The organism is Amphritea atlantica, from assembly GCF_900111095.1.
GTDB lineage: Bacteria > Pseudomonadota > Gammaproteobacteria > Pseudomonadales > Balneatricaceae > Amphritea > Amphritea atlantica.
The window spans coordinates 346,030-403,700 of the sequence record NZ_FOGB01000001.1 but is presented as its reverse complement, the minus strand read 5'-3'; the positions used below and the strand labels follow the sequence as shown (position 1 = coordinate 403,700).

The following is a 57,671-nucleotide window of genomic DNA, read 5'->3' as shown; positions in this document are numbered from 1 at the left end:
CGAGAAACTGCTTCCATATCAAACTCATATTTATGATGCAGATCGAACGAGATAGTGCCAGCAAAAGCGACAGGCAACCCCGCACTCTCGGTAGTGCCGAGCCCGGCTTCCACACCGAAATCGATACCAGCTTCAACCCGCACAGAGATGGTCACTTTGAACTCCATCTCCGTCTCTTTGAAATGGTAAAACTGAGGGATAAAACCCAGTTCCAGCAGACTCCGTTCCCGAGAGGTGCCATCAACATCGTTAAAACTGATCCGGGTTTCACTCAGCATGGTTGCCGCACGTACTGAGGTAGAATCCAGTTCATACTGCGCAGCGGCAATCGCCTTGGCGGTGTTTTCAATTAACTTCGGGATAGGCACATCCATCAGCGCCTGTCCCGGCGTCATCCCGGCTACCTGATTATCAAAATTCATCTCCCTGACCTCGCTGAGTTATGCTGACACGATTAATTGTTGTGACAGCTGAAACGAACCCATCTGTTTCTGCTCTCTCAACAGCTGATTTCTTGTTGCGCTGGAGTATTTCAGAATGCGTGTAAACAGTTTGTGATATCGGATTTTGTCCTGTAATGAACGGGAGTGTTGAAACGCGTCTACGGCGTCTCGGGCTTGCAGATGCTGATCCAGCTTGACCAACAGGCAGATTCTGCGAAACCTGAGCAGAGCAAGATCATTGGCTACCGCGGCAGACGCACAGTCCCGCTTCTCTTCATACTCGGCTATCGCCCGTTCGCAATACTCCAGCGCCGCCTGGTCCTCTCCCGCCAGTTCCAGACACTCAAACACCAACTCTGAAATATAGCGCTGCAGTAACAGGGGAAACTGTTGCGCCATACCGGCCTGCAACAGTTTTTGCAGCATTAGCAGAGCGGCTTCATACTTTTGTTGACGCAGGCTTTTGCCTACCTGCTCAAGAACGGCATCAAGTTTAACTTTGGGGATCTCTGAGTTACTCATGTCCACTTCTCATCAGTCTGCAATGAATACCTGACTGGGCTGCCTCGTACTGAATCCACAACCCCTGATGCAGATTGGCATCGGCCTTCACCGACCAGCCACCACCTGACTCTGTAAATGTAAGAGGGCGCCCCATAATCGCGGCGCATAATTTTTCTAACCGGGCACGCTGCTCCCCCGTGTCAAACCGCAGATCAAAGCGAAAGCCACCGACCCACTCTGCTGTCACGTCACCCCCCTGCGCCGCCAGTGAGGTCAGTACAGAGTCATAATCATTAATCCTGATGCAGCGTTTCAGCACCATGGGCAGCTGTTCAAAAAGTCGTTGATGCAGATGTTCAGGTATCCCCAGCGCCTCTGCCAGCACCCGGGAGATCTGTTGCCTTGCGGCGGCATCGAGGGGAACCGATTTGAGCAGCAGATCAAAGCGGTAATAATCCTGATTATGAATCACCAGCGGCAGATGCAGCTCATTGGCTTGCTGCCAAAGGGTTTGGGCTTTCTCCAGTGTCAGGTCAGTCAGTTGCCAGCACTGGGTCTGTTCAGCCTGATCACCTGCCCGCTGCAAACCAAACGTCCGATAGTAGTCAGCCAGGCTCTGATCCCCCCCAGGAGCATAGGCAACCACCGTATATCTGGCGGTTGCGCTACAGGACCGGATCAACTCGATACCGGGTTTACTGAAACGGGTTACCAGCTCTGCAGCAACGTTTTCCGAGAGGTTTCCAAGAATGATGGCAGGAGTTTTAGCAAGGCAACGAAGCAACTCTTCACTCCCCTGCCCGGTGAACAGCGCAAGATCGGTAATAAACGAGGTAATATGGGTAAAGTCGGTGATATAAACCGCTATTTCAAAGCGTTCCTGAGACGGGATAAGCTGTTCACTCTGGGGCACCAGCTCGCAGGGAAGATCAGCTCCCCTGAGTACCTCAACCATCGCTTCTGCTGAACGGATATCAAGCTCAGACTGTAAAACTGACGGGGCCGTCAGAATACGGCGTATACAGTCCTGTTTGCTTAACCCAAGACGTTGATGAAAACGTCCGATCGACAGAACATCTGCATTTCCTACACCCAGAACCCTTACCTGGTAGCGATCCTGCTGATAGCTTTCCTGATGCACGATAGATTCACCCTGAATAAAGTAAGGATACCGCCTGTAACCAGGGACGTTATCTAAGAGTGACGTAAAGCGTAACCATCAGACTTCTAGAGTTTCATATCTCTTGGGCAGGCCTGTATCTTTATTGTTTTATCTCTGATCCAGACAGGTAAAAAAAAGCATAGGAGATATTTCTGAGTAATCAAACAAAAGTTTGAAATTAGTTTTTTTTCGGCGGAGAAAATAAAAGTAACAAAAAAACCGCTCAGAGAGCGGCTTTCAAAAGAGAGGGGAACTGACGATCAGGCGCTGACTTTCGCTTCCATGTAGCGGGCATAATCGGCACCTACACGGCAACCATATACACCCACTTCACCTTTCCAGCGCATCCAGGTGACAAAATTACCGACAGCATCGATCACTCTGCTAACAGCAGACTGGGACTCTGCACCATACTCATCATAGTATCCCATCGCCTGAAGCTCACTGGCTATACGGCGATCATCACACTCTATTCCGGTAAACACCGATTGCTTCATGGGCGTATCTCCTGATCTGATCAACATTCAGACGTAAGTATAATACCAGCTTCCGCACTGCACAATCAGGCTGGCTATTTTCTGATCAGAAAACTGCGACACAGATCAATAAATTCCCATATCTAAACCTGCGGCCATGGTCATACCGAGCCCCTCACACTGTTGTAAAAATTCTTCCTGCCAATCCCCCTTGCACACCAAAGGGGGCTGAATCCAGTGCCAGCGCAAACCGGTACAGATGGTTTCTACGGCGCGACAGGTACCGGTACCATCATGACCTGCGCGAACATAGAGAGCACAGGGCAAGCCCTGCTTTGCCTCCAGACAGGGGTAATAGCAGCGATCAAAAAAATCTTTCAGGGCGCCACTCATATAGCCCAGATTCTCAGTCGTTCCCAGAATAATTGCATCACAGCCCAGAACATCTTCCGGTGTCGCCTTCAGCGGCTCAATCCAGCGACATTGCACTGCGTCAATATCCGGATGTCGGGCCCCTTTTAACGTGGCCTCCGCCATTAACCGGGTGTTTTCGGAAGGAGCATGGGCCACCAGCAGTAACTGTTTCATCTTTTTTCTCTGGCGGATAATCTGTCTTTACTATACAACAGCATTTCGCCTGCGTAATCTGAAAACCTGATCGTATCCGGAGCTAGCGCATGACCCTATCACTCTGGCAGAAAACCCTGGCTACCACTCAGGCAGCCCTTAACAGCGGTGCCCTGCAACCAATCAGCACGACGATTGAAACAGTGTATGAAGCGCCCTTTAGTTATCAGCTAAGAACACTCAGTAGCCTGCAACATAAAGAAAATGACCGGCGGATTAAACAGGCGGCAAACCGCTCTGTTAACCCGTTTAAACCCTATGACCCCGAACTTTATGTGGCTGACATCGGTGCGAAACATATCTGTCTGTTAAACAAATTCAGTGTCATCGATAATCACCTGCTGCTGGTGACCCGGGATTTTGAGCCTCAGACTCACCTGCTGACGCTATCAGATTTCACGGCAGCATTGATGGCACTTCGAGAGATTGACGGTGTTGTTTTCTATAATGGTGGTCGGGAAGCCGGGGCCAGTCAGCCCCATAAACATCTGCAACTGATTCCCGTCAGACCGACTGATCTGCCACTGAGCAATGCGTTGAATTACTTTTCTGCTACCCCGGAACCGGATGCTGAACTGCCCTTCCGGCAAGCCGGGGTGCGCCTGCCGGCCAATATCGGTGACATTCAGGACACCGCGCAATGGTTGCATAACCATTACCTGATACTTCTGCAACGTCTGCAGATCCGCCATACAACCCGGCAGGCGGAGATGGCTTACAACCTGCTGCTTTGCCGGGAATGGCTGATGCTAGTGCCCCGCAGCAGCGAATCCTTCGCCGGAGTCTCATTGAATGCCCTGGCTTTTTGCGGTGCTCTGCTGGTTAAAAACCAGACCCAGGCTGACGCCCTGAAGGTGGCGGGAATCACTCAGGCACTCGCTTTTGTTACACAGTAAATACCGGTCGTCTGTGCAGTTAAAAGGCAGTGCAGTTAAAAACCAGAGCACTTAAAAACCAGGCGCCTAAAAATAGTAATCAGCGGTCAGCTGCAGCAGATCATCCTGCTCAATATTAACCATCAGATCGCGGTTATCCCGGGCATCAAACAACCGGGCATCAAGACTCAGTTTCCAGCGTTCACCAAAGCGGCTGCCGGCTTCCAGAAACAGACTACGGCTATCAAAATCAAGATCATAGCCAAACCCAACCAGAAACTCAGTACTGGCGGCATCATTCAGAGCTATACGGCTACCTAAGAACAGATCATTCTGGAAAATAGTATCCGCATCGATCCCCCGTTCATCCCAGCCATACTCCACCAGCACGCCGACATCGGTGGTGGTGTCACTGACACCATAGAAGCTATATTCAACCCCGGCCTGCATCGCACTGTAACGGTCTGAAGGGGTATCACGCCACAACAGTTCGAGCTTCCACAACCAGCTGTCAAGAGTTGCCTGACCATCAAAGCCGATCTGATCCATCTGCTCATAGACTGGCACTAGCACCGGCTTACCCTGAATGAGAGCGGTTTCTAAACGGGGATCACGGTTAGTGCCGTTAAACCAGTACAAGCCGACATCGAACAGATCAAAACTCTGACTCCAGCGCACAGCCGTATCAATATGCTGATCGCCATCACCAGACTCATAGCGAACGTTATCGGTGTCCACCACCAACCCCGAACGGGTCCGGCCTTCGCGTCCGGCGAAACTACGCTCGCGGAAACCCGGCAACACAAACAGGTCGACGATACCCCAGTCCCGCACCAGTGACAGATTGACCATCGGCTGACCCAGCTTGTCTTCGCCATCGCTATCTTCCACGGCATCGGTCTGATTGATCACATCCACCAGATGGTTAAACTCTGTCACCCCCCAGAACACTTTTCGCAGCCCTGAACGCAGCTCCCAGTCGTCGCCCACATGGATCCAGCTCAGCTCACGGATATCACCGTGGGTACGCTCATCATCGTGCTGATCCAGCCGGTAAAAGGGGGTAAACACAACGGAGTCATTGCCCCCGTTAAACTCCCAGTACAGTTCAGGTTCCAGCGCCAGTGAAGCATTGCTCTGATACCCCTGACCATTAAACTGTCCCTCATGAAGATAGCCCTGCAGCTCACCGGAAAGCCTGCCGCTGTATTCAAAAAACACCTCGTCCGCCGCCGCAGAGCCACTGAGCAGCAACACCGACAGCCCGGAGAGCCATAAACGTTTACACATATCAGCGGGCCCGCTTCAGGGTATTTTTATTGAAGTCAGAGTCATTCAGGCCAACCCTGAACTGGTATCCACTCCATTTCAGATCGGTGCTTTTTCCATTCTGATGATTGATCATCTGTTGCAGATCTGCCCGCCAGTATCTGTCCAGATATTGCTGATAGCCTTTGAAACTAAGGGTTTTCAGCAAACTGTTCTTACGATCATAAAACTCCACTTTCCAGACCCGGTATTGATCCTGATCGATCCAGGCCACCCGTCGTGTATAACCGGAATCTTTGTCCACCGGGTATTGCTCTACTACAAAACAGGTGCCCCCCTCACAGGATTCATCCTTGATGTATTTGTAACTGTATTTTTCAATCTCAAATGAAGACAGGTCCTCGTAGGCAAACTCCGATCCCATAAACGGGCCGGACTTGTTTCGGGATGAGATCCGCTTTACCCGCTTCAGCGCTGGCAGATAGAGCCACTGATCATCCGCTTCAAGGGGGTGGGAAAAGCTCAGAAATGCAGTACCTTTTACATCCAGGGGTTTATCGAATATCGTCAGGCTCTTATCACCATCGCCCTCTTGCTCCAGCGACTTGATACGGATCTCCCGAACGCTCTCTTCTCCCTGTTTATTACGCAACACCATTAACATTTCGGCCTGCATGTCGGCCCAGCCAAAATCCCTCTGTTTTACTTCTCTGGCGATCTCCAGCCCTCGCTCTTCAGGCGTCTGAGCCAATACCGGGCCACTTAACAAAGTCAGTGTCAGCAGCAGATAAAAAGATTTAGTCAGATTCATCGTTCAACTCCTTGAGCGGTTTTAGCGGGTGTTTCAATCTTAGTTTTATCAAACACCATCAACAACGGCGGCAGGAAGAGAAAATCCACCACCAGTGCAATCAGGATCGTCAGTGCCGTAAGGAATCCCATATCGGCATTCAGTTTAAAGCTGGACTGTGCCAGCACCATAAAGCCGCACACCAGAACAAAGGTCGTAATCCAGAGCGCCCGGCCAACACTACCAAAAGCATACTGAACGGCGGCAACAGAGTCTGCATCCCGATGGCGTCGGGCGTACAGGTATTTACTCAGAAAATGAACCGTATCATCCACCACAATACCCAGTGTCATACCCGCTACAACGGAGAGCCCCAGTCCCACCTGCCCATCAATCAGATACCACAAGCCAAACCCCATCGCAGCCGGTGCCAGATTTGGCAGCAGGGAGATAACGCCAAAACGAACAGAGCGCAGAGCAAAACCCAGTAACAGGGAGATCAGCACCAGTGCCAGCGCGATACCTGACAGCATACTCTTGATATTTCGCTGGCTGATATGGGCAAACATCAGGTTCGGACCGGTGGTCTGTACCTGATATTCAGGGGCATTTCTGGCAAACCAGTTTTGCACCCGTTCCTCCAGTGACACCAGCTCATTACTGGTGAGGTTTTTGAATGTGCCGACCACGCGCACCGAGGATTTATCCACATTCAGCTGATTATTGAGGTCAAGTCCATAGGGCAACGACATCTCATAGAGCAACAGATACTGAGCCGACAGCTCCCGGTCCTCGGGCAGACGATAGTAGCTCTGATCATCCCCATGCATATTTTTATTCAACCGCTTCAGGGTATCTGTCAGGGTGCTGACATGATCAGTCTCCGGTTGGGATCGCAACCAGTCACTGAAGACACCCAGTTTTTTCAGAAACGCCGGATCATTGATACCACTGGACTCACCGGAGTCTATGGAGATCTCCATCATGGTCATGCCCGACAGATTATCCTGCATATAGTCGGTTGCCTGACGAAACGGTACTGAGGTATCGAAATACTTCACAAAATCATCATTGAGCTGGTTCATCGGCAAAAACGCGATCAACAACAGCATAAAGACACTCATCCCCGGTAGCAGAATACGGCGTTTGGAAGTGACAAACGCTGCCAGAGAGCGGGTCCAGTCCCGATCTTCCTCACGGGTCTGTTTCACCCGCACCGGCAATACCATCAGCAGCGCCGGAAACAGCGTAATAGAGAACAGAAACGCCAGCATCACTCCCACCGCAACAATGTTGCCCAGATCACGGAAAGGAGGTGAATCGGAGAAGTTCATACTCAGGAATCCGATCGCAGTGGTGACACTGGTAAGCATCACCGGTTGAAAGTTGATCCGCAGGCTATCCAGCAACGCATCACGTTTCACGATACCGCGACGCATCTCATAAAACATGGTACTGAGAATATGGATACAGTCCGCTACCGCCAGCGTCAGAATCATGGTTGGCGCACTGGCCGATGGCCCGGTGAGAAACATCCCACTCCAGCCGGCCAGTCCCATCGCAGCGGCGATACTGGCAGCAATAATAATGACTGTTGAAAAGGTGCCGCTGAAAGTACGCAACAAGACCAGCATCGTCAGCACCACCACGCCAAACATGATGGGGATCAGCGTGGCATTATCCTTCAGTGCAGACTCGGCAAAGCTGTTGTTCATCATCACGATGCCGGACAGTTTGATCTCAAGTCCCGGATTTTCCGCCATATACTTCTGCTGAATTTCGCGCACCCTGGCTACAACCTCAGGCACCTCAGCCACCGGATCGATCATCGGCATCTGCACGGTCACATTCACCAGTGACACCTGACCTTTAACCGATGCAATCTTGTTTAGCAGTATCGGCTCGGTATTAACAATCTCTCGTATCCGGTCGAGTGCAGACGGGTCCAGTGTCTGCCCTTCTGAGACCAGATCCTCAACGATCATATCGTCCTCTTCCGCCCAGGTATGCTGGTAGTTTGCAATCGAATCCACCCGGGTTGAATAGGGTATCTGCCAGGCGTCGGTGGTAATCTGTCTGAGCAGTTGCAGATGTTCAGGGGTGTAGATATTCCCGTCAGCCGGAATCACAATAAAAGCGACATTATCACTCTTGTTAAAGATATTCTGGATCGACTCATAAGCCACTAACTGGGGGTTTTCTTCACTGAAAAACACCCGGTAATCACTTTTAAAAACCAGATTTTTTCCACCGACTGTCGCCATAACGGTCAACACAAGACAGGCCAGTAGAATCAAAGCCGGGTAGCGCAGAACCGTTGCAAATAGTTTTTCCTTCATCGTGATGCCTTTAGTGACGATTCGTCAGTGTTAAATTTTAAAAAAAACGGCTATGCCGTCGGCTAAATCACAGTCTATAGACTGCTGCAACGCTCCTGATTCATCTCTCCAGCGGTTAACATTGCAACTTCATCGGCAAAGATCTCGCAACGGATACGTTCAAGACTGGTGTTGTAGTCAAACAGGGAAGATAAAGGACGCCAGTTCAGGCCATCCAGAACAAGACTCACATTGGCCAGCAGAGATTCTTCTAACTCAAGACCTGCACGGATATTGCACCTGTCAGTCCCTTTACTGAGCAAAGAGATTGAGCCAAACGATGCCGACCAGTTAGCAAACGCGATCTGCTCAGCAGTCATATTCAATGGGTTACCACATTCAGCGGTTTCCAGTGCCTGCCGAATAAGCCCAAGCAGCCCTTCACTCAGTAATGCCTGAAGCTGAATATGTTTTTCACGCTGCCGCTCTGAGGACTTTTCAGCCACGCCAGGTGCTTTCGCGGTAATAACCAGCATAAAAAACATGGGGTAAAGACGGGCGTAAAGCTGATAACCATAGATCCAGGCTAACAGCCGCTCCCGGGTGACACCTTCAAATGATTCAGCCCTTTTGAACATGCTGACTAACAGTGCCATACCGCGGTTACACAACGCCAGCAACAGGTCCTCTTTTCCACTGAAATGGCCGTATACGGTGCCTTTGGAATAAGGTACTGCACTCACCAGCTTATCCATCGTCAACCCTTCGACGCCCTGAGCACCGATCAGAATCATCGCTGCATCCAGCAACTCCTCTTCACGCTGATCGCGGGTTTGACTATCGATTTGACGTGGACTCATACAGACCTCTATATAAATGACGATTCGTCAATTATAGAAAAAAAAGCGCCGCCTGCAAGTTAAACATGATGACAATCGAATGAAATTTAATCGTTAAAATGAAATAAGCGGCCATCGCGCCGCTTTCAGTCGGGGGATTAAAACGGGTACAGGATACAATAACATCATAACGCTGCTGCCCCGTCATCGATTAAAAACGGTTCACCTTAAACAGACTCATATCAATCATACTGGCCTCTTTTTGCAGCAGTTTGAGTGTCAGTTCAGCGGTAACGGCGGCCTGAGTTAATCCCAGATGCTGATGGCCAAAAGCAAACAATATCTGCGGGTGTTGTGGATGCCGATCAATCACTGGCAGCGAATCCGGCAACGTTGGCCGGTGCCCCATCCACTCTCTGACTTCAAGCTCTGGTGTATCCAGGCCAGGCAGAAGCTGACGGCTATGGTAGCGCAACACATCGAAGCGCTGTTTAAAGGGAGGAAGCTTCAGTCCCCCCAGCTCGGTCATCCCCACCACCCGCAAGCCGCTGTCCAGAGGTCCCATGACAAAACGCCGCTCAGCGGAACCGATCGTATGTCTGAGCATGAAACCGGCTTCCGGGATCGTCAGATGATAGCCCCGCTCAGCCTCCAGCGGCACATTAACCCCCAAATCACTCAATAGCGTTTTGCTCCAGGCGCCTGCACAGATCATCGCAGTGTCATAGCGCTGATCCTGCGATTCAGTGAGAACTGTCACCTGTTGGCTGGATGGTTTGACCTGAGTAATGTTTTGCTGAATAAACGCTCCGCCGCGCTCTATAAAGGCCGAAAACAACCGCGTGCACAGCTGATAAGGTTCGCTGACACGGCAGGCATCCGGAAAAAACAGCGCATGACTCACGGTTTTGGCCAGCTCAGGTTCCAGTTGCGCCAACCGTTCTCCCTGAACCAGCTCGGCGTCAATATGGTTATTCCTCAACCAGGCCTGGTGCTGGCGGGCAGCCTCGATTTTATCGGCTGATTCCCACACCAGCAGATAACCAGACTTTACAATCTGCTCAGTGGCGTCAATATCCGTCAGACAACGCTGCCAGGCGGCAATGGCTTCTCTGTTTAACTGAATCAGGCCTTTGCGACTCCGCCGCAGTACTTCTGGAGCCGATGAGCCAACAAAACGGAACAGCCAGGGGATAATGCGCATAAAATATTGCAGTGGCAGAAATAGCGGTCCCTTCGGATTCAGCCATAGTGGCAGCGCTGAGCGCAGGATTTGTGGATTTGAAAGCGGCTCAATCAACTCGGTCGCCAGATACCCTGCATTACCAAATGAAGCTCCCAAACCCGCTTCATCGCGATCAAACAGCGTCACCTGATAACCCTTACGCTGCGCCTCCAGGGCACAGCAGAGCCCGACCACTCCCGCGCCAATAACCGCGACCGAACCATTGAAGTGTTCATCGCACTGCGCCATCTCTGATAATGCCATCTGCTTTTTCCTAAAATCTGACGGGCTGGTGTTCAGCCAGAATCAATTCTGATACTGCTCGCTCTGCTGATACGCCAGCACCGCCGCAGCCAGATCTTCACGAGAATCCCCCACCGATTTAAACAGAGTGATAGCATTTTGCGAATCGTCCAGTTCAGCCCGCCCTCTATGCTGACCGCTGCACAGTTCCGCAAACTCTGCTTTGATAACCTCTTCGGTAATCGCCCCCTCCCTGATCGGCATAATCAGATCGCCGGTTTCACTCAGAGCTCCAGCACGCACATCGACAAATACCGAGCAGCGTTGCATCGCAATGTTATCGGTCTCTCGCATTGTGGGGGTGAAACTCCCTACCAGATCCAGATGAGCACCGGGTTTGAGCCACTCGCCTTTAATCAGGGGGGTGGTAGAGAGTGTTGCACAGCTGATGATATCGGCTGTTTTCGCAGCGGCCTCCAACTGCTCCACAGGGCAAATCTCTGCCTGAATTCCGTCGGCTTTCAGCTCTGCGACTAAATTTGCTGCCGTAGCCTCATTACGGTTCCACACCCGCACGTTGGCAATCGGCCGCACACTCATATGCGCCGGTATCAGATAGCGACTCATCCGCCCGGCCCCAACCATTAACAGTTCAGTTGAGTCCTCACGGGAAAGGTAGGCGGATGCCATCGCAGAAGCCGCAGCGGTTCGCCGAGCGGTCAGTTCGTTGGCATCCAGCTGGGCCAGCGGCTCGCCCGTTTTTGCGGACGACAGGATATAGTGACTGTTCAAACCCGGCAGACCCCGGGCACTGTTACCGGGGAACACATTCACCAGTTTCACCCCCAGGTACTCGCCTTCCAGCCAGGCGGGCATGAGCAACAGGGTCGCCTGAGGTTCATTGGGCACATTGATGCTATGATGATGGCGAACAGGGGCAGAAACCTGTTTGGTAAAAATCTCATTAAGTGCTTCGATCAATCGATCCCAGGGCAGTGCTTCACGGACCTGTTTCGCGTTCAGTTGCATAACTGCTTCTCTTATTTAGCCGTTTTCAGTAATGTTAGCTGGAAATACGCTCCAGGGGTTGTCTCAGACTACCAATTTATTGTCTCAGACTCTGAAGCATATCGAGTTAACCGGAACATTCATCGTATGAAAGAGAGCCTGGCCCGTCGCAACCTTATTGCCCGTCAGAGTGGAGAACATCTGCATGACTTCGCGCAGATTCTGATCGGTCTGAATGGCAGGATGGAGTGCGAATTCACCCGGCAGAGCGGGCAGATCGCCACTGGCACGCTGGCCATAGCGCCCGATGGTGAGCCCCATCTGTTTAGCGGTCTGAATGAGGAGAGTGAGCTTCTGGTGATCGATCTGGCCCCCTTTGACCCCTATATTCAGGCGTTGGAGCAGAGCTGTAATCTCTCCTTTAAAGAGACCATACTGAAACAGCCCGAGTTCATTACCCTATCCCCGCAGATGTTACCGATGCTGGATTTTGCGGCAAGCCAGCTCGCCAAAAGCAGCCAGCAGATCAGTGAGCAAAGCCGCTATCAGATCAATTGTCAGATCATTACCCTGTTTATCACTCAGCTATGCCAGCAATACTCAGCAACACCCGTCACTGACAGCAAAAACCCACGACTCAACCTTAGCAAACTGAACAGCTACATCGATCAGCGACTCTCTTCTCCACCGGGCAATATGGAGCTGGCTAACGCCCTGAACCTCAGCGAAAGCCATTTCTATTATCTCTGTCAGAAAGAACTTTCTCAGACACCTCAGCAATACATCATGACACGACGCATGCACCGGGCCCGCTTTCTGCTGCAAAACAGCGATGCACCTCAGAGTGTTCTGGCAGATGAACTGGGGTTCTCAGACGTATCGGGGTTCTCCCGGGCGTTCAAACGTTTTTTTGGAATAACACCCGGCAATGCCCGAAAACTGAACCACCACAGGCGCAGTTAATCGGCTGCAAACAGTTGACGCAGCCAGTCACCACTTTCAGGGTAATGACTGGCCTGCAATACAAACTCCTGGCCCCGGGCGGCTGCCTTTAGCACGCAGTACTGCGGGTTAAGATGCCACCGCTCAGCGTTGTGGTGATAGCTCAATGGTGGACGATCAGCAGGGTAAAACCAGGTCGGTAACTGCCATAGGCTGGGCTTAGGAGAGCCAGGCATTGTCAATTGCAGTTTTGACGCAAACCGTTCAAAAACGCCGCTTCCGGGAATATGCTGCAACCCTGGTAAAGAGAGAGACCGACGTGCCAGATAGAGGGTGTTATGACTATCGGGAACGCCGTGTAGATGGGGATGATCCTGCAGCCAGGGACGCTCTCCCGGAGCCAGACGATCAACCGGCACAATCTCATCGATCTGTAACCACCCCCATAACAGATGGCGGGCAGTCGTCCCGGGGATAAAGCGCCAGCGGCGCTGATAAATCTCAGCATCGCGAAACAGTCCAAAAAAGAGGAACAGATCACCGGGCTGAACCTGTTGGTTTCTCAGATGGCCCTGAGCTGATCCGGTTTGCCCCAACGATGGGCACCAGCCTGCCAGCCTGGGCAGGTGACCTTTGATAAGATCGGGATCAAGATGAGCGGTACTGCTACTTTTAATTTTGGCGCCGCTCAGCTGTGATACCAGACGTCCGGTATTGATACCCTCAATGTGCAGTTCCCGGTAACAGATCTTTGATTCAGTATCGGGAATGGGCAGTGTGACGAGTCGCCCATCCGGCAACACAGGGCTGGGGCACCCGCCTGAGGAGGAATCAAACCCTTTACGGCTAAAAATAATACGCATATCAGGACAGATGGTTAACCTTGATCCACACCCGCGTACCGGGACCTAAACGATAGCGGTGAGCGGCACGGGGACGACGAATCCAGCAGCCCTGCGAAAAGAGCTGCTGATTTTCAAACAGTTCTCCTTCAATCACAAACAGCTCCAACCCCTTTAGGGCGTTGCTCAGATCCAGTTCCACATCGGCCTGGCTCTTGAGCATAAACACCTGCTCATCGTTATGCTGATGCAGATCCAGTCGTTGCAGTACACTCTCTGTCCCACCCCATGATGCGGTATCGGTCTGAACAGTCAGATGCGCCCGGTCATCCGGCTGAAACTGATGCAGTTTCACCAGAATAATGCAGCCTTCATGACTGAAAGGTGCATGACTAAACCCCTCAGGGTTACGAAAATAGGTGCCTGCAGCATAATCTCCAGTCTGATCGGAAAACACGCCCTGCAGTACCAGAATCTCTTCACCTTTCGGATGCCCATGAGAGGAGAAGCTGGCTCCCGGATCATAACGCACAATACTGGTCGCATGCCCCTGCTCTGCGTCCTCCCGCGCCAATGGTTTACGCCAGACACCCGGCATCGGACTGGTAACCCAGCTCTGTCGATGGGTGCTAATACTCACCGACTGGTTGAAATCCATATTCAGCATAACAACTCCTCAAGGTTTTCTGGACTGCTATAAAAACGCGGGTATACAGCAATAGATGCAGCCCGAAGCTCGCGTTGTAAGCGGTCTTATTCCAAGGATTCAGATCTCAATTTTATCAAAGGAGTAGCGCAAAAAACGCAGAAAACCATTGGATATAGACAATATTCAGCTTTTCATCGCAATCTTATCCCGATTAGTAGATTTCGCGCTTTATTCACCTTGACACTGAGCCCAAGCAACGTCACATTTAACTCAACCCAAGGACTATCACTGGTTAGAAACATGCATCATCTGGATACACACGAAATCGTCAATCAGCTTGCGGATCTGACAAGTGCTCTGACCACTGAAACAGATCATATCAGGTTACTGGACAGGATTATTCTGGGCTGTATGTATCTGACCAATTCAGATGGCGGCACCCTCTATACCCGCAATGAAGAGAATGACAACGAACTCCATTTTACCATTCTCCATAACCGCTCACTGGGTATTCACCGCAAACCCCGGGATATGCCCACAGTAGAGATTTATAACTCTCAGAAGCAAGCGTCCAACTTAGTAGTGGTACAAACATTTGTGCAGCGGGAAACGATCAATATTACGGATGCTTACAGCTCCGATAAATACGATTTCTCCGGTACGCGTAAATTTGATAAGCAGTTGAACTATCGATCAAAATCCTTCCTCTGTGTACCTCTGGTGGACCATGAAGGTGAGATTATCGGTGTTCTCCAGCTGATCAATGCGATGAACGCCGATAATCAGGTGATCGCCTTCCCGGCGGACCAGCAACACCTGGTCGAATCCCTGGCTTCTCTGGCCGCTACCGTACTGACAAAACGACGACTGATTGATGCTCAGAGAGAGCTGTTTGAATCCTTTATCAAACTGATGGGACGCGCCATTGACCATAAATCCCCGGTGACCGGGAAGCACTGTGAGCAGGTCCCGGAGATCGCTATGTTACTGGCTGAAGCGGTCAACGAAAGTGTCAGAAACAAATATGCTGATACTCAGTTTAATAACCAGGAGATGTATGAACTGCGTATTGCCGCCTGGCTTCACGACTGCGGCAAAATAACCTCTCCCGAATACATTATCGACAAAGCCACTAAGCTGCACACGATGTTTGATCGCATCGAGCTGCTGGAATCCCGCTTCCGTGAATATAAACTGCAGCTGCAGCTGGATCATTACCGCACGCTACACGGGCTTTCCGCTGCGGAAGCTAAGCTTGCTGAGAAGCAGATGGAAGAGCGGTGCAGTAAACTCGACGAAGAGATCGCTTTCCTGAAACAGAGTAACACCGGTTCTGAATTTATGGCTGATGAGGATGTCGACCGCATCAGACAGATTGCGGCAATCACCTGGACCGACAACGATGGTAACCTGCGACAGCTGCTGACGGAAGATGAGACAGAAAACCTCTGTATTCGCAAAGGCACGTTGCTGCCCAGCGAGATTCAGGTGATGCGGGACCATATCAAAGTTACTATCGATATGCTGGAGTCCCTTCCCTACCCAAAGCACTTAGCCCAGGTGCCTGAGATTGCCTGCAATCATCATGAACACCTGGACGGAAGCGGCTACCCCAGAGGTTTGAAAGGTGATCAGATATCGTTGCGCGCCAGAATTATGTGTATTGCTGATATCTTTGAAGCGCTGACATCCCCGGACCGCCCCTATAAAAAGGGGATGCTGTTATCTCAGGCGATGAACATTATCGGCCTCATGGTGGAGGATGATCATCTCGATGCTAATCTGTTTACTATCTTTGTTGAGAGCGGAGCCTATCTTGAATACGCTAACCGCCATATGGCCCCCAGACAGATCGATCAGGTTGATCTGACCACCCTTCCCGGGCTTGTTCAGTAACGGACAGCCACGGGCTACTTTAGCTGATGACTGAACACAGCATGCCACTCTTTTCCTGGACTGTTTTGCTCTAACTCAGCGATACGCTGGAGATAGATCGTTGCGACGCTGTCGGATGGAGTATGTGCCAGCCATTGCTGAAACCGTTCCCGGGAAGACGCCCACTGTTGCTCACGGTAAAGAGCAACCCCCTGATTAAACGATGCTACCCGCTCGGCCAGATCAGCGTCCTCAGTGTTAGCGACTGACATCGGCTGAAACAGCTCGACTGGCTCAAGGCGCCCTTTCACCTGCACCCGATCAATCTGCCTGTAGATATAACCGGGCAAGCGTTCACAGAGTTCACCGCTGACCAGCAACGGACAGCCGTAAAACCGGGTCAGGCCCTCCAGCCGGGAGGCGAGATTGACCGCATCCCCCATCACTGTATATGCCATGCGGAACTCAGAGCCCATGTTGCCGACACTCATGATACCAGCATGCAGACCGATACCTATTTCAACTTCAGGCAGCCCCTCAGCAACTAAACGCTGATTAACGATTGGCAGTTGCTGAAGCATCGCCAGCGCCGCATCCAGGCCGTGCCGGACATGATCATCATCCTTCAGTGGTGCCCCCCAGAACGCCATAACCGCATCGCCAATATATTTATCAACCGTACCATGTTGCAGATGAATAATATGGGTCATTTCGGTCAGATAGATATTCATCATACGGGTCAGTTGCTGCGGTGCCAGCTGTTCAGAGATTCGCGTAAACCCCCTGATATCAGAGAAAAAAATCGTCATATCCCGGTTTTCACCGCTCAGATGTACGCCCTCCTCCTGCCTACCCAGCTCCCGCACTACTTCGGGGGGAATATAGTGACCAAACTGTCCCGCCAACTGTTTAACATTGCGTGTTTCGAAAAAGTAACCGGTGGTTTGCTGAAACAGATAAAGCAGTAACACCAGAAACAGTGTGTAACCCAGAGGAATAACCCAGTAAAGACTCTGCCAGGCATACAGGTTGAAAGCGGTCAGACAGGCAGCCCAACCCAGAGTAATCAGGGTTGAGAAGGTCACTGAACTGCGGGGGATCAGAACCGATAACAAAATGCCACTGATCAGTAACTGTATAATCTCCACAGCAGCGGTGTAATCCGGTTCGCTGAAAATGCGATTATCCAGCAACCCCGAGAGAATGTTAGCGTGTACTTCCACTCCTGGATAACGGCTACTGACTGGGGTCACCCGAAGATCAAGTAAACCTGCCGCACTGGTACCGATCAGCACAATCGCGCCGTTTAGCTGAGCAGGCTCCGCCAGGCCGTTCATCACATCCGTTGCCGAGATGTAGGGAAAGCTGCCTTTTCCGCCCCGGTAAGGCACCAGCATAGCGGCAGAACTATCCACAGGGATCTTCTGACCTCCAGCACTGATCGCCACTAATGCCTGATGATCACCAAAAAGATCGGCTTCAAACTCCGGGATTACCTGCCGCTCATCAAACAGTGCCAGCCAGATCGCCAGCGAAAGCGAGGGATAATACTGCCCCTGATACTTCTGCAACATAGGCACCCTGCGGTAAACCCCGTCACTGTCCACCATCGGGTTGTCGAAAAAGCCGCTATAAGCCTGCTGACTGTGGAGTCCATCAACGCTGGCAATAATACCTGAAGCCCGGGGTATCGGTTGCTGGTCCAGCAAAGGGGACGATTGGATCACCGCGATGCCGGGATCACCGGCCTGCAGCTGACGATCACTGCGGTCGAAGGAGTAGCCCAGCACCACCGGGCGTTCGCGGATGGCTGCTGCCAGCCGCTGGTCAGGATTAAGCTGTTGTAAAAAGTGCTGCAGATCGGGAATCTGATCGGCTTCCAGCAACAGTGTTGTTAACTGCTCCAGATCGATACTGCTATCGGCTTCAGAAAACACCATGTCAAAACCTGCGATAGCGACACCATAATGGTCAAACAGCTGGTCCAGCAGCTGCGCTAGCTTCGCCCGGTTCCAGGGCCACCGTCCCTGCTCCGCAAGACTCTTTTCATCCACATCAACGATAACAATACGCGGATCCTGCTCCCGCTTTGCAAAGTGCTTCAGACGAATATCATAGAGATCGTACTCAAAACGCTGCAACAAGGCAGGTCTGCTGTCCTGAAAAACAGGGATCAACATCAACAACGTCAGTATGATGCCCATCAGTGTGCGGGTTTTGCGCTGTTTCATTGCTTATACCGATAGTGAATATCAACAGGGGTTATCCAGCCCCAGGCTACCTGACCTTAAATGAGCTATCGCCTTATCATATCCTGCAATTCCCCTCAGGTTGTAGCGAACCTCTCATTTTTAGTACAGAACTTATCTCTATAATGGTTTAAGCTGACTGTATGCCAGGCAGCCTCTGTGTTATAAAAGAAACAGTATGCCGGGGTATTAGAATGAAAAGCCTGTGTCTGCACAGTCGGAGATATACGTGAAAATTGAGATTCTGGGATGTAGCGGTGGTATTGGTCCGGGACTGAAAACCACAACGTTTCTGATAGATGACACCCTTCTGCTGGATGCAGGAACCGGGGTAGAGTTACTGTCGATGGAACGACTGCTGGGCATCCGCGATGTCGTTATCACCCATGGCCATCTGGACCACATTATCGGCTTGCCGCTTATGCTGGCCACCATCTTTGACAGTCATAAGAAGCCTGTCAATGTCTACGCAGAACCGGCGGTGGTCAGCGCGCTTGAACAGCATATTTTTAACTGGACTATCTGGCCCGACTACACCCAGCTTCCCGAACAACAGCCCATTATCAATCTGCACCCGATTGAGATCGGCGACGTACTGACGATTCAGGATAAAACGGTCGAAGTCATACCGGCGGAGCACCCAACACCCACAGTCGGCTACCTGATTAATAATGGCCACAACAGCTTTGTGTTTACCGGCGATACCGGTGTCAATGATAAACTCTGGCCTATTCTGAATCAGCGCAAACCCGATCTGCTGATTATCGATGTATCCTTTGCTGATGAGTCTGACAAGTTAGCCAGAACCAGCGGCCATCTCACACCATCACTACTAACCGGTCAACTGGAACAGCTGGAGCACAATCCTCGTATAGCGATAACCCATCTGAAGCCAGGTGCGGAAGATAGCATCATGCAACAGTGCCGCCGACTGTTACCACAGCGACAGATCGACCGGTTGCATCAGGGCGAGGTCATCACTCTGGATTGATCTGATACGTCAGAAAGGTTCAATGATCCGTTAAGGCAAGGGGGCGTTAAGGGGCTGGACCACTGCTATCCAGCAGCACCGTTCCAACCACCGTAATATCCTTATTTACAGGGCTGGACCCTGATGCACCATAAGAGGAAATCGCGCCATCGGCCCGGTTTCCAACCAGATCAAAGGTCATCTGCCCGTTCATCGCGGTATCGTTCCCTCCCACAGAACACTGACCGCCACTACAGCTACCGGCAAGCGTTAACTCCCCCCCCTGCAGAACATCATTCAGCGATGTTTTCACAGCAACGCCCTGTTTATCAACCGCCTCAGTCAGGTTAAAACTGCGAATACCGGTACCATCATTTACATCGGCTTTTATACTCACCTGTTCGATCTCAAGAGAATCCCAGTTCACCAGCACGTAGGTCCCCCCGTAAACACGTCCAGGGGCAACTGCACCGCTGCCATATCCAACCAGTGATCCGGTCGCGCCGGTTTCGATCTGTGGCGCAGTCAAACTGGTTGAGCCATTGGTAAAGGTATACAGATAAGACCCACTGCGCGCCGTTGTCAGCGCATCAAGCTGTGCCTGGGTCGTCAGGCTATCGCTATACATGTAGTGGAAACCACCCGCCAGAGTCTGAACGGTATTATTCTCTTTCAGCTCAAACCCTGCATTCCAGCGCCCCCAGGAGATCTCAGCCCCCCCCAGGGTTGCAGTACCGCTGCCGGAGACAAACCCGGTATCGTCACCACCGGTAAAAATACAGGGGGAACAGGCATGGGGCGTGGTATTCGGCTTATTGTCCTTGTAGCTGATACCCGTCACCAGACCGCCGGCACTGTTATCGATAGCGATACCAGAAGCGCTGCCCGCCACGACCGAGCCATTTCCGGACAGGTACCCTTTAGCCTTATCATCCCGGGTAAAGGCAACAGCAACCAGAGCGCCATCCGGTGCTCTGGTACCATTACCGGTGGGATCGGGCAGTTCCGGCTGACCGGAACGCCCATCATCGGAATAGTCCCCCTCAAGTTCGGGGTCCGTCGCCGGAATGGTACCCGCCAGCTTGCTGTCGTCCTCAGGCTCTTCGTTTTGCTCATCGGAAGTAAGTGCATCAGACTGGACTTTTTTGCGCAGGATATAATCCCCTGTCTGCCCGGTTGCACTGCCTTTTCTGACATTGCCATTACTCCCCCACCAGGCGCCCTCTCCGGCACTCACCAGAATAGTCTGATGATCGCTGGTAACCTGAATAGCCCCCTCAATGGTTTCACAATAGATCCCCTCACCGGTGTACTCAACACCGTAGTGGGTGCCACGAATGCCGATAGTGGCCACAGTTGTCTCCAGACGATAATTTTCTTTGTTCGGCTTGCCAATCTGCCCAGAAATCGTCCGCATCCCCCCTTTTAGCAACTGAAAGAGGGCTTTCCCCTCCTCCGGCTTCTTTTGTTCAAACTGATACTCCGCAATACGAAATTCAGTAGCAGCTTTCAGGGCCAGCCGGGAGTTATCGCTGAACCGTAGCTGTAGCCGCCCTCCTGGTCCGGTTTTTAATAAATCATTGGCATAAACTTCAGAATGCCGTTTCAACACCCTCTCACTGCCATCTGCAGCCACCGCAACATTCTCACCGAAACTCAATATCACACTGGCCACAGCTTCGGCGGCAGAAACCGCTCCCGAGCACAACATTAATATCAGACTAAACAGCATAGACTTCATAAATCTACCTCACCTGAAGCTATAGCGCAGACCCAGCATCCCCTGATGACGGTCATACTCATATAGCTCAATATTGGAATCCGCATGGTAAGAGCTTAAATCAGCCAATACGGTCCAGTTTTTCTCTACGGCCCATTCAAGATTGATATTCAGAATGGCGAAGTTATCCTTACGTCGGACTTGATATATCCAGTCATCACCTGCGTAGTGGCTGGACTGATAGGTCAATACAGGAGTCAGGGTAAGGTCATTGCCGGGTTCTAACTGAACACCAATATTGGATCCCCAGAAAACACGATCAACCTGTGAATCTGCCAGTACTCCAGCGGTATCCGGGGTTTCCTGGCCGACAAAACCACCGGCAAACCAAAGGGGGTTCCAGTTGCCCCGACCGGTAAACAGATAATTTCCGGCAAGATAATACTGAGTTGCATCCTTCCAGCTATCTTCAGCATATTCCAACAGATTTATCCCGCCATATAAGCGCAGCTGTGACTGATTGTCCGGTGAATGAGTCCAGCTGCCATTTATGCCCAACAGATCACGATAACGCTGACCATCACGACTGAAATGCTGCAGATCAACGCCCAGTCGATAACGGTTCTGATGTTCTATCCAGGTATGCCCGCCCGACACAGACAGGATAGTGTAGTCCTGTGCCATTTCGTCATCGTAGCGTGTGAAATCGCCTTTCAGGGTAAAATCCAGTTGCCGGTCAGCCGCATACTGATGCTCAACCGTTGTCCCCATTCGCAGTCGGTTAAACTGGTTTCCTCTGCCAAGTGCATCGCTGGTCAGCGTCACCAGACTGGCTTGCGACTCAGGGCCAGAATTAATATTACTATCATAGCCGCGCCAGATCTCAACGAAGCCCTTAACCTGAGTGGCGGGAAAGGATTGTTTCTTCTCAATCAGATCAAGATACTGCGCGATACGGATACGGACATTATCTGGCGGATCGAGTAACAGCACCTGTTCAAACAGCTGCTGCGCCTTATCAAACTGCTGTAACAGATAGTAGCCCCGCGCCAGTTCAAGCCGCACCAGCGGATTTTTCGGATCGGAAAAGGCAACCCGTTCCAGAGCAAAAACACCTTCGCTGACATTACCACTGTCGATGGCAGCAACACCATATTGAAAATCAAACTCCGGATCGCCTTCAAACCCCTGCAGATAGGTCATCGCAAGGTTGTACGCTTCGTTGAAGCGCCCCTCATCCAGCAACGCTTTAACCAGAGCGGCACCACTCTCGGAAGCATAGCTGTGAGTACAAAACAGTCCTGTTAACAGCGCGATCCCTGTCAGTTTAATCAACATTGACACTCCAGAATTTTTATCAATCTACTGCATAAACAGCCAAACATAGAGCTTAATTAAACAAAAAATCACTAGATATAGACTACATTACTACTATCGGTAAAGACTATTCAAACAAAACAGACCTGTTTAAGTGTGATTTTGAGTAGTGTTGCTCTATGTTAGACGTCTGATATTGTCTGCTGGTGCTCAGTCAACGGAGCGCTTATCGTCAGCGGCCATAAAAGACCTTATGCCAAGCCTGAATCCTTATTAACCTGGAAGATATCGAAAGATGAAAGCCTCTCCCCTCCATCTTTCTACAGCAAGTGCGTACAGGGTGGACTCCCCCTGTGTTCGCAACTGCTGCCTGGATAGCGATGATATCTGTATGGGGTGTTACCGAACCCTCAACGAAATACTGATCTGGCATAGCGCGACAGAGGACGAAAAACAAAAAATTTTAGCGTTATGCGCTGCCAGACGACAAAACCGTTTAAACCGATAACTGCTCTACTTTCTTTCGAATGTCGGCATATCTCAGACGCTCACAACTCGCGAATCCACTTAGTTGCCGCACTTTGTTGCGGGTAAATAACGGCACACTGATTCCGGCCAGAAAGCGGCACTGGGTATCCAGGGTTACCGTACCCGAAAGATGCTGACACAAACCAGTCAGATCCGCGATCAATTGCTGATCCGATGGCCAGCGGGGCGATTCGGAATACTCAAGCACAGCAGGATGACCTCGACAAACGGAGCAGTGACCGCAGTTTTCAGCGCTCTGGTGATCATCAAAATAGAGCGCCAGATTGCGACTAAGACAGCTGTCCAGTTCGAAGAACCTCACCAGCGCTGCAATTCGGGCAATCTCTTTTCGCTCTTTATCAATAAAGTAATCATACAGCTGTTGCCCTAAAGCGGGATCAGCGAGTGCCTGGGGATTCACCTCATACACCTCAGTGACTTTTTTGGTTTCCAACTCGATCAATCGCTGATCCTGCAGATAGTCGAGAGCGGCAACCACCCGCTGACGATCACAGTTATAAGCGTTAAACAGAGCTTCGAACTCCAGAGTCCCCCAGACCCGTTTGAATTGGGTATGCGCCAGCACTGCCGTCAGAAACGCTTTTCGTTCACCGTTAAACCGTTCAAGTATCGACGTTTGTGGTTGCAACAGTTTGTATCTGAAATCGGCAAAATATGCATATAAAGGCTGCAACACGCCCAGTAACTCCAGTTGTACCAACAATGTTTTCAGGGGTAGCTGGCGGATATTACTGGCCGTGGATAACGCATTCAGCTGTAACTCCCACTGTCCTCCCTGAGACTCATGGCGGATATTATCAACAACATACCCGATGCCACTCAATTCCGGGGTATCCCCATAAACAAAGTTTTCTACGGTATTCAGGCCATCCAGATTAGCCAGAGTGATACAGGCAGATGGCAACCCATCCCGGCCTGCCCGGCCAATCTCCTGACTATAGTTTTCAATCGACTTGGGCAGATCATAGTGTATAACGAAGCGAATATTGCTTTTATCGATCCCCATGCCAAAAGCGATCGTGGCGATAATCACACCGATACGCCCTGCCATAAAGTCAGCCTGTATTTGTTGCCGTTTCTGATCTTCAAAACCAGCATGATAAGCTGATGCACTCACCCCCTGCTGCACCAGATAGCGGGCAACCTCTTCTGCTGTGTGCTGTAGAGTCACATAGACAATTCCCGCACCCTGCTGCTGACCAATCAGTTCAGCCAGGCGCGGACACTTTTCCGCTGAGGTGACCGGCAATACAGAAAGATCCAGATTAGACCGGTAAAAGCCGGTCTGCACGATATGTGCCTCGGTAATATCAAATTTCCGCGCCATATCCAGCTTCACCTTGCGGGTCGCGGTAGCGGTTAATAGCAGTACCAGCGGAATATTCAGCGCCTGGCGATAGGTTGGCAACTTCAGATAATCAGGACGGAAATTATGTCCCCACTCAGAGATACAATGCGCCTCATCAACCACCAGCATCGACACCGGCACTGACTGAATAAACTGTCGGAAACGTTCATTCTTAAAGCGCTCAACCGAGACCATCAGAATTTTGGTGATGCCGTTACGAACATCGCTCATCACCTGACGGTTTTGCTCCGGCGTCAGAGTCGAATCTATACTGGCGGCCGGGATCCCCTTACTGGCCAGAAAGGTCAGTTGATCTTTCATCAGTGCCAGCAGGGGCGAGACCACCAGCGTCAGATGGGGTAACTGAGTCGCGGTTAGCTGATAGCAAAGCGATTTACCGGAGCCTGTGGGAAAGATCGCCAGAGAGGAGTGTCCCTGCAGTAACTGACTCACCGTTTGTTCCTGACCCGGGCGAAACTGCTCAAAGCCAAAAATTGTTTTTAGGGGGGTATAGATAGCGGTGTCGGTGTCCATGCTCTGTCCTTAATATAAAACTGAAATTCAATCCCTGAATACAGTAAGGCAGTATAGCGGTATCGTTGGGGCACAACATCAGAATATTAACGGGGCAATAAAGTTTTCACCATGAAGGGAGCCCTCAGCATACTCTTTTTTAATAAAAACAGGGGGCATACGCCCCCAAAAAAGAGATCCGTCAGGACCAGTGCTTTACTCAAGAAGCAACCCGATACTCCGAAAAGCATAGATGTTGCAATAGAACTGTGGAGGGTCACCGGGCTGGCCAGTTCCACACCAGCCCGATCATGCAAGCAAGAAACTATATCGGCATCAGGCAGCAATCAGGCCTTCGCGGGTAACAAAGTCCAGTGTTTCATCCAGCGCTTTACCCAGTTTTTCAACCATCTCATCGATCTGCGCTTCAGAAACGATCAGCGGCGGACAGAAAGCCAGCGAGTTGCCCGCCACTGCGCGGGTGATCATGCCGTGGTTCTGACAGGCCTGCATGGCAAAATAGCCAACAGCGCCGCCTTCAAAGCCAGCACCGGTTTTCTTGTCGGATACCATCTCAACGGCACCGATCATACCCGCGCCACGAACTTCGCCTACCAGAGGATGATCTCTGAATTCGCCCAGACGTTTCTGCATATACTCACCCACCTTAGCCGCATGACCAAAGATATTATCGCGCTCGTAAATTTCCAGCGTTTTCAGTGAAACAGCAGCCGCAACCGGGTGACCTGAGTAAGTATAACCATGACCGAAAACCCCAACCTGGCTACTTGGCTCAATCATCGCTTCATACATATCACCACGAATCACAGAGGCACTGATCGGCATATAGGCGGATGACAGCTGCTTCGCCAGCGTCATCAGTGCTGGTTTTTCAATACCCACAGTAGTACAACCAAAATCATTACCGGTACGACCAAAACCGGTGATCACTTCATCCGCCCAGAAGAGGATGTCATACTTATTCAGCACCGCCTGTACTTTTTCGTAGTAACCCGCTGGCGGCACGATAACACCACTGGCACCAGTAATCGGCTCAGCGATAAAAGCGGCGATAGTATCGGCCCCCTCTTTCAGGATCAGTTGCTCCAGATTATTAACAATGCGATCAACAAACTGCGCTTCAGATTCACCCGGCAGCGCACCACGGAAGTAGTGCGGGGCATCAGTACGCAACACACCCAGTGCATCAAACGGCAGGCTGAAGTGAGTATGATTCGGTGGCAATCCGGTGAGGGACGCTGCAGCAACAGTGACACCATGGTATGAGCGTTCACGGGCGATAATTTTGAATTTTTCCGGCTTACCAATTGCGTTGAAGTAATAACGCAGCATCTTCACATGACTGTCATTGGCATCACTTCCGGAGTTGCCGAAAAACACCTTAGCGTTTTCAACCGGCACCATCGCCGTTAATTTATCGGCCAGATCCATACCCACCTGGTGAGTCTTTCCACCAAACATGTGGGAATAAGACAGCTTACCCATCTGCTCGGCAGCCGTGTCGATCAGCTCACGGTTGTTATAACCCAGCGAGGTGCACCACAATCCTGCAAGGCCTTCCAGATACTGGTTACCTTCATTATCGTAAACATAGGCACCATCGCCCCGCTCAATCGTCAGGGTTTCTGTCGCTTTAAAGTTAGTTGTTGGATAGATCATATTACTCATAACGCTTCTCCACGGCTCTCAGCTTAACGCTGTAGTGCACCAAAACAGATATACTTTGTTTCCAGGTAGTCATCCAGACCATATTTAGAGCCCTCGCGGCCCTGACCCGACTCTTTAACACCACCAAAGGGAATCACTTCCGAGCTGATCGCAGTTTCATTCACACCGACCATGCCATATTCAAGCGCTTCTGATACGCGCCAGCTGCGCCCCATACTCTCGGTATAGAGATAGGCTGCCAGGCCAAACTCGGTATCGTTTGCCATGCGCACAGCATCGTCTTCCGTTTTAAATTTAAATACCGGGGCAACCGGACCGAAAATCTCTTCACGGAACACCCGCATTGAATCGTTCACATTAGTCAGTACAGTTGGCTGGTAGAAACACGCGCCCTGCTCACCCGGTTGACCACCAATTACCACCGTGGCCCCCTCGGCCACCGCATTCTGCACCTTGGCATCGATCTCTTTCGCCGCTTTCTCGGTGATTACCGGGCCATGAGTGGTGCTGGCATCAAAACCATTACCAATACGAAACTCACCGACCGCCGCTGCGAATTTTTCAACAAAGGCATCGTAGATCCCTTCCTGAACCAGCAAACGGTTGGCACAGATGCAGGTCTGTCCGGAGTTGCGGTATTTAGCGGTCAACGCACCGGCAACCGCCAGATCCAGATCGGCATCATCAAAAATAACCACCGGGGCATTACCACCCAGCTCCATAGAGGTACGCTTAACGGTATTCGCACACTGCTGCATCAGCAGTTTGCCCACCGGAGTCGAACCGGTGAAGGTAACCTTTTTAACTGTCGGGTTAGAGGTCATCTCGCCGCCAATCGATGGCGCATCGCTTCCAGGAACAACATTAAATAAACCGGCTGGCAGCCCGGCACGATTGGCCAGTTCTACCAGTGCCAGCGCTGACAACGGCGTCTCTGCGGCTGGCTTCAACACAATGGCACAGCCCACCGCTAACGCAGGGCCAGCTTTGCGGGTAATCATCGCGTTAGGAAAATTCCAGGGCGTTATAGCAGCAACAACTCCGACAGGCTGCTTCACGACCACACCGCGACGATCCGTTTGCGGCGTCGGGATAATATCGCCGTAGACCCGTTTTCCCTCTTCAGCAAACCATTTGATAAAGGAGGCACCATAGGCCACTTCACCCCGGGACTCCGCCAGGGTTTTACCCTGCTCGGCGGTCATAATCACAGCCAGATCTTCGGTATTCTCAATAATCAGTTGATGCCACTTTTCCAGAATTTCACTGCGACTCTTCGCAGGCAGTGCTTTCCACTCCGTCATCGCCCGTTCAGCCGCCGCGATAGCCCGACGGGTTTCAGCTGCACCGACACTGGCAACATCAGCCAGATGCTGACCCGTAGCAGGATCGGTCACAGCGAAGGTTTCACCACTGTCACTATCCATCCAAAGACCATCAATAAACGCCTGAGTTTTCAGTAGCGATGGATCCTGAAGTTGTATTGTCATTATTTATCTCCTGCCTGAGGTTGGTAGATTCAACCGCAATATAGAGCTATTTATAGATCGCCAAATCTTTTGCTTATATAATTACTTACAAATATTTACTTTTATATATTCAATTGTAAACAGTACGCTCTCAACATTACTTTCGAGGTATACCCGATGGGACGCAGAAAAGCCGCCCTCTCCGGCCAGTTAGCAGATATGGATCTTCGCCTGCTAAAAGTGTTTAAATCTGTGGTTGAATGTGGTGGATTTACTCCGGCAGAGATCCACCTCAACCTTGCCAACTCAACTATTTCCAACTACATCGCCGATCTGGAAAAACGACTGGATATGCGTTTGTGTGAACGCGGCCGTGCCGGATTTTCCCTCACTGAGCAGGGTCAAACGGTGTATAACGCCACCCTGGAACTGCTCAGCGCACTCGATCAGTTCAAAAACACCATAAACCAGAGTCACAACCGCATTCTGGGCAGCCTGCACCTGGGGTTTGCCGAGCATATGCTGGGAGCGCACAATTCCTCTATCCTGCAAGCCCTCAGCCGCTTTTCGGTTAAAGCCCCGGAAGTCAGAATACAGATCAGTACCATGAGCTCCGATGATGTCATCACTGCTTTGCTCAACAATCAGGTCGATATCGGCATCACTGTTACCAGTCAGCCCTACCCTGAACTCTCAGAAATAAAACTGTTCGAAGAGGAGATGCTGCTCTACTGTGCCCAGGATCACCCTCTGTTTAATCAAGAGGAGATAACAGCCGCCGAACTACGCCACTACCGCTTTGTCGAATCTCCCAGACTGATGCCAGGCCGGGAGATCCATCCGGATATGATGCTCTGGAATAAGCAGGCCATCGCTCACCATCAGGAAGCCAGGGCCACGCTGATTCTCAGTGGCCACTATCTGGGGTTCCTGCCCCGCCACCTGGTCAGCAACTGGAGACTGGAAAAAGCGCTTCGCCCCCTGTTCGCAGAACAATACGGTTATCGCAACACTTTCAAAGCTCTGTGGCGTAACCGGCAACACAACAGACTCATCATTCAGTTATTCAGTGAGTGCCTGACTGAATCAGCTATCTGATTCATCGCAACGCACGATAAACACCGAACAAGGGGCGTGACGCACGACCCGCTCGGCATTTGAACCGATGAAGTAACTGCTGATACCTGGCTTACGGGCCATCATCATAATGACATCCGAGCCCAGTTGCTCTGCTGTTTCCAGGATCTGATCATGGGCGGTACCATCCCGGTAGATGGTATTCACCGTCGTATTGGCCGGCAGATCCCCTAACAGCTCTTCCATCTCTTTGAGAGCCTCCTTACGGTGGCCCTCATGCAGAGCGCGGTCAAACTGAGGATCGCCCGCTCTGTGAACAAAACTCTGATCAACATACAACAGATTGACCTGCGCAGGTTTGCCTGCCGCTAATGCCGTTGCAATCCGAGCCAGATCCACTACCTGCTCTTTATGGGACAGATCCAGCGGGATAAGAATATTGCTGTACATAGTTAACTCCTTAGCCCATCACTAAATTCGGCAACCAGAGTACGATCTGCGGGAACACCATGCAGAGAATCAGTACTGTCAGGTTAAGCATGATAAACGGGGTCACAGATTTATAGATCTCTGACATACCGATACCAGCGGGAGCGATCCCTTTCAGGTAGAAGAGCGCAAATCCGTAAGGTGGTGTCTGCACGGCAATCAGAATATTCAGGATCATCAGCACACCAAACCAGATCGGGTCATAACCCAGCGAAACGGCAATCGGTGTAAACAGCGGTGCGCACATCAGTACGATAATGAACTCATCGATAATGAAACCCAGCATCAGCATAATCAGCTGGAACATTATGATGATCATAATGGGGGGCAGATCCAGTTTACCGGTGAAATCAGCCACCATGCTCTGCACCCCCATCAGCAGATGGAAGTTACTGAATACCGATGCACCAAAGATGATCCACATCGCAACACTAACCAGAGTGGCAGTCTGAAAGCCCGACTGGAGGAACATATCGACTTTGAAACGCTTAAACACAATCGCCAGAATAATCGCGCCAACCACACCGATAGCCCCGGACTCTGTAGGCGTGGCAATACCGGTGATAATACTGCCCAGTACCGCAACGATCAGCAGCATGGAGAACAGACCATCACGGGCAATTCTGAATTTCTCTTTGCCCTCCAGTTTTACAATATCCTTATTATCCATATCCCGCGGAGCACGCTCCGGGAACAACCAGCAACTGATCGCGACATAGAGAACCATCATCACAACTGTCAGCAGTGCCGGCATCATCGCCCCGAGGAACATCCGGCCAACGGAGTTCTGAGTTGAGGCGGCAAACATAATCATCGGAATGCTCGGCGGAATCAGGATACCCAGACCTCCACCAGCCATGATAACCCCCAGCGCCAGGCGTTTGTTATAGCCCCGTTCCAGCATTGGCCGCAGTGCAATACTACCTGAGGTCATAATGCCCGCGCCGATAATACCCACCATCGCCCCGATCATAGAGCAGACGCCGATAACACTGATGGCGAGGGAACCACGTACCCGGCCAATCAGCATCTGGCTGAAATTGAACATCGCATCACCGATGCCCGATTTAGTCAGCAGCTGCCCCATATAGATATACAAAGGAATCGCCAGCAGAATAAAACTGAAGTAAGTTGACTCAAGCGTGGTGGGAATCACGTTAAAAATGCCATCGCCCCAGGTCATATACCCCACGGCCATAGCGATGCCACCCAGTGCCAGCCCCACCTGGGCACCAAGCGCAAAAAACACCAGAATACATAGCAGAAGAACTACGGTTAACAGCTCAATTTCCATCACTGTTCTCCTCAATAAGTGCATGACCTGTCAGCAAAAAATACATCTCAGCCAACATATCTCTGACCAGTTGCGCAATAAACAGGCCGCAGGCAATCATCATCATGATCCAGAAATGGAACATCGGCGGTGCCCACTCACTCTGGCGACGATAATCAAACTCGATCGCCTCTTCATACTTGCCAAGACTCATCATCACGATGATCACCAGAAAGAAGATAGCCAGTGAGAAAGAGATCAGATTGAATACACAACGGGTGCGGTGTGAAACCTTGAGATAAAGGATATCGACATTAATATGTGCACGCTTCTGCTGCGCATAGGCGCCCCCTAAAGCGGCAAGATAACCAAACATAAACAGTGACAGATCAAACGCCCAGATGGTCGGTTTACCCAGAATGTATCGGGAGAACACTTCAAATGCGACCACCAGTGCCAGTACCGGCATAATGAATGCTGCGGTTCGGCCAGCCTGTCGCACCACCCAATCGATAGAAACACAGATATTTGTCAGTATTTTTTTTAGCATAGAAGTACCTGCAACAAAAAAGGGGCACGACAGCACCCCTTTTTGCTAATTCAAAATGCTTACTTGCTGTTAGCGCGCAGGATATCGATCAGCTCTTTGCTGTACTTATCTGCAGCAGCATATTCGTCCCACAGGCCCGCACCGGCTTCTGCCCATGCTTTCTTATCAGCTTCACTTGGCTCAGGGCTCCACTTAAGACCTTTCGCTTCCATCTCAGCAACCGCTTCTGCTTCCCACTTCTTAGACAGGCGCAGTTGATCAGCAGCATGCATTTCCGTCGCTTTGCGAACAACCGCCTGCAGATCTTCAGGCAGTTTTTTCCAGGCAGCACGATTAACCACGATTGGCAGAACCTGAGCACCCGCCAGTGGCAGCTTGTACATGTACTTAGCTACTTCAACATGGTTACCATCGCGGTGATCGATCATGTTGCTACCGATAGAACCATCGATAACACCGGTTGCCAGAGAGGTGTAGATTTCGCTCCAGGACAGTGAAACAGGGGATGCACCCAGGTTACGCAGGAACTTACCGTAAGCACCCGGCGCACGGATCTTCAGACCTTTGAAGTCGGCAACAGAGTTGATAGGCTCTTTAGTCAGAACGTAGACAGGTGGCTGGATGTAAGGCTCGAGCCATACCAGCCCTTGTGATCCATAGGCTTTAGTCAGGACTTTATCCCAGCCTTTTTCATGGAACAGAGACTGCAGTTCAGCAGGATCATCGGTGCCACCCGGCAGACCGATCTCAACAACACCCGCAGGCAGTTCACCGGCGTGCATGGACTGGAAAGGAGCACCCATCGTTACCAGACCGGATTTAACCGCTCCCAGCAAACCACTGGTACCAACCCCTTCGCCCGAGTAGAGAACCTGAACCTTGATACGGCCATCAGACATGGTTTCAATGTTTTTAGCCAGACTCTCGTAAACTTCACCAAACGCGGTTCCGCGACCATACAGGTTGCTGAAACGCCAGTTGAAGTCTGCAGCTGAAACATTAGCAGCCAGCGTACTCAGACCCAGTGTCACAGCCAGTGCAGATGTGGATAGTTTTTTCTTAAGGTTTTTGATCATACTTCACCCAGTGATTGTTAGTTTTATATCGCGGAATAAACTCTCTATAGCCTTATCCTTACAAATTACAGGCATAGGATAAATTACAAAAATTCCACTCAAACGTTCACTAAACTTTACGTAAAGACCGTTATTAGGTATAAAAAAACGAACGGTTACAGATTCCTGTTCCCTTCTTAACAACCACCACACAGAGTAGCCGGAATGACGAAGTTTGCACTGGGTCAGCTGGGCGATATTGAAATAAAGCAGCTAAAAATATTCAAAGCCGTTGTTGAATGCGGCGGATTTTCGGCTGCCGAAACCGAGCTGAATATCAGCCGCCCCACGATCAGCAACCATATTGCGGCCCTCGAAGACCGCCTCAACATTAAACTATGCAAACGGGGACGAGCCGGTTTTTCCCTGACCCCTGAAGGCAAGGTGGTCTATGACCAGACTTCACAACTACTCAATCGTCTGGAGCAGTTTCGCAGCACTATCAACAATCTGGGTGACAGCCCTGCAGGAAAACTCAGAATTGCCCTGAGCGACACCTTCAGCACCGATGCCCGGTTCCGGCTGCCGGAGATCTTCCGCCATTTTTATCAGCAAGCCCCCGATGTAGAGCTTCAGGTGGAAGTTGATCATATGAAAGTGATGGAAAAGATGGTGCTCAATAATCAGCTGGATCTCGCCATGATCCCCTATCACCGGAAGTTTGAAGGGCTTAACTATATCCACCTGTTTACCGACGAAAACTACGTTTACTGCGGTAAAGAGCACCCGTTGTTTGATCTTCCGCCCGAGCAGATCACCGAGAAGGTTATCAATAGCTACAAATTGGTTCATGCCGGGCTCAAACCCCATGAAGAGATCTATCACCAGTTAGCTCAGATGAACCTGTCAGCCTCCTCCTATCACTACGAATCCCGGATAGCGATGTTGTTGTCGGGCTGTTATATCAGCTTCTTACCGGCTGAAGTGGCCCGCCCCTATGTCGAGCAGGGGCTGTTAAAACCTGTCGCGCAACCGATTAAACATTTTCGCCTCGGGGTTGCGGTTATCTCAAAAAAATCGGCCCAACCCAACCGGGCCAGGGATATGTTTCTGCACTCAATCAGAATGATTCACAAAGATGCGGAGAATGCCCCACCTTACTGATCATTGTGCTGTTCCTTTACGGTGCAGCACGCCAGTGACAGCCAATCTATCCCCTCATAGGTATATCTCCCCTTTACAGTAACTATTATCGTAGAGACATAATGAAAGCTGCGGACTTCAACGTTATGTCCCGGCACATAATCTGCAATACCCGGGTCGGGTCGTAATACAGGGTTTTTATATGGCTGTTCCATCTCACACCACGTCATACTATGCCGCTTCTGCCAACGATAAATCGTTTCGCGCACCATTAAATGACAATATCACCGCTGATGTTTGCGTTATCGGTGCCGGCTATACCGGCCTGTCTTCAGCACTACATCTGGCTGAACAGGGATTCAAAGTTGTCGTGCTGGAAGCCAGCCGCATCGGCTTTGGTGCTTCAGGCCGGAATGGCGGTCAGATTGTCCACAGCTACAGCCGTGATATCGACTTTATCGAAAAACATTACGGTAAACATACCGGCACCGAGATGGGCAAGATGGCCTTTGAAGGTGGTAAAATCATTCGCCGCTTTGTCGATCAGTACAACATAGATTGTGATCTGAAAGAGGGTGGAATCTTTGCCGCCTGCAACAACAAACAGTTGCATGAGATGGAGCAGAAAAAAGCACTCTGGGAAGCCCATGGGCATACCCAATTGGAGATGCTGTCTGAAAGCACCATTCAGAACCATGTCGGAACCACGCGCTATAAAGGCGGCCTGCTGGACAAAAGCGGGGGCCATTTTCACCCCCTCAACCTGGTGCTGGGCGAAGCGGCAGCACTGGAAAGTCTGGGCGGTGTTATCTACGAAGACTCTGCGGTTACCGGAGTTCAGGAGGGTGATAAAGCCGTTATCAATACCGCGAAAGGTTCCGTCAGCGCTGATTTCGTGATTGTGGCAGGCAATGCTTATCTCGGCGGACTGATTCCTAAACTGGAACAGAAAGCGATGCCCTGCGGCACTCAGGTGATTACCACCGCGCCTCTGAGTGAGGCTCAGCAGAAAGCGCTGTTACCACAGGATAACTGTGTCGAAGACTGTAACTATCTGCTGGATTACTTCCGTCTCTCTGGTGATGGCCGCCTGATCTATGGTGGCGGCGTCACCTATGGTGCCCGCGAGCCGGATAAAATTGAATCGCTGATCGTCCCGAATATGCTGAAAACCTTCCCTCAACTGAAAGGCGTGAAGGTTGATTATGCCTGGACCGGTAACTTTCTGCTGACACTGATGCGACTGCCCCAGTTCGGTCGTATCGGCAATAATATTTACTACGCTCAGGGCTACAGTGGCCACGGTGTGACCAGTTCACACCTGGCGGGCAAAGTACTCTGCGATGCGATTCAGGGACAGGCCGAGCGCTTTGATGTGTTTGCAGGTTTACCACAATACCCCTTCCCCGGCGGGCGTACCTTCCGCATCCCATACACTGCGATGGGAGCCTGGTATTACACCCTGCGCGACAAGCTGGGCATCTGATAAACACAACGCTGCCCGCGTGTACTGACACAGGTAATGACCCGGTCCGGTATTTTTCAGCCCGGACCCATTTAATCGCTCACCCGGGTCAGCATTCCTTCGAAATTAAAGTGTTTTTTCATGCCCGCAACCGGGATGAAGAAACACTGTTTATAACAACCTATAACGATAATAAAGGTGCGATATGAGTACTGAGATCGCTCAGACCGAAAGCCTTAGCAACACTGTAAAAATAAGCAACACTGTAAACATAAGTAACACCGCCAGCATAAGCGGCGATACCACTAACAGTCCGCAAAAATGGCTTATATTCTATGGCGCGATTATGGCATTTTTTGCCTACCTTTCGACCCAGCATGTCGAAGGCGAGTCCTATGGTTTTTACAGCCTGCTCCCCGCACTGCTTATTCTGTTTGTGGCGGTAATCACGAAAAAACCTCTGGAATCTATTTTTGCCGGTATTATTGCCGGCCTGTTACTACTTGACCCTACCAATGTTGTCAGCGGTCTTGGCGATCTCTCAATGTCCGTCGTCATGGATGAGACCATCGCCTGGATCGTACTGGTCTGCGGGATGATGGGCGGCCTGATCAATATGCTGGAACGCGGTGGCAGTGTTCTCAGTTTTGGCGAAATGCTGGCTAAACGGATTAAAACCAAACGCGGCACGATGCTCACCACCTGTGTACTGGGCATCATGGTATTTATCGATGACTATCTTAATTCTCTGGCAGTCTCTGCCTCGATGAAACCCCTTACCGATCGCTATAAAATCTCCCGTGAAAAGCTGGCGTTTCTGGTGGACTCGACAGCGGCACCGGTCTGTATCCTCGTGCCGGTTTCCACCTGGGCAGTGTATTTTGCGGCCCTGCTGGAGGAAAACGGCGCAGCCCCTGAGGGCAAGGGGATGTCTCTCTACATCGAATCGATCCCCTATATGGTGTATGGCTGGGCTGCCCTGCTGGTTGTTTTTCTGGTAGCTGCCGGCGTACTGGGCGATTTTGGTGAAATGAAGAAAGCGGAGTCCCGTGCTCAGGCGGGACAGCCCATCCCTGAAGGTATCCAGCAGGACGGATTCGATACTTCTTTAATGAAGCAGACCTCACCGGTTATCGGCCTGCTCAACTTTTTATTGCCGATGATAGTGCTGGTCGGGGCCAGCGTTTATTACGAGATAGACCTGCTGCTGGGTGCACTGGTTGCTTCGATGTTCACCATGGTGCTCTACTTCTGGCAACGCCTGCAGACTTTCAGCCAACTGGTCGATTCGATGCTGGATGGCTTTAAAGTCATGCTGCATCCGATCGCCGTGGTTTGTGCCGGTTTTATGGTTAAAGAGATTAACGATCAGTTAGGCATGACGCCCTATATTATCGACTCACTGACCCCTCTCCTGTCGAAAGAGATGTTACCGGCACTGGTATTCGCGTCTATGGCGGCCGTTGTGTTTGCCACCGGATCAAGCTGGGGAGTCTTTGTTGTTTCCCTGCCGATCGTGATACCGATGGCTATCAGCATGGATATGTCGATGCCATTAACCGTTGGCGCACTACTGTCTGCATCCGCATTTGGCAGCCATGCCTGCTTCTTCAGTGACTCTACCGTACTCTCCTCCCAGGGCTCCGGCTGTACACCTATGCAACATGCTCTGAGTCAGATCCCCTATGCGCTGATCGGGGCGGGCGTCGGTTTTATATCCCTGCTGGCACTGGGTTTCATCATGAGCTAACCGGTCTGCCGATTAGCGATACTGACCAGAAAATGGAGGCCCTGCCTCCATTTCCGGATGATAGAAAAGGACGACACATGCTTATCAGATCTTCCCGTACCGCCACACTTATGCTCCTGCTCGTCAGTTTCATCTGGGGTGCTGAATTCGTTCTGATCGATCTTGCGATAGAGGATATTCCTACCCACACTTTCAATGCGATCCGCTTCCTGCTGGCAGCTTTATCGTTAACCCCTCTGATTTGGTTCAAACGTCATCAGCTCAAAGGGATCCGATGGAAACCTCTTTTGAGTGCCAGTGCACTGTTGGGTTTTCTGCTGTTTACTGGCTTTTACACCCAGACGGAAGGGATGCACTACACCTCGGTCTCAAATGCCGGGTTTATCACCGGGCTGAATGTTCCGCTGGTTCCCCTGCTGGGTTTTTTACTGTTTCGCAAGCGGGCATCACTTGCCGTCTGGGCTGGGGTTATCATCGCCACCACGGGGCTCTATCTGTTAACGATGGGGGATAAACTACAGTTTAACCACGGCGACTTGCTGGTCCTGGTATGTGCATTTAGCTTTGCCGTACATATCCTTCTCACCGGACGCTTTGTGGACTCACTTCCGGTTGTACCGCTGAGTATTCTGCAACTGCTTTCGGTGGCGATCTACAGCACCATTGGTGCAGCAACCAGCGCGGATCCGGCATTTTATCATCCAGGCTCTCCCCCGCTGAACTGGCAGGATCTGGCCATCAATCCGACGGTTATCTGTGCTGCACTGATCGCCGGGATTATGGGTACCGGTTATGCCTACTGGGCGCAATCGGCCTGCCAACAGATCCTGGAGTCACACAAAGTAGCGCTGATCTTTGCCACTGAGCCGGTGATTGCCTATCTGTCAGCCTGGTTATTCCTGAACGAGAAGCTCGGAACACTGGGGATGATCGGCGCTGGCCTGATTATCGCCGCAATGCTGATATCAGAACTGGGAGATCGCAAACGCAAAGTAAAACTTGAACTTCTGGATCAGACCACAGCTGTGGCCGATTAACAGAACAGGACTATTCAGTTACGCTGGCGCCTGTATGGTTGCCCTGAACGATTCCCGAACTCCATTTCTCACCGGAATTGGTCAGGACTGTCTGAAACCGGTTAAAGAACGCATCCAGTTGCTCGGAATCCAGGGTATCGCTTTTAATCTGAAACATCAGTTCACGCCTCAGATCACACAGAGAGTAATAGATAGTACGTTCATGAATCCACAACTCATCAGCCTTACGCAACCCTTCCAGGGAAGCCAGAATACCTGCGATGCCGGAAAAAGCGAGAATAGCTATATTCAGCATCGGAGCGACCTCGGGCAGATAGAGGGCCAGACCAGACAGCACTGATAACACGGCGGTTAACCCAAAAGAACCATACCGCAGGCGCCTGTGCAGCAGCTTGTGCTCAGAAGAGTTACGCCTGAACATCTCAATTTTTTTATCCAGCTCATCAAGAACAAACTGTTGCTGATCCATAGAAACTCTCCTGCTCTGCCTATCGCCATACCGGGCCGGACAAGTTATCCCGGTTGGCGGCGGTTACCACTGATTGATAATAGTCCAGAGTCTATGAAGCTGCCTTTGCAACGACAAGCGTCGAGAGCACTCTTATAGAGAGCAGTTGAGAGAGCAACGCGAATAATAAGGCGGTTTTAATCAGGGGTTGCTATGAAAATCTGATGCCTGGTGAATAATGAAGGGTTCTGATCAGCTTTTAGCCACATACATCTCGTCCAGATGACTGATTTCACGGCTCATCTCCCGGGTAATATTGATCAGAAAGATCATAAACATCTCCGGATACTCTTCACACAACTGATGAAACAGTGCCGAACTGATCTCCAGCAGATAGCCCTCCTGCTCAACAATCGCGTCCCCCCGGCGCTGATGCAGTCCGATCATCCCCACAAAACCGATCTGTTCTCCCGCGACATAGAGACGCAACGGCACCCTCTCTCCATCGTTATCACGATCCTGATAAAAGCGCACTGAACCATTGAGAATTACATAAAACTTATCTGAGTTATCGCCGCGACAGAAAAGTTTATCGCCACTCTGAACAGCTAACAGAGATCCCTGTTGTAGTAAAAAATTCAGGCTTTCTTCGGACAGGGCGCCAAACATAGACAGATGCTGGCAGAATCCTTCGGGGAACTGCTGTTGGAGCTCATCGAACGATACAACGTTCATGGTTAATTTTCCGCAATGCAATATTAGACAACACAATTATAGAATGGAAAACGAAAATATAAGATACCCACAAGGGAATAGCGAGAAATTATCCCCCGTCAGTTCTGAAGACCCTGCCGGTAGGTTAGGCACCAACCCGACTTTTGAACACCACGGCTTTTCGGAGCGATTACCGGTTAACGCCTCGCCCGAGTGAACAGTTGATAGTGATGACTGTCGAGGCGGCCTCAGAGCTTACGCTATAACAGCCTGATCCGCATAAAACTGGCGAAACGCGGCACACCATTATTGTTGATCCCAGTGTACTTGTAAGTTACCAAACTACCGATTTCTGGCGGATTTTTTCGTTGCTGATCAGTAAAGCCACTGCCGAGTTTAAAGCGGACTCCGGTTGGCGTTTCAACCAGCAACGCCCCCAGCATGCCAGCATACTTCCCTTTACCCGGCTCATAACCTATTACTCTCGCTTCGGCATCTTGCCACAGTTTTAGCTTAAGCAAATTCGAGCTGCGTCCCTGTTTATATATTGCATCTTCATGATGCAACATCAGCCCTTCGCCTCCACTGGCAACGACCTGCTCCAAAAAAGCCATTAACTCAGTATCAGAGGCTAACCGCCTCTGATCGATTAGCTGAATCCAGTCCCGATCAATATCATTTACAATGCTTCTCAATTGAATCAGTCGATCACTAAAAGTCCCAGGAGACTGCGGCAGATCGAACAACATATATTTCACTTGTCTCCACTGTTGAGACCAGAGGGCAGGATTATCACCCGGAGAGCTTCTCACGAGTGCTGAAACTGCATCAAACTGCCCCCGTCCTATCCATAATTCACCATCCAGCGGCTGTTGGGGCAAATCAGCGATAAACCACTGCGGCGCGCTGACCGGATAACCCTGCCGGGTTAACAGCTGTTTCCCATCCCAGTAACCTCGCACCCCATCGAGTTTCTCACTTACCCAGTAAGCAGAGATATCAGAACCCGATTGATAGATTGTCGCCAGCTGCAGTTTTGGCTTATCGGCAAAACCAGGCGACACAACTAGAAAACTGACCACAACGATCAGGCTGCTAAATAAGATATGACAGTAACGGATAAACACCATTTCGCCCTCCCTGAGCAGATAAACAGGACTTCGTCCATGAAGCGTGTTGATAATTAACCCTAGCAGAAAATTTAATTGATGCATAAAAAAGCCGGCCCAGTATTAACTGGACCGGCAAAATCTCACGAACAAATGAAACCCAGATGTAAAACTGTGGCCCTATGGGGGATTAACTAGGGAAAGAGAAAGATACTCCTTCGCGAACACCGCTGGACGGCCAGCGCTGAGTAATCGTCTTACGCTTGGTGTAGAAACGTACCGCATCCGGACCATAGGCATGCAGATCTCCAAACAGTGAGCGTTTCCAGCCACCGAAACTGTGGTAAGACACTGGCACCGGCAGAGGTACGTTGATACCGACCATCCCCACCTGAATATTGTCTGAGAAGTAACGTGCCGCTTCACCATCACGGGTAAAGATACAGGTACCGTTACCATATTCGTGATCGTTGATCAGCTGCATCGCCTCTTCCATGGTATTAACACGCACAACCTGCAACACCGGGCCAAAGATCTCCTCTTTATAGCTCTGCATATCAGCCGTCACCGCATCGATCAGTGTGGCACCGACAAAGAAACCGCCATCGAAACCTTCAACGGAGGGATTGCGACCATCAACAACAACCTTCGCACCATCGGCTTCAGCGCTATCGATATAACCGTTCACTTTCAACTGATGCGCCTGGGTGATCACCGGACCAAAGTCGTTGTCAGGATTGCTGTAAGCGCCCACTTTCAGAGACTCCATCGCTATCCGCATCTTCGACACCAGTGCATCAGCGGCTGCATCACCCACCGCGACGGCGACAGACAATGCCATGCAACGCTCACCGGAAGAACCAAACGCCGCCCCCAACAGTTGGTTGACCGCGTTATCCATATCCGCATCCGGCATCACAATCGCGTGGTTCTTCGCCCCGCCCAGTGCCTGACAGCGCTTACCATTGGCATTCGCAGTGCTGTAGATATATTCCGCAATCGGTGTTGATCCGACAAAGCTGACCGCTTTAATCCGGCTATCGGTCAGTAAGACGTCTACCGCTTCTTTATCACCGTTAACCACGTTGATAACACCGTTTGGCAGACCCGCTTCCTGCAGCAACTGGGCGATAAACATGGTCGAGGATGGATCACGCTCAGACGGCTTCAGAACAAAGGTGTTACCGCAAACAATCGCCATGGGGTACATCCACAGGGGCACCATCGCCGGGAAGTTAAACGGGGTAATACCCGCCACCACACCCAGTGGCTGAAACTCACTCCAGGAATCAATACCGGGGCCAACATTGCGGCTGTGCTCGCCTTTCAGCAGTTCTGGCGCACCACAGGCGTACTCAACATTTTCAATCCCCCGTTGCAACTCACCGGCGGCATCATGGGCGATCTTGCCATGCTCTTCGCCGATCAACTGGCAGATCTTATCGGCATGCTCTTCCAGCAACGCTTTAAAACGGTACATCACCTGGGCACGCTTTGCCGGTGGGGTGTTACGCCAGGCAGGAAACGCCTGTTCCGCCGCGGCAATCGCCTCTTCAACCGTGGCTACCGATGCCAGCGCCACCTGTTTGCTCTCTTCACCGGTGGATGGGTTATATACGGGTTGTGTACGGACGGCATCACTGCGCATCTCACCGTTAATCAAATGGCCTACAACTGTCATAATAATATCTCTTTACTCTGTATTACTGCGCCAGTGACGCAGTAAAATCAATACAACTCGATCAAAAACGGGCACTTAGCTCAGCTCGTTGATCGACTCACCCAGCGCATTAATCAGGCTATCAATCTCTTCAACCTCAACGGTAAATGGCAGACCCAACTGGATGGTATCGCCACCGTAACGAACATAAAAACCTTTCTCCCAGCACTTCATCGCGATCTGATAGGGACGCAATGCAGGCTCACCCGGAGCGGCCTCAATGGTCAGACCTGCAGCCAGACCGTAGTTACGGATATCAGACACATACTTCGTACCCTTGAGACTGTGAACCATCTCCTGGAACTGAGGTGCAATCGACTTCGACCGCTCAATCAGCTTGTCATTGGCAAGGATATCCAGTGACGCCAGACCAGCAGCACAGGCGACCGGATGGGCTGAATAGGTATAACCGTGTGGCAGTTCCAGCATATAGTCGGGACCGCCCTCAGCCATAAAGGTATCGTAGATCTCCTGTTTAGCGATCACTGCGCCCATCGGAATGACACCGTTGGTCAGCTGCTTGGCAACCGTCATCAGATCCGGGGTCACACCAAACTCTTCTGCCCCCGTACTGGAGCCAACACGGCCAAATGCGGTAATAACCTCATCAAAGATCAGCAGGATATTGTGTTTATCACAGATCTCCCGCAGACGCTTGAGATAACCCACCGGCGGCGGAATCACCCCGGTAGAACCGGCCATCGGTTCAACAATCACTGCGGCAATATTCGACGCATCATGCACCATGATCTGCTGTTCCAGATCGTTTGCCAGGTGAGCACCGGTTTCAGGCATTCCCTGGGTAAACAGATTCTCTTCAAGCATGGTGTGGGGCAGATGGATCGCATCGATACCCTGACCGAAGATAGCCCGGTTAGGGCTGATACCACCGACGCTGATACCACCAAAGTTAACCCCGTGGTACCCCTTAGAACGGCCCACCAGACGGGTCTTACCGCCCTGACCTTTTTTACGCCAGTAAGCCCGGGCTATCTTCAGAGCAGTTTCAACGGATTCAGAGCCGGAACCGGTAAAAAACACCCGGTTAAGACCTTTCGGCATCAGCTGAGTAATCCGGTGTGCCAGCTCAAATGATTTGGGATGACCAAACTGAAACGCCGGAGAGTAGTCCAGCTCTTTCACCTGTTTACTCACCGCCTCGGTAATTTCGGGGCGACTGTGTCCGGCACCACAGGTCCACAGACCAGACAGACCATCAAAGATTTTCCGGCCGTCAGCAGCGGTATAGTAGTTACCCTCTGCCGCCACAATCAGTCGCGGGTCCTGCTTAAAGCTACGATTAGCGGTAAAAGGCATCCAGTGTGCATCAAGCTGCTCCTGGGTAAGGCCGCAACGCTTTGGATCATCAGTCATAGTGTTATTCTCGGGTTATTACATGTTGACTCTATTATCGCCAGGGATTAAGTTTATTAAATTCACAAATATTAATTCTAAGTTAACCAGACAATTACCTAATATGAGCCGAACAGAAAACCTGTTACCCCGTCAGTTGGGTGATGCCCATATACGTCTGCTAAGAATCTACAAAGCGGTCGTTGAAAGCGGTGGTTTCTCTGCCGCCGAGGTGGAACTGAATATCAGCCGCCCTGCTATCAGTCTGGCTATATCTGAGCTGGAAAGCCTGCTCAATATGCGTCTTTGTAACCGTGGCCGCGCCGGTTTCGCCCTCACAGAACAGGGCGAAGAGGTGTATGACGCTACCCTGCAATTACTGGGGGGGCTGGAAAACTTTCGCGCCCGGATCAATGCCATCAACACCGAACTGAAGGGTGAACTGAACATTGGTATCACCGACAATATGGTCACCGTGCCGCAGATGCGCATCACCCGCGCCCTGGCAGCGCTGAAAGCGCGAGGCCCCGAAGTGGTTATCAATATCCGCATGATTCCACCCAAGGATATCGAATCCGGGATATTAGACGGGCAGCTTCTGGTGGGCGTGGTATCAGAACAGCGCAGTCTGCCGGGCCTCAACTATTTCCCTCTCTATGACGAACAGTCGGTACTCTATTGCAGCAACGAACATCCGCTATTTGATCGCGACAACAGCGGCCTGAGTGATAGCGAACTGTCTCAATATGATGCAGTGCTGCCAGCCTTCCCACAGTCAGCGGAGATAAAGCAGCAACAAGCGCTGCTCAAAGCCAGTGCCAGCTCTACTGATCGTGAAGGGATCGCTTTCCTCATTCTCAGCGGCAGCTTTATCGGCTTTCTGCCCACCCATTACGCCAAACAGTGGCTCAGAGAGGGGCGGCTTAAAGCGATTCAACCGGAAAAACGCAGTTTTACCACCCACTATACCGCTATCACCCGCAAGGGCGCGCGCAACAACCTGATCCGGGATGCGTTTATGGAGGAGTTGGAAAAGCAGCCAAAAAGCAGCAGCCAGACGTGACTTCGCCGATAAGAGCAGTAGCTAGAACGTCGCTTCGCGACTTGCTCGACGCGGCTACGCCGCTTGCTAGAAAAAGATTAAAAACTTAAGGAACACCTGTGAACCGAATCGCTGTCTTTGTTGATGTGCAAAAAATCAGAAGTGGTTTAAACCGCCGAACAAACAGAGAACTTGCGTTTGTGGGGTGGGAGGCGCGCTGGTATGCCCTCTGGGTACCTCGCGGCGATTGGAATCTTGCAAACATAAGAACTTGCTTGCCTGATATAGATATAAAAAAGGAACACCCGTGAACCGGATCGCTGTCTTTGTGGATGTGCAAAACATCTATTACACCACCCGTCAGGCCTATGGGCGGCAGTTTAACTACCGCAAACTGTGGCAAAAAATCAGTGTTGAAGGTGAGATTATCATCGCTAATGCCTACGCTATCCATCGCGGTGATGACAGTCAGCTCAAGTTTCAGAACGCCCTGAAGCATATCGGTTTCAACGTCAAACTGAAGCCCTACATCCAGCGCAGTGACGGCTCTGCCAAAGGCGACTGGGATGTCGGTATCGCCATCGATGTGATGGACGCCGCGCCAGACGTCGATACCATCATCCTGCTATCCGGTGACGGGGATTTTGATCTGCTACTGGAACGGATAAAACGGAAGTATGGCGTTAAAACGCAGGTCTATGGTGTGCCTGCCCTGACCGCTAACTCCCTGATCAGCTCTGCGACTGAGTTTTTTCCCATCGGAGAAGAGATGCTTCTTTGAAGCAGTTACCAGACGTGACTTCGTCACTTGCTACAAACATTCGCTATGTGTTCGTAACTGTTTGTGCATGACATAGCTATCAACATAGCCAAGTTTACCGTGTTTATAACCCTTAGGGATCGTACCGATAATATTGAAGCCCAGCTTTTGCCAAAGCTGGACGGCCACTTCGTTGGTCGACACAACACTATTAAACTGCATCGCATCAAAGTTCAGTAACCGTGCCTGTTGTTGAGAATGTTCACACATTTTACGGGCAATCCCTTTCCCTCTGGCTTCATCTGCAACCATATAACCACAATTACAGATATGTTTACCCGGGCCCATCCCGTTTGGCTTAATGTAGTACGACCCTGAAACAACACCATTATCTACAAACACATAGGTTTTCAGGGGTATCTCGCACCACAGATGATATGCCTCATCGGAGGTCATATCCGGATCAAATGCGTAAGTTTCCTGTGCCTGAATAACACCTGAAAACACAGACCAAAACGATTCAAAGTCTGATTTTGTCATCTCTCTGATCATTCAATTCCCCTGAAACATAAAAGCAAAATTGCTGACAGAATCGCGCTGCCCCCAATTTAAGTCATCATTGTACAATTAACCGGTTTTCTTATCAGGGGCAGAAAAAATGGCAATAATGGCAGCCACCACCCCGATAATAATCGCCAGCATAGCAAAGCCGGTCATGGCATTACCGTGAGCTTTGAACAACAACAGATAGAGGCCCAGCGCCACAAGGATCACCCCCACTCCGATAAATATTTTCGGGCTTGGGGCTCTTCCCGCTGACACTTTGTTCTTTTTAACCGTTTTAGATTTTGAGTGAGCAGACACTTTTCGTTTATGCGTATTTTTAGGCATTTCCTGGTTCCTCAGGCTGACAGCATCAGGTGAAAAATCACCATCTGCGTACCTTGTCCTACTACATATAAATCAAATAACTCTGGCGAATCAAGTATAGTCACTTAACTATTTTTGAAGCACAGGATTTACAAATACACGCCTTTCCTTTCGCCTCTTCAGGCACCAGAGCTAATAGCGCTTCTGGAAACGCGATGTCAGGAGAACGACACCAGCAATCAGGTTCCGCAACACTCGACGATATGCCCCCACACCCATTATCCTGATGACACAGAGGGCATACAGTGGGATCAATTCTGTCCGGGTTAGTATTCACATAACACCTCGGTTAACCACAGCCGTCTTAAAACTGGATAAACGTTTATTAACCCCTGGCTTTCTGCTTCCTGAGCTTATCCAGCTGCTGTTCTTAAATAAAATTCAGCTCTATTTTTTCTACATTTAATTACGAGAATAAGTAGATTCAAAAGACAATATACGCCCGTTATCATTAATGCGTAATAACGGGGCAAACTAATTCAGACAAATAAAACATAATGAGTGCGATAGCGTTTAAAAAAAGTAAGCATAAACGTAAAGAGCGATTCTCCCGCTCTGACAGCCCGGGCTGGTTTATCGCCGCTGGAAGCGGCTCCTACAAAAAACTAAGGTCTGTACCAATCCCGCTTTTTCTGGCAAGTGACGTAGCCAAGTCTGAAAACTAGCAGCTGCTCTGGAAAAGCACGGCATGAAATAGCGTTTATAAAAAGACGGCTTAATTACCCCTAATAAACCGGCTTTCACTTTCCGCGCTGCGCTCTCTGTAGTTAAACCGTTTTTTAAACCTTATTCACCACAGAGGACACCGGGATCACGGAGAAAAGCGACATAGACAAAACCTTAAGTGGTGAGATTCAGGACATAGCGTTCCTCTCGCGGAGGCTTACTAAGTCTGTTCCAGCCAACGACTCAGTCAGGTCATGCCACTGTCAGGTCCGCAGTATCTGCTCTTGTCGCAAACCTCTCAATGGCGGGTACCTGTCGTAGTGATGACATATCCGCTGCTACATTCAGTTTCTTAACTTACTGAATTATAATTACTAATTAGTATTTACGACTAAGGAATGTATTTTGCAGCAGGGTATACAGAGCATAAATCGTGATTGCGTATTCACTCGATACGCTCTGTATAACAACAGGAGAGTACTGTTATGTTGACACATCAGATCGCTGCATTTTCCAATAAAGTCAGACAAACACCTGAGCTGAGCAGGAAACTCAAAAATTGCCACCGGTTAACCGATATGCTGGCACTGGCACAGGATCTTGGCTTCTTTTTCGAAGAAGACAGTCTCTATCCACCCAACAAGCCTCAGTTTACCGAGGATCAGCTGTCTGACCGGCTCGCGAGTGTTCTGCTGCGTTTTTATGCATGAGAATAAAAGCCCGGCATAGTGGTTATTTCACTGCTGACCGACCGGATGGACAGTCAATCGTGGAGTGACAGTGCATCCTGTATTTTTGTCAGAAACGCTTCAGCACCGATAGAAATGTCATAGTGCTGACAAGGACTGTTCAAAAAAAGCTATCATAAGTAATTGTTTTTACTTGATTATCAAAGAAAATCAGATATCCATAATCGGTATATAGATTGCAAACCCCTTCTCGATTCAGGAAACAGTGGAAACTCCACTTTCCGCTTACCATCCATCTAATTAAATTGAGAGAGCAATACTATGTCGATTAAGCAAATTGCCGATTTTTCCAGCCTGGCCAAAACCTCCCCTGAAGTGGGTGAAAAATTAAAAGCCTGCATTAAAATGAAAGAGATGTTTGCCCTGGCCCGCGAGAATGGTTTTGATTTTGATGAGGACAGTCTGTATCCACCAAATGAACCACAGTTCACAGAAGACCAGCTTTCTGAGCGTCTGGCTAAGGCCCTGCTACGGGTTTAAGGGCTTGATGCCCTGGCTCTGACTAAGGACATAAATCGCTTCCGCATCTCTGTTCATCAGAGATGTTCACTGGAAGCGATGTTATCAAAATACTCCGCCATATCTGCCTGATATCACTCCTTAAAAATACTGGTGCAATCTCTGTTCAGATGATACAAACAGGTTGATCCCTTATTGTCGGAGAGAGGATATGTCTGCCATTGTTTTTTTACCCGGATTAATCTGTGACCAGGCCGTCTGGGAGGATCAGGTTAAGGAACTGCTCCACCGCGGCTTCGAATGCCAGGTAATCGATTACGGTAATGCTGACAGTCTGACTGAGATGGCATATATAGCGCTTGAGCAGGCCCCCGAATCATTTGCACTTGTTGGTCACTCGATGGGGGGCAGAGTGGCAATGGAGGTCGCCCGTCAAGCACCGCAAAGAATCACCCAGCTGGTATTGATGGATACCGGCTATCTGCCGCTGGCGCCAGGCTCAGCTGGCGAAAAAGAACGGGCTGGCCGAATGGCGCTGATTGAGAAAGCCCGCCAGCAAGGGATGCGTATAATGGGTCAGGAATGGATGCAGGGGATGGTGCTACCGCAACATCTCAAAGATGAGCCGCTCTGTAACGCCATTCTCAATATGATTGAGCGAAAAACAGTGGCTCAATTTGAAGCGCAGCAAACAGCCCTTTTAACCCGCCCTGATGCCACAGATGTATTAAGATCACTAAACTGTCCGACTCTGTTTATCTGCGGCAGTGATGATCTCTGGAGTCCGGTCAGTCAGCATGAAGCGATGTCTGAACAGGTAGCTGACAGCATCATTGAGGTAATCGCTCATTCGGGACATATGTGCACCATGGAGCAACCCCAGGCCGTTAATCAGGCCCTGATTCACTGGCTGCAACCACACCCGGGTTAATCATTTTTGGGTGAGTACTGCCCCAGCAGATTGCAGATGATCATTTTCAGATCCGCCAGGGTGCGCTTCGCCCGCTCACCTTTCTGATTCACCACCACCAGCATGACACTATGGGTCACCTCCAGATAGAGGCGGCCCAGACGCTCCCGCTCTTTCAGATGGCGGTTAATACCGATCCGTTTGAACACTTCGGCCATCCGTGAGATTTCCAGCTCGTCGTGCTGTTCATCCAACTCTCTCAACTCCGGCACGGAGAACATCGCCTGCACCAGCGTCAGGATCGCTTTCTGCTGTTTGTAGGTTTTCAGTTTCAGTGCCAGCATCTGTTCCACCAGCGTTTCCAGCGGCAGATCTTCAACCGGCCAGCGGGCGATCTCATCCAGCGCTGCTTCGACAGTCTCCAGCCAACGCGACCCCATGGCATAGAGAATCGCGTGCTTATTGGGAAAGTAGTGATACAGGGAACCTACCGAGATCCCGACCTCTTTGGCGATCAGAATCGTATTAAGATCATCCAGCCCAACCCGCTCCAGCAACTCACCGGTGACATCGATAATCTGCTTTGAACGCAGCTTTGAACGACCCTGTACAGGTGCATTGCGCGGTGCCAGATCCGGGGCCGCTTTTACCCGGCGATTCTCTGTCAATTTCGGTTCCTGCTCTTCCAACTCAACACTCTCTGGTTAACGTGCTTTGATTGGCGGGCATTATAGACTGAATTATCCGGGTTCTGAAAATATCGGGTTATTAAAACCGGGCGCATTAACACTGGTTCTCGTATGACACATCAGCTCAGAGAAAACGGTCACGCATCGAATAATACAGCATGCCCGCCACCAGGCCGGGCCAGCGCAGCAGCGTTCCGCCCGGAAATGTCGGTGTGGGCACTCGGGTAAACAGATCAAACCTCTCTACAGAACCACTGATCGCTTCAGCCATCAGTTTTCCACCCAGCGTTGCCAGCGCCACACCATGGCCGGAATACCCCTGCGCCACGAAGAGATTGTCATCGATCCGGTCGAAATGGGGCATTCGGTTAAGGGTAATGGCCAGGGTTCCTCCCCAGCCATAGTCGATCTTCACATCCTTCAACTCCGGGTAGAACTGCAGCATATAAGGACGCACAAACGCCGGAATATCGTTAGGAAAACGGCTGCTGTAGTTCTCGCCCCCGCCCCAGAGCAACCGGTTGTCTCCCGACAGTTTGAAATAGTTGATCACAAAGCGCGAATCAGCCACTGCCACATCATCCCGGTTAATTTTGCGGCACAGTTCCTCGCTGAGCGGTTCGGTGGCGATAATAAAATTATTAATCGGCATAATTTTACCGGCTATGCGAGGCTCAAGTTTGCCCAGATAGCCGTTACAGGCCAACAGAATATACTTCGCTTTGACAACACCTGTGTCAGTGCGTACCTCTGCATCTTTTCCGGTGGTGTAACCGGTCACCCGGCTGTGCTCATGGATAATCGCACCGGCTTTGGTCGCTGCAGATGCCAGCCCAAGGGCATAATTCAGCGGATGCAGGTGAACGCCTTCCTCCCAGTATTCGCCCCCAAAATATCGATTCGTACCCAGCATCGCCTGCACTTCACTATCTGGTACGAAACGGATCTTGTCGTAACCCAGCACCCGCTGCTTATACTCAACGCTCTCACGCATTTCGGAAACATGCCCCGGCTTTGCAGAGACATGCATCACTCCCTGCTTCAGATCACAACTGATCTGATGCTGTTCGATCAGATCTTTAACCAGTTGCACCGACTCAAGTGAGCTTTGCCACAGAGAATCCGCAGCGCTTTGCCCCACTTTCTTAATCAGCTCAGCATGTCCCATGTTATGACCAGGGCAGACCTGTCCACCATTTCGACCAGACGCGCCCCACCCGACTGTTTCACTCTCCAGCAGGATCACGGAATAACCCTTTTCTGCCAGGTGCAGTGCCGCTGACAGGCCGGTATAACCGGCACCGATAATACAGATATCAGCCTGTTGCTCCCCTATTAACGCAGGATAATCAGGCCTGTCATTGGCCGAAGCAACATAATAGGAGGGCTGAAAATTGTTAAGACTCATGTTCGGGGTCTCCATAAAAAACCACATTAACCGATATAAAAAAAGACAAGACCACACAACAAACCGAATAATAATTCTAATTTAATTGAACAACAACCCCGAAAAACGGTAACAAATACAAAATTAGTGTTGATTTTTAAATATTCATGAAATAACCTAAAACCCGAATAATGTTTCGACTAATGTCACACAACAGACCAATCAGAAGGTCACATAGCCGACATATTATTTGAACAGTTTCACAGTAAACGCTGCTCTCAGATCCATTACTTCTATAGTAAGTAGTGAATAGCAGGCAATCGGATTAACTCTACAAGTAGGTGATTTATGGAAGCCGTGGAAAGGTTTCTCAAAGAAAACGGGATTACCGAGGTCGAATCGACCCTGCCGGACATGACCGGCAACGCCCGGGGTAAGTTTTACCCCACTAAAAAGTACCTGGCAGAAAAAGGAGGTAAGATTCCTGAAACGCTGTTGGTACAAACCGTTACAGGCGAATGGGCTGATAACCACTATGATATTGTGGATCCGGCCGACCGGGATATGGTACTTGTGCCGGACGCCAATACACTGCGATTAGTTCCCTGGGCAGACGAACCCACCGCACAGGTTATCAACGATTGCTACACCAGCGATGGGCAACTACACCCGTTATCCAGCCGTTCTGTTCTTCGCAGGGTTCTGAAGCTTTACGAGAAAAAGGGGTTGCGTCCGGTTATCGCTCCGGAAGTCGAGTTCTATCTGATTCAGAAAAACACCGATCCGGATTATGAACTGAAACCGGCCACAGGCCGCTCCGGTCGCAGAGAAACAGCACGCCAGTCTTATGGGATTGATGCGGTTAACGAGTTTAATCCGGTGATCGACACCCTATACAGTTACTGCGAAGCACAGGGGCTTGATGTTGATACCCTGATCCACGAATCAGGCGCTGCGCAGATGGAGATAAATTTCCTCCACGGTGATGCACTGGACCTGGCTGATCAGGTATTTGTGTTCAAACGCACCCTGCGGGAAACCGCCATGAAGCATAATATGTATGCCACCTTCATGGCCAAACCGATGCAGCATGAACCCGGTAGTGCGATGCACATACATCAGAGCCTGATCGATATTAAAACCGGTGAGAATATATTTGCCGGTGATAAAGAAAATGAGTTCTCTGAGAAGTTCTATCACTATCTGGGCGGATTGCAGAAATATACGCCACAAGCGATCTCATTCTATGCACCCAATGTGAACTCCTACCGCCGTTTTGCACCGGATATTGCAGCACCGGTTAACTTTAAGTGGGGCATCGATAATCGCACCACCGGCCTGCGGGTACCTATCGCACCACTGGCAGCGACACGAATCGAAAACCGTTTCCCAGGCTCTGACTGCAACCCCTACCTGGCGATAGCCGCCAGTCTGGCGTGCGGATATCTGGGCCTTGAACAGGGATGCACGCCCAGCAAGCCGGTTACCGATCTGGCCGCTGATGAAGATGAAACTGTCGAGGTTGCGCGCTCCCTTGGTGAGGGACTGGGCCTGCTGGAAGAGTGTCCCGAGCTGGGTGAAATCATGGGTACGGAGTTCGTTGAAGCTTATCTGGGCGTCAAACGCGCAGAGTTTGAAACCTTCCACGAAGTCATCAGCTCCTGGGAGCGTGAATACCTGTTACTCACTGTTTAAAGCTAAGCTTACAAACTTAAAAAACAAGAAATTATGCTTACAGCCTGTGACTTCTTAACCTGCGTCATTCGGGGTTAAGGAGTCACAGAATATACTGTAAACAAAATCAGTAAACTCCGATGAGAGGCGCGACGTAATGACAAAGACTTTACCTTCCCTGATCAGAAAAGCGTTACAGATATCTACATTCAGCCTGGCAGCTTCGGCCTCCATTGCGCAGGCAGAGGAGGTTCTGAACTTTTACAACTGGTCAGACTATATTGCTGAAGATACGCTGGCCAAATTTGAAGCGGAAACCGGCATCAAAGTGGTTTACGACGTCTACGACAGCAATGAGACTCTCGAGGCTAAGCTGCTGGCAGGCAATTCCGGATATGACCTGGTGGTGCCCAGCTCACACTTTATGGAACAGCAGATCAAAGCGGGCATTTTTCAACCGCTGCAGAAAGATAAGCTGACCAACCTCGGCAATCTTGACCCATCACTGATGAAACTGCTGGATAAGAAAGATCCGGGTAACCAGTATGGCGTCCCCTACCTCTGGGGTACCACCGGTATTGGTTATAACATTCAGCAGGTGAAGGCAGTGCTGGGGGAAGATGCCCCCGTGGATAGCTGGGATCTGGTATTCAAGCCGGAAAATATGAAAAAGCTCGCAGAGTGTGGTGTCACTTTTCTCGACTCACCGGATGAGATCTACCCTCTGGCACTGCTTTACACAGGCCAGTCGTCCACCGATACGTCCAAAGCGGTTCATAAGAAAGACAACCCTGCAGCTCAGACTCTGAAAGCAGTGCGCCCCTATCTGCGTCAGTTCAACTCGTCTCAGTATGTTAATGATCTGGCCAACGGCGATACCTGTGTCGCGATCGGCTATTCTGGCGATGTGTTTCAATCGCAGGCCCGTGCAGAAGAAGCGGGTAATGGTATCGAAATTGGCTATAGCATTCCGAAAGAGGGCACTGAGATCTGGTTTGATATGTTGCTGATCCCATCAGACGCCAAACACGCTGAGAACGCACACAAGTTTATCAACTTTCTGTTGCGACCAGAGATCATTGCAGAGATTACCAACTACGTCTGGTATGCCAATCCTAACAGCGCATCGACTGACCTGGTTGACCCTGAAATAACCTCTGATACCTCAATCTACCCCGATGCTGAAACCCGCACCCGCCTGTATATGCCAGCGACACTTCCGGCAAATGTTGCCCGCATACGCAGCCGTACCTGGTCTGATATCAAAACCGGCAACTAGAAAATATCGACTAAAGCGTTTTACTCCATATTAACGCCCCTTCGGGCGTTTTTTTTATTTCAGCGTCTGACATCATCCCCCTAACTGCCAGTCTGCCACCTGCAAAAATAACTGCCTATCCGGCAATGAAACCCTATCACCAGTTAACAACGAGATTAGCTGAAGAGTGCAACGCAAATCTGTTAAGATATAGTCTTCGACACCAGGGATGATTTCGGCTGTCGGCCAACAACTCCACTATCCGACAGATCAAGACACGATGAAGCCGATAACGTTACGTAAACCCTCTTTTATCCTGATTAGCAGCCTGTTGCTAAGCATTGCCTTCGCTACCATCAGTTTTATCAGCTATTTTGTTGCCAATAACTCGCTGAATCAGCATATCAAAACCAACACCCTGCCGCTGACCAGTGACACCGTTTACTCAGAGGTACAGCGAGACCTGTTACAACCCGTGCTGGTTTCATCGCTGATGGCGCAGGACACCTTTGTGCATGACTGGATTGAGAACGGCGAGCACTATCCTGAACAGATGCAACGCTACCTTAAATCGATCCAGACGCGCTATAACGCCTTCACTGCCTTTTTTGTTTCCGAACAAACCACCAACTATTACCACAGCTCCGGGATCATTAAGCAGGTATCGGCATCGGACCCGGCCGATGACTGGTATTTCACCAGCCGCAAAACGCCTGCGCAGTTCGATATCAACCTTGATCAGGATACCGCCGATGGTTTCACCACAACCCTGTTCGTCAACCATAAGGTCAACGATGCGCAGGGACGGTTTCTGGGGATTATCGGTGTCGGTCTGGCCTCGCAAAAGATCAGAGAGTTGATCGAGGTTTATCAAAACCGTTACGGCCGACAGATCTATTTCATTGACCGGCAGGGCAAAGTTACCCTGCAGGGCAGCCAGTTCAAAGGCGCTGATGATATTCATAACCTTAGTGGACTTGGCGATATAGCCCCATTGATACTATCCTCTCCCGGAGGCTCATACAGCTATAGCCATAATGACCAGCAATACCTGATAAAAACCCGTTTTGTGCCTGAACTGGATTGGTATCTTATCGTTGAACATACCGAACACAGCTCATCACAGATCACCGCAACCCTTTGGATCAACCTTCTCATCAGTCTGGTGGTTATAGTGGTGGTATTGCTCCTGCAACACTTTACTTTGGGTGGCTATCAGCGCCGTTTAGAAGTGATGGCCAATACCGATCCTCTGACGGGCACCGCCAGCCGTCACGCCTTTGAGTTAGTCTATCAGCAGATTCTCAGGCTTGCCGACCGTCACCGGCATCCGGTGTCCACTATTCTGGTGGATATTGATCACTTTAAACTGTTCAATGATACCTATGGCCACCTGCTGGGAGATAAAATTCTGAATCAAGTCGCCAGAATACTCACCGATAGCCTGCGCAAGGCCGACACTCTCTGCCGCTGGGGCGGTGACGAGTTCTTTATCATCCTGCCTAACTGCAGCCAGAAGAATGCCTGCGCAGTGGCCGAAAAGATGCGTATGCAGATTGAAACCGCCTTAACAACACTCGAGGGGATTGAGCTGAAGGTAACCGCCAGTTTTGGCGTCGCTGAATATATCAGCCATGAGTCTCCTGCCACTCTGTTTAAGCGCACTGATCAGGCGCTCTACCGGGCTAAATCCAGGTCCCGCAATCAGGTTGAAGCATCATCCCCAGAGGTTTCAGAATCCATATAAAACTGAATATAACCAATTAATGTGTTGATATTAAAAATATAAGTGTATATATTAATACCTGCTTGAAGATTCACCGTATTTTTATGCATCATTTCGAAGATCCTGTTTCAGCTTCTCGTCCTGTTTCCATAATGTATAGTAAAAATTCCTGCATCATCCGCCATCTCTGATGGCAAAACATTATTTATAAAATAGGACAACTAACATGGCTACTGTAACCGGTACTGTTAAATGGTTTAACGCTGACAAAGGCTTCGGTTTCATCGAGCAGGAAAACGGCCCTGACGTATTCGCACACTTCAGTGCAATCCAGAGCAACGGCTTCAAAACTCTTGAAGAAGGCCAGCAGGTACAGTTCTCTGTAACTCAGGGTCAGCGCGGTCCACAAGCAGAAAACATCGTTGCTATCTGAGACCGTGCCAGCTAACAGATCTCTGATCTGTTGCTAGCAAAAGAAAGCCTGATTACGATCAGGCTTTTTTATGCCTGCTATATACTGATTTACTCAGTTGCCAGCTGTTGAACATCATCGCCAGAAAGGTTTACCCGCCTCCTCAAGCGCCTCCTCCCGTGTAACACCAATATCTTTAAGCTGCTCTCTATCCAGCTGAAGCAACAGCCGACGGCTACGATAACGCTGCAACCAACGCTGCCAGACCGCTAAATAATCAAGTCTTTCTTTACTATCGCGTTTCGCACCTATCTGATTTAACACTACCGACTTCATAGCAAATCTCTCCAATAGCTAAGTTATACAGCCATAATCAAGATTTACTTCGCTGACGACAAACGAGTTTTAACACTCTACAATTAAGTTTATCTTATGCATAAGCCAGTATAGAAACGATCATGACCCGCCTGCCCTCACTTAAAGCACTACAAGCCTTTCGACACGCTGCGGAGATGCAAAGCTTTAAACTCGCCGCCGAACAGCTCTATGTCAGCCAGGCCGCAATCAGCCAGCAGATCAAAACACTGGAACAACAGCTGGGGGTAACACTCTTTCATCGTCTGACACGGGAGATTGAACTCACCTCGGAGGGGCGACAACTGCTCCCCTATGTCAGCAAAGCGTTTGCCAGCCTGGAACAGGGTGTTAACCAGTTAAATGATGACCCGCACCCCCAGCGTTTAATACTCAGCACCCTGCCCTCGTTTGCCAGCCGCTGGCTGGTGCCCAGACTAGGTGACTTTCAGGCGCAGGAGGAACATCTGAATATCCACATCTCCCCTGGCATCAGACTGGACAGCTTTGATGATAACCAGCTTGATCTGGCGATCCGGTTTGGTAAGGGAGTCTATCCCGGCCTGAGCAGTCGATTACTGATGCGGGACTATATGATACCGGTTTGCCATCCATCGCTGATCAATAAAGATCGCCCGGCCCGGCAACAACTCGGGGAACTCCCTCTGCTAACGGATGACGCTCCCGACATGAAAGATCTCTGGCCACTGCTCAGAACAGCACTCGGTCTGCCCGAGACGCTGACAAGCTCACGCTTACAGGTCACCGACTCCAATATTCTGGTGGAAGCACTGCTAAGTGGACAGGGAATCGCCGCCGCCCGTTTCAGCCTGGTATATGAGATGATCGAACGCGGACAGCTGATCTGTCCGCTTCCAATCTATCTGCCAAGCAGTTTTGACTACTACCTGGTTGCCCCTGAACATCACTTCAGACGCCCTAAAATACAACGTTTCGAAACCTGGCTGCGTCAACAGACAGAGGAGATCAGTCATAGCTGGGAAAGGTTCAGACAGCAGCACCAGATCACCTGAGTATTACAGCGACTTGCCCATCAATACACGGATGATCGCATCAACCACCGGCGCTGAATCAGCCTCATAATGCTCAAGTGATTTCAGCCCTTTCTCAGCATCAGTAGCAGTCAGATACTCCGGCACAATGGCAGGCAGCTCGCATAGCATATATTCACGACTAAACTCCGGATGTGCCTGCACGGTAAAAATATGGGAACCATAACGCAGTACCCCATACTGACAAAAGGCAGACGCGGCCAGTATCTCAGCCCGCGCTGGCAACTGTATAACCTGGTCCTGATGGATAATGTGCAAACGCACTGGTTCGCTACCTAACACCGCCTGACCGGCTGCAGATGGCTGATAACTATCTACGCCCACTCCCCAACCGGCATCAGCCTTAACCACCACACCGCCCAGCGCCTGAGCGATTAGCTGATGTCCAAAACAGATACCGATCAGTGGCACTTCAGCCTGATCAATGGCCCGGATCAGCGATTCAAGATCAGCGATCCATTCCAGCGACTCATAGGCACTGCAGGGAG

Annotated in this window: 55 protein-coding genes (2 of these 55 only partly in view); 20 read left to right on the top strand and 35 right to left on the bottom strand. The window is 50.5% G+C overall.

Features of this window, described 5'->3' with window-relative positions; genetic code table 11:
* From BMY09_RS01805 to BMY09_RS01785, 5 genes are all read right to left on the bottom strand, one after another.
* A protein-coding gene (locus BMY09_RS01805; protein ID WP_091353135.1) for a hypothetical protein crosses the window boundary here: on the bottom strand, positions 1 to 422 show its 5' portion. It extends 244 nt beyond the left edge of the window; the window shows 422 of its 666 coding nt (coding positions 1–422); the start codon lies at positions 420 to 422; the stop codon falls past the left edge of the window.
* An 18-nt stretch (positions 423 to 440) separates the two neighbouring features.
* Positions 441 to 965 (bottom strand): hypothetical protein, encoded by a 525-nt coding sequence (locus tag BMY09_RS01800; RefSeq protein WP_091353130.1) that lies wholly within the window; start codon positions 963 to 965, stop codon positions 441 to 443.
* Positions 958 to 2,088 carry a hypothetical protein gene (locus tag BMY09_RS01795; protein ID WP_091353129.1) on the bottom strand — a complete coding sequence of 377 codons (1,131 nt, stop codon included), beginning with the start codon at positions 2,086 to 2,088 and terminating at the stop codon, positions 958 to 960. The genes BMY09_RS01800 and BMY09_RS01795 overlap by 8 nt, the downstream gene beginning before the upstream one ends.
* A 281-nt stretch (positions 2,089 to 2,369) precedes the next feature.
* Complete coding sequence (locus tag BMY09_RS01790; RefSeq protein WP_091353126.1) at positions 2,370 to 2,606, bottom strand: hypothetical protein; 237 nt, start codon at positions 2,604 to 2,606, stop codon at positions 2,370 to 2,372.
* A 105-nt stretch (positions 2,607 to 2,711) separates the two neighbouring features.
* The gene (locus BMY09_RS01785; RefSeq protein ID WP_091353123.1) at positions 2,712 to 3,173 is read right to left on the bottom strand and encodes a flavodoxin family protein; all 462 of its coding nucleotides are present in this window, start codon (positions 3,171 to 3,173) and stop codon (positions 2,712 to 2,714) included.
* An 89-nt stretch (positions 3,174 to 3,262) separates the two neighbouring features.
* Between BMY09_RS01785 and BMY09_RS01780 the strand changes: the two genes are divergently transcribed.
* Entirely contained in the window at positions 3,263 to 4,108 is an 846-nt protein-coding gene (locus tag BMY09_RS01780; RefSeq protein WP_091353120.1) for an ATP adenylyltransferase family protein, read from the top strand.
* Positions 4,109 to 4,174: 66 nt separating this feature from the next.
* On the opposite strand, the gene BMY09_RS01775 is transcribed toward BMY09_RS01780, so the two are convergent.
* The 6 genes from BMY09_RS01775 to lhpI form a co-directional block, all read right to left on the bottom strand.
* Positions 4,175 to 5,377 carry a hypothetical protein gene (locus BMY09_RS01775; protein ID WP_091353117.1) on the bottom strand — a complete coding sequence of 401 codons (1,203 nt, stop codon included), beginning with the start codon at positions 5,375 to 5,377 and terminating at the stop codon, positions 4,175 to 4,177.
* Position 5,378: 1 nt separating this feature from the next.
* A complete protein-coding gene (locus BMY09_RS01770; protein ID WP_091353116.1) occupies positions 5,379 to 6,167 on the bottom strand; it encodes an outer membrane lipoprotein-sorting protein in 789 nt (262 codons plus the stop codon).
* Positions 6,164 to 8,485, bottom strand: a complete 2,322-nt coding sequence (locus BMY09_RS01765) for an efflux RND transporter permease subunit (RefSeq protein WP_091353113.1) — start codon at positions 8,483 to 8,485, stop codon at positions 6,164 to 6,166. The genes BMY09_RS01770 and BMY09_RS01765 overlap by 4 nt, the downstream gene beginning before the upstream one ends.
* A gap of 74 nt (positions 8,486 to 8,559) precedes the next feature.
* Positions 8,560 to 9,324 (bottom strand): TetR/AcrR family transcriptional regulator, encoded by a 765-nt coding sequence (locus BMY09_RS01760; protein WP_091353111.1) that lies wholly within the window; start codon positions 9,322 to 9,324, stop codon positions 8,560 to 8,562.
* Positions 9,325 to 9,514: 190 nt separating this feature from the next.
* Entirely contained in the window at positions 9,515 to 10,792 is a 1,278-nt protein-coding gene (locus BMY09_RS01755; RefSeq protein ID WP_217647370.1) for an NAD(P)/FAD-dependent oxidoreductase, read from the bottom strand.
* Between the two features lie 42 nt (positions 10,793 to 10,834).
* Entirely contained in the window at positions 10,835 to 11,800 is a 966-nt protein-coding gene (gene lhpI / locus BMY09_RS01750; protein ID WP_091353109.1) for a bifunctional Delta(1)-pyrroline-2-carboxylate/Delta(1)-piperideine-2-carboxylate reductase, read from the bottom strand.
* 126 nt (positions 11,801 to 11,926) lie between these two features.
* Between lhpI and BMY09_RS01745 the strand changes: the two genes are divergently transcribed.
* Positions 11,927 to 12,742 carry an AraC family transcriptional regulator gene (locus BMY09_RS01745; RefSeq protein WP_091353106.1) on the top strand — a complete coding sequence of 272 codons (816 nt, stop codon included), beginning with the start codon at positions 11,927 to 11,929 and terminating at the stop codon, positions 12,740 to 12,742.
* Here BMY09_RS01745 and BMY09_RS01740 read toward each other — a convergent pair.
* Together BMY09_RS01740 and BMY09_RS01735 are read right to left on the bottom strand one after the other, a co-directional pair.
* The gene (locus tag BMY09_RS01740) at positions 12,739 to 13,584 is read right to left on the bottom strand and encodes an Nmad3 family putative nucleotide modification protein (RefSeq protein ID WP_091353103.1); all 846 of its coding nucleotides are present in this window, start codon (positions 13,582 to 13,584) and stop codon (positions 12,739 to 12,741) included. The genes BMY09_RS01745 and BMY09_RS01740 overlap by 4 nt on opposite strands.
* A 1-nt stretch (position 13,585) precedes the next feature.
* Positions 13,586 to 14,230, bottom strand: coding sequence for a cupin domain-containing protein (locus BMY09_RS01735; protein WP_091353100.1), 645 nt, complete (start codon positions 14,228 to 14,230; stop codon positions 13,586 to 13,588).
* A 282-nt stretch (positions 14,231 to 14,512) separates the two neighbouring features.
* Between BMY09_RS01735 and BMY09_RS01730 the strand changes: the two genes are divergently transcribed.
* The gene (locus BMY09_RS01730) at positions 14,513 to 16,108 is read left to right on the top strand and encodes an HD domain-containing phosphohydrolase (protein ID WP_091353098.1); all 1,596 of its coding nucleotides are present in this window, start codon (positions 14,513 to 14,515) and stop codon (positions 16,106 to 16,108) included.
* A 14-nt stretch (positions 16,109 to 16,122) separates the two neighbouring features.
* On the opposite strand, the gene BMY09_RS01725 is transcribed toward BMY09_RS01730, so the two are convergent.
* A complete protein-coding gene (locus tag BMY09_RS01725) occupies positions 16,123 to 18,318 on the bottom strand; it encodes a CHASE2 domain-containing protein (RefSeq protein WP_091353095.1) in 2,196 nt (731 codons plus the stop codon).
* Between the two features lie 247 nt (positions 18,319 to 18,565).
* Here BMY09_RS01725 and BMY09_RS01720 point away from each other — a divergent pair, with 247 nt between their 5' ends.
* Entirely contained in the window at positions 18,566 to 19,327 is a 762-nt protein-coding gene (locus tag BMY09_RS01720) for an MBL fold metallo-hydrolase (RefSeq protein ID WP_091353909.1), read from the top strand.
* Between the two features lie 46 nt (positions 19,328 to 19,373).
* On the opposite strand, the gene BMY09_RS01715 is transcribed toward BMY09_RS01720, so the two are convergent.
* A complete protein-coding gene (locus tag BMY09_RS01715) occupies positions 19,374 to 21,047 on the bottom strand; it encodes a FecR family protein (RefSeq protein ID WP_091353092.1) in 1,674 nt (557 codons plus the stop codon).
* 9 nt (positions 21,048 to 21,056) lie between these two features.
* Positions 21,057 to 22,364, bottom strand: a complete 1,308-nt coding sequence (locus BMY09_RS01710; RefSeq protein WP_245756479.1) for a tetratricopeptide repeat protein — start codon at positions 22,362 to 22,364, stop codon at positions 21,057 to 21,059.
* Positions 22,365 to 22,638: 274 nt separating this feature from the next.
* Here BMY09_RS01710 and BMY09_RS01705 point away from each other — a divergent pair, with 274 nt between their 5' ends.
* Positions 22,639 to 22,851, top strand: coding sequence for a DUF1289 domain-containing protein (locus tag BMY09_RS01705; protein ID WP_091353090.1), 213 nt, complete (start codon positions 22,639 to 22,641; stop codon positions 22,849 to 22,851).
* Here the strand turns inward: BMY09_RS01705 and BMY09_RS01700 are convergent.
* The 3 genes from BMY09_RS01700 to BMY09_RS01690 form a co-directional block, all read right to left on the bottom strand.
* Complete coding sequence (locus BMY09_RS01700; RefSeq protein ID WP_091353088.1) at positions 22,840 to 24,774, bottom strand: RecQ family ATP-dependent DNA helicase; 1,935 nt, start codon at positions 24,772 to 24,774, stop codon at positions 22,840 to 22,842. The genes BMY09_RS01705 and BMY09_RS01700 overlap by 12 nt on opposite strands.
* Positions 24,775 to 25,089: 315 nt before the next feature.
* Positions 25,090 to 26,442, bottom strand: a complete 1,353-nt coding sequence (locus BMY09_RS01695; protein ID WP_091353086.1) for an aminotransferase — start codon at positions 26,440 to 26,442, stop codon at positions 25,090 to 25,092.
* A gap of 23 nt (positions 26,443 to 26,465) precedes the next feature.
* Positions 26,466 to 27,932 (bottom strand): NAD-dependent succinate-semialdehyde dehydrogenase, encoded by a 1,467-nt coding sequence (locus BMY09_RS01690; protein ID WP_091353083.1) that lies wholly within the window; start codon positions 27,930 to 27,932, stop codon positions 26,466 to 26,468.
* 156 nt (positions 27,933 to 28,088) lie between these two features.
* Here BMY09_RS01690 and BMY09_RS01685 point away from each other — a divergent pair, with 156 nt between their 5' ends.
* The gene (locus tag BMY09_RS01685; protein WP_091353081.1) at positions 28,089 to 29,009 is read left to right on the top strand and encodes a LysR family transcriptional regulator; all 921 of its coding nucleotides are present in this window, start codon (positions 28,089 to 28,091) and stop codon (positions 29,007 to 29,009) included.
* On the opposite strand, the gene BMY09_RS01680 is transcribed toward BMY09_RS01685, so the two are convergent.
* From BMY09_RS01680 to BMY09_RS01665, 4 genes are read right to left on the bottom strand one after another with little or no spacing between them, the layout of a single operon-like run.
* Positions 28,998 to 29,438 (bottom strand): universal stress protein, encoded by a 441-nt coding sequence (locus BMY09_RS01680; RefSeq protein WP_091353079.1) that lies wholly within the window; start codon positions 29,436 to 29,438, stop codon positions 28,998 to 29,000. The two genes, BMY09_RS01685 and BMY09_RS01680, sit on opposite strands and share 12 nt — an antisense overlap.
* Before the next feature lie 10 nt (positions 29,439 to 29,448).
* The gene (locus tag BMY09_RS01675) at positions 29,449 to 30,771 is read right to left on the bottom strand and encodes a TRAP transporter large permease (RefSeq protein WP_091353076.1); all 1,323 of its coding nucleotides are present in this window, start codon (positions 30,769 to 30,771) and stop codon (positions 29,449 to 29,451) included.
* Positions 30,761 to 31,300 (bottom strand): TRAP transporter small permease subunit, encoded by a 540-nt coding sequence (locus tag BMY09_RS01670; protein WP_091353073.1) that lies wholly within the window; start codon positions 31,298 to 31,300, stop codon positions 30,761 to 30,763. The genes BMY09_RS01675 and BMY09_RS01670 overlap by 11 nt, the downstream gene beginning before the upstream one ends.
* Positions 31,301 to 31,359: 59 nt before the next feature.
* A complete protein-coding gene (locus BMY09_RS01665; protein ID WP_091353070.1) occupies positions 31,360 to 32,376 on the bottom strand; it encodes a TRAP transporter substrate-binding protein in 1,017 nt (338 codons plus the stop codon).
* A gap of 204 nt (positions 32,377 to 32,580) precedes the next feature.
* Here BMY09_RS01665 and BMY09_RS01660 point away from each other — a divergent pair, with 204 nt between their 5' ends.
* The 4 genes from BMY09_RS01660 (at position 32,581) to BMY09_RS01645 (ending at position 37,750) form a co-directional block, all read left to right on the top strand.
* A complete protein-coding gene (locus BMY09_RS01660) occupies positions 32,581 to 33,519 on the top strand; it encodes a LysR family transcriptional regulator (protein ID WP_091353067.1) in 939 nt (312 codons plus the stop codon).
* A gap of 181 nt (positions 33,520 to 33,700) precedes the next feature.
* Positions 33,701 to 34,984: an NAD(P)/FAD-dependent oxidoreductase gene (locus BMY09_RS01655; protein ID WP_091353064.1), complete on the top strand. Its 1,284-nt coding sequence runs from the start codon at positions 33,701 to 33,703 to the stop codon at positions 34,982 to 34,984.
* Between the two features lie 184 nt (positions 34,985 to 35,168).
* The gene (locus BMY09_RS01650) at positions 35,169 to 36,713 is read left to right on the top strand and encodes a Na+/H+ antiporter NhaC family protein (RefSeq protein ID WP_091353061.1); all 1,545 of its coding nucleotides are present in this window, start codon (positions 35,169 to 35,171) and stop codon (positions 36,711 to 36,713) included.
* 77 nt (positions 36,714 to 36,790) lie between these two features.
* Entirely contained in the window at positions 36,791 to 37,750 is a 960-nt protein-coding gene (locus BMY09_RS01645; RefSeq protein ID WP_091353059.1) for a DMT family transporter, read from the top strand.
* A gap of 10 nt (positions 37,751 to 37,760) precedes the next feature.
* Here BMY09_RS01645 and BMY09_RS01640 read toward each other — a convergent pair whose 3' ends face one another.
* The 5 genes from BMY09_RS01640 to aptA form a co-directional block, all read right to left on the bottom strand.
* Positions 37,761 to 38,219 carry a DUF4231 domain-containing protein gene (locus BMY09_RS01640; protein ID WP_091353056.1) on the bottom strand — a complete coding sequence of 153 codons (459 nt, stop codon included), beginning with the start codon at positions 38,217 to 38,219 and terminating at the stop codon, positions 37,761 to 37,763.
* A gap of 231 nt (positions 38,220 to 38,450) precedes the next feature.
* Positions 38,451 to 38,933, bottom strand: a complete 483-nt coding sequence (locus tag BMY09_RS01635) for a Crp/Fnr family transcriptional regulator (protein WP_091353054.1) — start codon at positions 38,931 to 38,933, stop codon at positions 38,451 to 38,453.
* 239 nt (positions 38,934 to 39,172) lie between these two features.
* Positions 39,173 to 40,126 (bottom strand): DNA ligase, encoded by a 954-nt coding sequence (locus BMY09_RS01630; protein WP_245756478.1) that lies wholly within the window; start codon positions 40,124 to 40,126, stop codon positions 39,173 to 39,175.
* A gap of 85 nt (positions 40,127 to 40,211) precedes the next feature.
* Complete coding sequence (locus tag BMY09_RS01625) at positions 40,212 to 41,702, bottom strand: CoA-acylating methylmalonate-semialdehyde dehydrogenase (protein WP_091353051.1); 1,491 nt, start codon at positions 41,700 to 41,702, stop codon at positions 40,212 to 40,214.
* Between the two features lie 75 nt (positions 41,703 to 41,777).
* Positions 41,778 to 43,115 (bottom strand): omega-aminotransferase AptA, encoded by a 1,338-nt coding sequence (aptA, locus tag BMY09_RS01620; RefSeq protein WP_091353049.1) that lies wholly within the window; start codon positions 43,113 to 43,115, stop codon positions 41,778 to 41,780.
* A 103-nt stretch (positions 43,116 to 43,218) separates the two neighbouring features.
* Here aptA and BMY09_RS01615 point away from each other — a divergent pair, with 103 nt between their 5' ends.
* Both BMY09_RS01615 and BMY09_RS01610 read left to right on the top strand, forming a co-directional pair.
* Positions 43,219 to 44,157, top strand: coding sequence for a LysR family transcriptional regulator (locus tag BMY09_RS01615; protein WP_091353047.1), 939 nt, complete (start codon positions 43,219 to 43,221; stop codon positions 44,155 to 44,157).
* A gap of 286 nt (positions 44,158 to 44,443) precedes the next feature.
* On the top strand, positions 44,444 to 44,917 hold the full coding sequence (locus tag BMY09_RS01610) for a LabA-like NYN domain-containing protein (protein WP_091353044.1): 474 nt from the start codon (positions 44,444 to 44,446) through the stop codon (positions 44,915 to 44,917).
* A 30-nt stretch (positions 44,918 to 44,947) separates the two neighbouring features.
* Here the strand turns inward: BMY09_RS01610 and BMY09_RS01605 are convergent, their stop codons facing one another.
* From BMY09_RS01605 to BMY09_RS22500, 3 genes are all read right to left on the bottom strand, one after another.
* Positions 44,948 to 45,448, bottom strand: coding sequence for a GNAT family N-acetyltransferase (locus BMY09_RS01605; RefSeq protein ID WP_091353041.1), 501 nt, complete (start codon positions 45,446 to 45,448; stop codon positions 44,948 to 44,950).
* 75 nt (positions 45,449 to 45,523) lie between these two features.
* On the bottom strand, positions 45,524 to 45,787 hold the full coding sequence (locus tag BMY09_RS01600; protein WP_091353039.1) for a hypothetical protein: 264 nt from the start codon (positions 45,785 to 45,787) through the stop codon (positions 45,524 to 45,526).
* Positions 45,788 to 45,887: 100 nt separating this feature from the next.
* Positions 45,888 to 46,103 (bottom strand): cysteine-rich CWC family protein, encoded by a 216-nt coding sequence (locus BMY09_RS22500; protein WP_217647369.1) that lies wholly within the window; start codon positions 46,101 to 46,103, stop codon positions 45,888 to 45,890.
* Positions 46,104 to 46,977: 874 nt separating this feature from the next.
* Between BMY09_RS22500 and BMY09_RS01590 the strand changes: the two genes are divergently transcribed.
* From BMY09_RS01590 to BMY09_RS01580, 3 genes are all read left to right on the top strand, one after another.
* The gene (locus tag BMY09_RS01590) at positions 46,978 to 47,202 is read left to right on the top strand and encodes a Nif11-like leader peptide family natural product precursor (protein ID WP_091353036.1); all 225 of its coding nucleotides are present in this window, start codon (positions 46,978 to 46,980) and stop codon (positions 47,200 to 47,202) included.
* 300 nt (positions 47,203 to 47,502) lie between these two features.
* A complete protein-coding gene (locus tag BMY09_RS01585; protein ID WP_091353034.1) occupies positions 47,503 to 47,721 on the top strand; it encodes a Nif11-like leader peptide family natural product precursor in 219 nt (72 codons plus the stop codon).
* Positions 47,722 to 47,911: 190 nt separating this feature from the next.
* The gene (locus tag BMY09_RS01580) at positions 47,912 to 48,631 is read left to right on the top strand and encodes an alpha/beta fold hydrolase (RefSeq protein WP_091353031.1); all 720 of its coding nucleotides are present in this window, start codon (positions 47,912 to 47,914) and stop codon (positions 48,629 to 48,631) included.
* Here the strand turns inward: BMY09_RS01580 and BMY09_RS01575 are convergent.
* Together BMY09_RS01575 and BMY09_RS01570 are read right to left on the bottom strand one after the other, a co-directional pair.
* Positions 48,628 to 49,278, bottom strand: coding sequence for a TetR/AcrR family transcriptional regulator (locus tag BMY09_RS01575; protein WP_245756477.1), 651 nt, complete (start codon positions 49,276 to 49,278; stop codon positions 48,628 to 48,630). The two genes, BMY09_RS01580 and BMY09_RS01575, sit on opposite strands and share 4 nt — an antisense overlap.
* A 145-nt stretch (positions 49,279 to 49,423) precedes the next feature.
* Positions 49,424 to 50,707: an NAD(P)/FAD-dependent oxidoreductase gene (locus BMY09_RS01570; RefSeq protein WP_091353025.1), complete on the bottom strand. Its 1,284-nt coding sequence runs from the start codon at positions 50,705 to 50,707 to the stop codon at positions 49,424 to 49,426.
* Between the two features lie 327 nt (positions 50,708 to 51,034).
* On the opposite strand from BMY09_RS01570, the gene BMY09_RS01565 reads away from it, so the two are divergent.
* From BMY09_RS01565 to cspE, 4 genes are all read left to right on the top strand, one after another.
* On the top strand, positions 51,035 to 52,381 hold the full coding sequence (locus BMY09_RS01565; RefSeq protein WP_091353023.1) for a glutamine synthetase family protein: 1,347 nt from the start codon (positions 51,035 to 51,037) through the stop codon (positions 52,379 to 52,381).
* Between the two features lie 136 nt (positions 52,382 to 52,517).
* The gene (locus BMY09_RS01560) at positions 52,518 to 53,639 is read left to right on the top strand and encodes a polyamine ABC transporter substrate-binding protein (protein ID WP_091353021.1); all 1,122 of its coding nucleotides are present in this window, start codon (positions 52,518 to 52,520) and stop codon (positions 53,637 to 53,639) included.
* 259 nt (positions 53,640 to 53,898) lie between these two features.
* The gene (locus BMY09_RS01555; protein ID WP_091353018.1) at positions 53,899 to 55,365 is read left to right on the top strand and encodes a sensor domain-containing diguanylate cyclase; all 1,467 of its coding nucleotides are present in this window, start codon (positions 53,899 to 53,901) and stop codon (positions 55,363 to 55,365) included.
* Positions 55,366 to 55,570: 205 nt separating this feature from the next.
* Positions 55,571 to 55,777, top strand: a complete 207-nt coding sequence (gene cspE / locus BMY09_RS01550) for a transcription antiterminator/RNA stability regulator CspE (RefSeq protein ID WP_091353016.1) — start codon at positions 55,571 to 55,573, stop codon at positions 55,775 to 55,777.
* A 114-nt stretch (positions 55,778 to 55,891) separates the two neighbouring features.
* Here cspE and BMY09_RS01545 read toward each other — a convergent pair whose 3' ends face one another.
* Entirely contained in the window at positions 55,892 to 56,092 is a 201-nt protein-coding gene (locus BMY09_RS01545; RefSeq protein WP_091353013.1) for a DUF1127 domain-containing protein, read from the bottom strand.
* A gap of 122 nt (positions 56,093 to 56,214) precedes the next feature.
* Here BMY09_RS01545 and BMY09_RS01540 point away from each other — a divergent pair, with 122 nt between their 5' ends.
* The gene (locus tag BMY09_RS01540; protein ID WP_091353011.1) at positions 56,215 to 57,144 is read left to right on the top strand and encodes a LysR substrate-binding domain-containing protein; all 930 of its coding nucleotides are present in this window, start codon (positions 56,215 to 56,217) and stop codon (positions 57,142 to 57,144) included.
* A 3-nt stretch (positions 57,145 to 57,147) separates the two neighbouring features.
* Here the strand turns inward: BMY09_RS01540 and BMY09_RS01535 are convergent, their stop codons facing one another.
* Positions 57,148 to 57,671, bottom strand: partial view of a type 1 glutamine amidotransferase gene (locus BMY09_RS01535; RefSeq protein ID WP_139203117.1) — the 3' portion only. It continues 184 nt past the right edge of the window; only the last 524 of its 708 coding nucleotides appear in the window; its start codon lies beyond the right edge, outside the window; its stop codon occupies positions 57,148 to 57,150.

Bases quoted from the DNA above. Each gene is read 5' to 3' on its own strand.
- BMY09_RS01800 (WP_091353130.1), bottom strand. From the start codon at position 965: ATGAGTAACTCAGAGATCCCCAAAGTTAAACTTGATGCCGTTCTTGAG.
- BMY09_RS01790 (WP_091353126.1), bottom strand. From the start codon at position 2,606: ATGAAGCAATCGGTGTTTACCGGAATAGAGTGTGATGATCGCCGTATA.
- BMY09_RS01785 (WP_091353123.1), bottom strand. From the start codon at position 3,173: ATGAAACAGTTACTGCTGGTGGCCCATGCTCCTTCCGAAAACACCCGG.
- BMY09_RS01780 (WP_091353120.1), top strand. From the start codon at position 3,263: ATGACCCTATCACTCTGGCAGAAAACCCTGGCTACCACTCAGGCAGCC.
- BMY09_RS01775 (WP_091353117.1), bottom strand. From the start codon at position 5,377: ATGTGTAAACGTTTATGGCTCTCCGGGCTGTCGGTGTTGCTGCTCAGT.
- BMY09_RS01770 (WP_091353116.1), bottom strand. From the start codon at position 6,167: ATGAATCTGACTAAATCTTTTTATCTGCTGCTGACACTGACTTTGTTA.
- BMY09_RS01765 (WP_091353113.1), bottom strand. From the start codon at position 8,485: ATGAAGGAAAAACTATTTGCAACGGTTCTGCGCTACCCGGCTTTGATT.
- BMY09_RS01760 (WP_091353111.1), bottom strand. From the start codon at position 9,324: ATGAGTCCACGTCAAATCGATAGTCAAACCCGCGATCAGCGTGAAGAG.
- BMY09_RS01755 (WP_217647370.1), bottom strand. From the start codon at position 10,792: ATGGCATTATCAGAGATGGCGCAGTGCGATGAACACTTCAATGGTTCG.
- lhpI (WP_091353109.1), bottom strand. From the start codon at position 11,800: ATGCAACTGAACGCGAAACAGGTCCGTGAAGCACTGCCCTGGGATCGA.
- BMY09_RS01745 (WP_091353106.1), top strand. From the start codon at position 11,927: ATGAAAGAGAGCCTGGCCCGTCGCAACCTTATTGCCCGTCAGAGTGGA.
- BMY09_RS01740 (WP_091353103.1), bottom strand. From the start codon at position 13,584: ATGCGTATTATTTTTAGCCGTAAAGGGTTTGATTCCTCCTCAGGCGGG.
- BMY09_RS01735 (WP_091353100.1), bottom strand. From the start codon at position 14,230: ATGCTGAATATGGATTTCAACCAGTCGGTGAGTATTAGCACCCATCGA.
- BMY09_RS01730 (WP_091353098.1), top strand. From the start codon at position 14,513: ATGCATCATCTGGATACACACGAAATCGTCAATCAGCTTGCGGATCTG.
- BMY09_RS01725 (WP_091353095.1), bottom strand. From the start codon at position 18,318: ATGAAACAGCGCAAAACCCGCACACTGATGGGCATCATACTGACGTTG.
- BMY09_RS01715 (WP_091353092.1), bottom strand. From the start codon at position 21,047: ATGAAGTCTATGCTGTTTAGTCTGATATTAATGTTGTGCTCGGGAGCG.
- BMY09_RS01710 (WP_245756479.1), bottom strand. From the start codon at position 22,364: ATGTTGATTAAACTGACAGGGATCGCGCTGTTAACAGGACTGTTTTGT.
- BMY09_RS01705 (WP_091353090.1), top strand. From the start codon at position 22,639: ATGAAAGCCTCTCCCCTCCATCTTTCTACAGCAAGTGCGTACAGGGTG.
- BMY09_RS01700 (WP_091353088.1), bottom strand. From the start codon at position 24,774: ATGGACACCGACACCGCTATCTATACCCCCCTAAAAACAATTTTTGGC.
- BMY09_RS01695 (WP_091353086.1), bottom strand. From the start codon at position 26,442: ATGAGTAATATGATCTATCCAACAACTAACTTTAAAGCGACAGAAACC.
- BMY09_RS01690 (WP_091353083.1), bottom strand. From the start codon at position 27,932: ATGACAATACAACTTCAGGATCCATCGCTACTGAAAACTCAGGCGTTT.
- BMY09_RS01685 (WP_091353081.1), top strand. From the start codon at position 28,089: ATGGGACGCAGAAAAGCCGCCCTCTCCGGCCAGTTAGCAGATATGGAT.
- BMY09_RS01680 (WP_091353079.1), bottom strand. From the start codon at position 29,438: ATGTACAGCAATATTCTTATCCCGCTGGATCTGTCCCATAAAGAGCAG.
- BMY09_RS01675 (WP_091353076.1), bottom strand. From the start codon at position 30,771: ATGGAAATTGAGCTGTTAACCGTAGTTCTTCTGCTATGTATTCTGGTG.
- BMY09_RS01670 (WP_091353073.1), bottom strand. From the start codon at position 31,300: ATGCTAAAAAAAATACTGACAAATATCTGTGTTTCTATCGATTGGGTG.
- BMY09_RS01665 (WP_091353070.1), bottom strand. From the start codon at position 32,376: ATGATCAAAAACCTTAAGAAAAAACTATCCACATCTGCACTGGCTGTG.
- BMY09_RS01660 (WP_091353067.1), top strand. From the start codon at position 32,581: ATGACGAAGTTTGCACTGGGTCAGCTGGGCGATATTGAAATAAAGCAG.
- BMY09_RS01655 (WP_091353064.1), top strand. From the start codon at position 33,701: ATGGCTGTTCCATCTCACACCACGTCATACTATGCCGCTTCTGCCAAC.
- BMY09_RS01650 (WP_091353061.1), top strand. From the start codon at position 35,169: ATGAGTACTGAGATCGCTCAGACCGAAAGCCTTAGCAACACTGTAAAA.
- BMY09_RS01645 (WP_091353059.1), top strand. From the start codon at position 36,791: ATGCTTATCAGATCTTCCCGTACCGCCACACTTATGCTCCTGCTCGTC.
- BMY09_RS01640 (WP_091353056.1), bottom strand. From the start codon at position 38,219: ATGGATCAGCAACAGTTTGTTCTTGATGAGCTGGATAAAAAAATTGAG.
- BMY09_RS01635 (WP_091353054.1), bottom strand. From the start codon at position 38,933: ATGAACGTTGTATCGTTCGATGAGCTCCAACAGCAGTTCCCCGAAGGA.
- BMY09_RS01630 (WP_245756478.1), bottom strand. From the start codon at position 40,126: ATGCATCAATTAAATTTTCTGCTAGGGTTAATTATCAACACGCTTCAT.
- BMY09_RS01625 (WP_091353051.1), bottom strand. From the start codon at position 41,702: ATGACAGTTGTAGGCCATTTGATTAACGGTGAGATGCGCAGTGATGCC.
- aptA (WP_091353049.1), bottom strand. From the start codon at position 43,115: ATGACTGATGATCCAAAGCGTTGCGGCCTTACCCAGGAGCAGCTTGAT.
- BMY09_RS01615 (WP_091353047.1), top strand. From the start codon at position 43,219: ATGAGCCGAACAGAAAACCTGTTACCCCGTCAGTTGGGTGATGCCCAT.
- BMY09_RS01605 (WP_091353041.1), bottom strand. From the start codon at position 45,448: ATGATCAGAGAGATGACAAAATCAGACTTTGAATCGTTTTGGTCTGTG.
- BMY09_RS01600 (WP_091353039.1), bottom strand. From the start codon at position 45,787: ATGCCTAAAAATACGCATAAACGAAAAGTGTCTGCTCACTCAAAATCT.
- BMY09_RS01590 (WP_091353036.1), top strand. From the start codon at position 46,978: ATGTTGACACATCAGATCGCTGCATTTTCCAATAAAGTCAGACAAACA.
- BMY09_RS01585 (WP_091353034.1), top strand. From the start codon at position 47,503: ATGTCGATTAAGCAAATTGCCGATTTTTCCAGCCTGGCCAAAACCTCC.
- BMY09_RS01580 (WP_091353031.1), top strand. From the start codon at position 47,912: ATGTCTGCCATTGTTTTTTTACCCGGATTAATCTGTGACCAGGCCGTC.
- BMY09_RS01570 (WP_091353025.1), bottom strand. From the start codon at position 50,707: ATGAGTCTTAACAATTTTCAGCCCTCCTATTATGTTGCTTCGGCCAAT.
- BMY09_RS01565 (WP_091353023.1), top strand. From the start codon at position 51,035: ATGGAAGCCGTGGAAAGGTTTCTCAAAGAAAACGGGATTACCGAGGTC.
- BMY09_RS01560 (WP_091353021.1), top strand. From the start codon at position 52,518: ATGACAAAGACTTTACCTTCCCTGATCAGAAAAGCGTTACAGATATCT.
- BMY09_RS01555 (WP_091353018.1), top strand. From the start codon at position 53,899: ATGAAGCCGATAACGTTACGTAAACCCTCTTTTATCCTGATTAGCAGC.
- cspE (WP_091353016.1), top strand. From the start codon at position 55,571: ATGGCTACTGTAACCGGTACTGTTAAATGGTTTAACGCTGACAAAGGC.
- BMY09_RS01545 (WP_091353013.1), bottom strand. From the start codon at position 56,092: ATGAAGTCGGTAGTGTTAAATCAGATAGGTGCGAAACGCGATAGTAAA.
- BMY09_RS01540 (WP_091353011.1), top strand. From the start codon at position 56,215: ATGACCCGCCTGCCCTCACTTAAAGCACTACAAGCCTTTCGACACGCT.